We start from the raw sequence: 57671 nt of genomic DNA, 5'->3' as shown, positions 1-57671 counted from the left end.
GGCAGAGCAGCCGCGTGCTCCTCTTGGCCGAAACGGATAATGGCGTTAACTGCCTCATAATCTTCGGAACGCGCCCGTCGTATGATAAATTCCAAATCATTCACTCCTGATGCCAGTTTGCAATAAACTTTCCGTCGTTTCATAGCTTACATCAATGGACTGTTTTTTTCCACTTTTGATATTGTATTTTTATACATTAATATGTATATTTATTTAAAAAACCTCGAAAGAATCGAAAGGAGTCTACGTATGATGAACGATTCCATCACTTTTTACAACGAAATCGATACGATTGCATCCAACACATGGCCTGCCGAAATTACCGCTTATATTGATCATTGGCAATTGCGAGCCACCCAAGGTGTCACGAAACGTGCCAACAGTGTGCTAGCCATCGGTGATTATCCGAAAACCGCCGACTGGCTGCCGCTTGTCGAACAATTTTATGCTGACAAAGGCCTTCCTGCCATTTTCCATATTAGCGATGCATCCCCTCCTGGGTTGGACGAAATGTTGGATTCACAGGGGTATGTCCATGAGCTTCCATGTCTCATGATGTTTGCTAACGCACATGAAGCGGCCGCACTCGCACAGGAGAAACTTTTGTTAAAACCACCTTTGTCAATTACAACCGAATGGTTGGGCGAAGTGGACGAGGAATGGTTGGATGCTTTTCTTGAGCTTGAACGTTACGACAAGACGCTCAAAGACTGCTACAAAGGAATATGTGACCGAATCTCCAAGACCAAAGGGTTTGTAAAAATAAAAAAAGATCATCAAATTATCGCAGTCGCCACGGCCATTGTCGAAGGCGAATTTGCCGGCTTTCTGAATGTGGTTGTAAGCGAGAAAGAGCGGGGCCAAGGTCTGAGTTACTATCTTCTGCACGCTCTCACGTCTTGGAGTCTGGAGCATGGCGCAACCCAGCAATACTTGCAAGTTGTCGCTTCCAATACGACCGCTGTTTCGTTATATGAAAAACTTGGTTATCAAACCAAGTATCGCTATCATTACCGAATGAAGTATGATTTGGCCCCCTTTGCATCATCCTAACTAAGAATTTGTTAGGGATATGAAAGGAGCTTACTTGCATGGCAACAGCTACTACGCCAAAACCTGTTTTTCCACCACAGCATCAAAATACACAACCTGGCATTGAGTCACAAATGAACCCGCGTCCCGAGTTTGACAACGCTGCTTACAAAGCAGCCGGCAAACTGAAGGATAAAGTCGCGCTCATTACCGGAGGCGACAGCGGTATAGGCCGAGCAGTTGCAGTAGCCTTTGCCAAAGAAGGCGCCGACGTCGTGCTCGTCTACCTCAATGAACACGGAGATGCGGAAGAAACGCAGCGGCATGTGGAGAAGGCGGGTCGGAAGTGTCTCCATGTCGCAGGTGATGTTGGCGATGAGAACTTTTGCAAGAAAATTATCGAGCAAGCCGTTCAACAATTCGGGAAGCTCGATATTCTCGTGAATAACGCCGCCGAACAGCATCCGCAGCCAAGCATTGAGAATGTGACGTCCGAGCAGCTCGAACGAACCTTTAGAACGAACATCTTCTCTCAGTTTTATTTAACCAAAGCTGCACTGCCCCATCTGAAATCGGGAAGCGCCATTATCAATACAGCTTCCATCACCGCTTACCATGGACATGAGCAGCTGATCGACTATTCCGCCACGAAAGGCGCGATTGTTACTTTCACACGTTCCCTCTCCTTGCAGCTGAACGCCAAGGGCATTCGCGTGAACGCCGTCGCGCCGGGTCCAATCTGGACACCGCTGATTCCGTCTACTTTCACGGAACAGGAAGTCGCGACCTTCGGCTCAACGACGCCAATGAAGCGCGCAGGTCAGCCAAGTGAGCTTGCTGCAAGCTACGTCTTCCTGGCCAGCGAGGATTCCTCCTATATGGCAGGTCAGGTGCTGCACGTGAATGGTGGAACCATTGTTAACGGCTAAAGAATAAGAAGAACCGTCAGGGAAATCCACATCCTGACGGTTCTTTTCGGTTTAACGAGCATCTCAGCGGAACTGGAGTCCGTTCCACTTAGACGCCTACCTTGAGCAGCAGCTTGTCCCATATCCATTTCGTGTAAGCAAGCGTTTCTCTAGCTTCATGATACGGCATGAACAGGACTTTGGAATCGATGGATGAAACGAGCGGCTCTTTCAATCCAACCGTTTCCGCGATATCAAGCGATCGCGAGCCATGATAAGAATGCGTCACAATGATGGAGCTCACAAAGCCCTGCTCGTCCATAATTTGCTTGGAGAACAACAAATTCTCGTACGTACTTGTCGCCCGCGGTTCGATCAGAATGCTTTTGGCGGGCAGCCCCTTTTGGACTAAATAATTGCGCATGCCCTCTGCTTCAGTCAGTTTAGAGCCATTATGATCCAAACCGCCGCTTACGATCAGTTGTTTGAACTTTCCTTGTTTATATAAGTTAACAGCTAAATCCAAACGTTCCTGAAGCCCTGGGCTTGGAATATCTTGACGCAGTGATGCGCCTAGTACAATTCCGACGTCAACCTGCTTAGGCAAAACTTGGTCTGGAGCGACTTGCACCTTCCATTGTACGTAAATTATCCAAGCTACACCGAGAAGGAACACAACGATAAATGTTCGGAATAAATAAGCTAGCCTTCTGCGAAGTTTTGACTTTGGAGCCGCTTTTGAAGATGGTTTCGCAGCTTTGCGCGGTTTTGGGGAAACCGTTCGTTGCTTATGGTTCATATTTGATTTGGCTGTCATCCAGGTGCTCCTTATCCAAAAATGCGCTTACTTGCCGAAACAATGCAGCCGCATCCTCGCTATGGCAAATGAGGTGGTTGGATCTCGGATGCCAATGGAGCTCACGTTGACCCTTCACTTTGCTATAAATGTAACGCGCACTTTGTGGATGAATCACTTGATCCTTCTCTGATTGTGCAATTAACGTAGGAATACTCACTTGACTCAGTTCGGGCTTTAATTTGTTAACTAGCCGCGCAAACTGCCAAGTGGCTCTCAGTGGTGTTGATTTGGCCTTGTCGAGCGAAATTTTCCGCTCATATTTCCATTCATCCCGCATCACTTCCAGCATCCGCCCTGGACTTACATAAATGACTGCCGTATTTAATAAAATGAGCCTGCGAATCGGGTATCTCACGGATAAATATGCTGCCAGCAAACCACCCATCGAGAAGCCTACCATGTCAAATTCGCCGTATTCTTGCGTCATTTTCTCCGCTTGCTCTTCGGCAGCCCTCACCCAATCTTCCCAGCGGGAAGTTTTCAGTTGGTTATTGGCATCCCCATTCCATGGGAGCTCCGGTACCTTACAAAGTTGACCGCGTTCACGCAAATGCCGAGCTAACGGCTCAACTTCATAAGGCCCACCTGTAAATCCGTGGAACAATAAACAGGGTTGTTTCACTCGGCATCCCTCCCGTCAAACTTTCCATAGTAATGTCAATACATTGTAATTTATTCTATTTTTCCTTAATCGTGATGGAATTGATTGTTACCTTTTCTTTCGGTTTGCTTGGCGTAGCTTCTCCGCCCTTTTCTACAGGCGTGTCAGCAATTTTGGCTATTGTTGCCATCCCCTCCTGCGTCACTTTCCCAAAAATGGTATAGTTCGGCATTTGGTTCAAGTTCGCGCAATCATCGCCTGAGCAGATGAAAAACTGGCTGCCATTCGTATTGGGACCGGAATTCGCCATTGCGACTGTACCGGGCTCGTATTTGTGCGTGGTTTTGAGCTCATCCGCAAACTTGTAGCCAGGACCGCCCATGCCCGTTCCTTGCGGATCTCCTGTTTGAATCATAAATGATTTGATAATACGGTGAAACGTCACATTATTGTAAAAGCCCTCTTTGGATAAAAACACGAAGTTGTTAACCGTTTTGGGAGCTTCCTTCGCATAAAGATCAATCGTGAACGAACCTTTCGACGTCGTCACTTCCGCTTGATAATTTTTATTTGTATCAATCGTCATATCCGGAGCTTTGCTCCATTGCTTTGCCGCTGCAGTAGCAGCTGGTGAGGCAGCAGCAGAAGCAGCCGGCGCTGTGGCACCGCTTTTTGGCGTAGCCGTACCGCCGGCAGTTTCCGTTGGTTTGTTACCGCAGGCCGAAGCAAGCATTGTAAGTGCGATCAATGTGAGTGGTAATAGTTTCGCTGGTTTAAGCAGGTTCATTGTAAATTCCTCCGTCTAGTGGTGGGTTTCAAATAACTTCATTACGGCGTTTTGGGAACAATAACTTGTTCCCCATCTGGCTTGCCATCCTTCGGTTTATCCGGAGTTCCATTCCCCGGTTTGGTTGGAGGCGTTGGTGTCGGACTTGGTCCATTGCTTGCGTTCGGGCTTGAACTCGGAGATGGACTTGTACTTGGACTCGGGCTTCCACCTGGCTTGACCGTGTTACCCGGCGTTGGCGTAGGTGTAGGCTTCGTTCCCGGTGATTGCGTCGGATTTGTCGGGTCCATCCCATTGCCTGGTGAAGGTGTAGGCGACACTCCAGGCGATGTAGACGGCTTCGTTCCATCCGGAAGCGTGTCATCCTTAGGTACTTCCACGGAAGCCACATTGGACCTAGCGCCTTCGACATTCGTATCTGCACTGAACGGAACAACATAATACTGATACGTTTCCCCGCTGAATACGGACGAGTCATTCACGATTGGCGTAGGTGATTGGATCAGAAGTTTAGCATCCGTCTCCTTGGAACCCTTACGGTACACATTATAACTCGTCTTCTCGCCAACCGGTGTCCATGTTAGTTTAACAGATTTCTTATCAATCTCATAAACAGCCGCTAGATCGGTAACTCCAGTAGGCGTCTCCGTTGGTGTCGGCACATTCGCCGGCTTAACGAAATTGGTGACAGGAACGCCATCCAGTGACTTGGACATGATCTCTTTGAAAATTGCCGCCGTGCCTCCGCTTCCGACGGTCACGTAATGCTTCGAATCTACCTTATCAAAGCCTTCCCACACGGCCGCCGTCCACTCCGGCGTATAACCAACGAACCAGACGTCACGGTCATACTGCTCGATACCTTTAATATCCAAACCGGTTGACCCTGTTTTACCTGCGACAGGACGATTGAATTTCGCTTTCGTACCTGTGCCGCCTGTTTCGACAACTCCTTGAAGAAGAAGGGTCATATAATAAGCGGTTTTCGGCTGAATCACTTGTTTCTTCTCTGCTTTATAAGCAGCGATTTCTTTCCCTTGAGCATCCGTTATGCGAAGAATCGCATGGGTTTTGTTAAGTGATCCTTGGTTCGCGAAGGCTGAATAGGCAGTTGCCATTTGCAGTGGCGAAACCCCATCCGTAAGACCTCCTAGGGCGATAGCCAAGTTTCTATCTTTCGTCGGATTCAGCTGGATGCCCAGGTTTTTAGCAAAATTGATACCTGCACCTACGCCCATTTTATCTAGAAGCCAGACTGGAGCTAAGTTATACGACTTTTTCACGGCTTCAAGCATCGTGACTTGACCATGCGTTACACGGTCATAGTTGCGTGGCGAATACGTCCCATTCCCGAATGAAGTTTGAGAATCATCTAATATGGAATACGGTGTATAATCCCCGCTCTCTAGGGCAGGTCCGTATGCAGCGATTGGTTTAAAAGAAGAACCCGGCTGCCTTTTGGAATAAATACGGCTGAATCCACGCGATTTGTAATCACGGCCGCCAATCATCGCCATCAAACCGCCTGTTTTGTTGTCTACAATAACCATGGCGCTTTGAATTTTCTGTCCATCCGTAGCATCCTTCTGGAAAAAGCTCGGATTCGCGTAAGTTGTTTCCATGATTTGTTGCGCCTTCGTATTCATCGTTGTGTAGATGCGGTAACCCTTCGTCAACAATTCATCTTCATCAATATCGTACATATCTTCCGCTTCATTCATCACGTAATCCACGTAGCTGGCATAATCCTTGGTGCTCGTTGCTGCCGCCGCAGGAGGTGTATAATCCACAGCCGCTGCTTTCGCACGTTCAGCTTCTGTTATATAACCTTGATCTGCCATCAATTTGAGCACAACACCTCTTCGCTCCTTAGACAGATCCGGATTCGCTAACGGCGAGTATTTCGAAGGTGCCTTCGGCAAAGCGGCTAATGTAGCCATTTCCCATATCTCTAAGTCATTCAAATTGGACTTGCCAAAGTAAACCTTGGCTGCCGCTTTAATGCCATAAGCATTGCTGCCAAAGAAAATGCGATTTAAATAACGCTCAAGAATTTCATCCTTGGTGTACTTTTCATCCAAAGCAAACGCAATGGACATCTCCGTTCCTTTACGGAACGCTGTTTTCTCTGAGCTTAGGAACACGTTTTTGGCTAATTGCTGGGTAATGGTGCTTCCGCCTTCAACGGCGCTCATATGAATAACGTCCTTGACCAGCGCTCGGCCAATCGCCCAGAAGTCTACACCGGAGTGCTGCTCAAACCGGCGATCTTCCGTCGCAATAAACGCCTGCTTCAATCGTTCCGGAACGTCTTTGATGTTCACGCTCTCCCGGTTCTCGCCTTTATAAATCTTGGCGATTTCCTTAGGCTGTGCATCCTTGCCTTCTTCCTGCGCATAAATAAGGGTTGATTCCGTCGTCGTCTCGATTTTATCGATATTTGTTTCCAGAATCTTAAAGCCGTTCATAATAACGACAATATAAATAGCCATTGCACAAATGATTGCCAATATCGTTGCTATAATGGTACCTAAGATTAATTTGCGAAAATTAAACTTCTTTTTTTTAGGACCTTTCTTCTTGCCTTGTGGTTTCGTTTTGGTATTCGTTGTTGACTGTTTATTCGTAGGTCTCTCCAAATCCACCGACTCCCTCGTTGTACAATTCTTTATCTATTAACCAAGAAAAGAACAACCTTAAACAAGGTTGCTCCCACAAGTGTCTATTCGGTTAGACGGTTCAGTCCATTAAAAAGTTGCAAAACCAAACGAGTAAAGGAATATTATTCCGTTGTTTCCGTTGCAGCCATTAAAGAAACAGCGCGTTGCGGCGTGAACGTAGAAATGGCATGCTTGTACACCATTTGCTGACGGCCTTCGCTGTCAATGATAATCGTGAAATTGTCAAATGCGCGGATAAGCCCTCTGATTTGGAACCCATTCGTAAGATAGACGGTTACGGGAATGCTTTCTTTGCGAAGTTGATTTAAAAAGTTGTCCTGAATGTTAATGGATCGGTTCATCAGTAGGTCCCCCTTAATGGAATGAAACTATCGCCTGACGGCGCTATTTTCTAGTGGTCATATTTGTTAATTATATTCAATTTTATGTACAAACTTTCCTGCTAGTATATCACTAATCTTTTCGAAATGGTCAGAAAAATTTGCCGGCTCCGTTACATCCACCCAGTTGATATCTTTCATATGCCGGAACCAGGACAGCTGCCTCTTGGCAAAACGGCGTGTATCTCGCTTCAGCAGCGTCACAGCCGCATCAAGAGTGAGCTCGCCCTCCAAATAGCTGACGATTTCTTTGTAGCCGAGTGCTTGCATAGAAATAGCCTGTTTCGGACAACCTGCGGACAAAATCGACTGCACCTCGTCCACGAGTCCCTCTTGCATCATCTCGTCGATGCGCTCTTCAATGCGCTTATAGAGAAGCGCACGATCCATCGTCAGTCCAATGATACATAGTTCGTACGGGGACTCTTTTTTCTGGGCGGCCAAATGGGAAGTCATCGTCTCACCGGAGACATGATAGATTTCCATAGCCCGAATCACCCGTCTACGGTCATTTGCGTGCAGGCGGTCTGCGCTTTCCGGATCAATTTCACGCAGCTTCAAGTGCAGGGCTTCGTCGCCATGCTGAATCGCGTAGGCCTCCTGCTCAAGACGGAACGCTTCATCCATACTGACATCTGTAAATTGATAGTTATAACAGACGGACTCAATATATAAGCCTGTACCGCCAACGATAAATGGAAGCTTTCCACGCGAGTGGATATCAAGGATTAACGCTTTCACACGTTCTTGAAATTCCGCTGCAGAAAAAGGGTAGGAAGGATCATGAATATCAATCAAATGATGCGGAACTAGGCGCTGTTCAGCTTCGCTCGCTTTGGCTGTTCCTATATCCATCCCCCGATAGACCTGCATGGAATCTCCGGAAATAATTTCGCACCCGAACTTCTGGGCGATTTCTAAACTAAGCTTGGTCTTGCCAACTGCCGTGGGACCAAGAAGCACGAGTAATTTCGGCTTGGCTGATGGGGCTAACACAGTCGAATCACTCCATACGTTGTTTTGGTCGTCGATCGTAATACATGCTCAAAACCAAGACGCGCAAATTCCTTGCTGTCTCTGTTTTCTTTGAGCACAATGCTTTTGCGTGCAACGCGCCTGGCCTCATCGATTGAATCCAGCGTGACGGCCTCATCGTTCGCATTCCTTCTAAGATGAGAAATCGCTTGGGATTCTTCGATGGGATTGCGAAACATCGGATCAAAGTATACAACATCCACGCTTTTTGAACCTAATTGTTGCAAATAGGCATGATGATGTTGCTTGATGACCGATATGCGCCTCATGGCCTCGTTAAGCTCCGCAACCTCTGATTCGTAGAGCGCTAAGCCCTCTTGAATCAACATGGCCGGAATGGCTTCGCTTTCTACGGCAGTAACGCTTCCTTGCGCGCCGACGGCGAAGGAGAACACGATCGAATCTGACGCTAAACCTGCTGTACAATCCACAATAACATCGCCGCTTGCCGCACCTGAGGCTTCAACTAATAGGTCCGTTTCACCTCTAAGCATACGCTTCACGCGAACGAGTGCCATACTGGGATGGAAAAATGCTGCAGGATGGTCATCTTCATAGTACCTGATCTCTTCCCTGGTCACAAGCAGAAGGGCAGAATCCTTATTATTTTTCCTAAGATGTTCCAAAGAATACTTCCTTCGGGGGACGAATCGGCCGCCATAAGCCTCAGCCAATCGTCCGGCCTTGCTTACTATCTCAATCGAAGGATCAAAAGATGTCGTTACAATCACGGGGTTACATCACTCGCTTAAACATTTTTTCCAGTTCATAGGTCGTAAAACTAACAACAATAGGTCGTCCGTGCGGACATGTATACGGATTTCGGCAGCCCGCAAGACGGTCAATAAGGGTCTCCATCTCTAAGACACTAAGCCCTTGATTCGCTTTAATGGAGGCTTTGCAGGAACACATAATCGCTGCTTTCTCCCTCAGTTTGGCGATATCAACCGCCTTCTTCTCGCTAAGCACCCATTCGCACATTTCTTCGACGATGCTTTTTTCTTCCCCTGACGGGAACCAATGAGGATGAGCGCGAACCAGGAACGTATTGCCGCCAAAAGCTTCCATAAACACGCCGGCTTGTTCAAAAAGCGACAATCGATCCGCGAGAATCCCAGCCTCTGAAGGCGTAAACTCCAGTGTTATCGGAACAAGCAGTTCTTGGCTTGCCTCAGCAGGATTGCCAAAACGCTCATAATAATATTCATAATTAATCCGCTCATGTGCAGCATGCTGATCAATTAAGTATAGGCCATCGCCATTTTGTGCAATCAAATAGGTGCCATGCATTTGGCCGATTGGCTCTAAGCTTGGAAAAGCTGGCAGCTTCGGCTGATCGCTCTCTTCATGCGAAGGCAGCAAATCCATGAAGGCTTCATTCGTGCGGCGCTGCTGCTGTATCGAAACTTGTCTTGGATTTGCGGCTGCCGGCGAATATGAGCTGGCCGCCTGCGATGATGAGGTCCTATTGGAATAGGACGGACTCGGAGTGGCTGTATGTCTCTGAACCTCCGCAGGAGGAGACCATGATTTAGGTTCTGCCGTTCTCGCCGGCGGATCAAATACAGGCTTCTGCGGCTCAGGTTTGTAAGACGTCACGCTTTCTTTGATTTGAATCCGCGGAGCATCCGTTTCCATCGGAGTTTCCATTGCTTTTGCAACGCTAGGATTCGGTGCTGCTAACGGTTCAATCGTTCGCATGAGATCGAGCTGCTCCTGAATATAGGCGCCCTTCGGGGCTGACGGCTTGCTTCCCGTAGGAATCAAGACCTGACGGCCGAATAATCGTTTGACCTCGGCCTCGATTAGAGCGGTCAACTCCGCTTCTTTGCTGAAGCGGACCTCAAGCTTGGATGGATGCACATTCACATCCACCAGAGCAGGGTCCATCCCGATTTGCAGCACAGCAACCGGGAAGCGGTTGATCGGCAGCAGGGTATGATACCCCTGCAGCAGCGCTTGATTCAGCGCGAAATTGCGGACGTATCGGCCATTCACAATGGTCGATATGCCGCCGCGATTCGCGCGCGTCATTTCGGGCTTCGCAACGAAGCCCGTGATGGTGTAATCCAAGCTATCCACTTGGAGTGGAAGCATTTGCTTGCCGATGGCTGTGCCGTATATGCCGGCGATCACTTGAAGCAAATCGCCGTTGCCCAGCGTTTGCAGCAGCATATTGCCATTGTGCTTCAACGAGAAGGCAATGCCGGGGTGAGCTAGCGCTAACCGGTACATATAGTCCGAAATATGGCCTAGCTCGGTTTGGATCGTTTTCATATATTTGAGTCGCGCAGGCGTGTTATAAAATAAATCTCTTACCGTCACTTCGGTCCCGCGCGAAGCGGCTGTTTCTTCAACCGTCCGAATGGTCCCGCCTTCGATGGAGATTTTCCGCCCTAAACCATCACTGGTAGAGCTCGTCACACACTCCAGTCGGGAGACCGACGCGATACTTGGCAATGCCTCGCCGCGGAAACCCAATGTGCGAATCGAAAACAAATCTTTGCTTGTCGCAATTTTACTCGTCGCGTGCCGCTGGAAGGCTAATTCACAGTCTTCGAGCGCCATACCGGTCCCGTTATCCGACACGCGAATCAACTGCAGCCCACCTTCTTCGATGGTGACATCAATCCGTGTGCTCTCTGCATCGACCGAGTTCTCAACAAGCTCTTTGACGACGGAGGAAGGGCGTTCCACCACTTCCCCTGCGGCAATCTGGTTCGCGATATGTTCGCTTAAAAGCTGGATTTTACCCATAATACCCTAGTTCCCCTTTACAGCTCGGATGGAAACATGATCTCCTTGCTCTTTCACTTGCAGTTGCGGGAAATATTGCGCGAAGAGGTCAACATTCACATAGCTTGTACCATTTTCGATGATAAGCTTGTCATCCTCAACCGGAATGGCATGAGTCCCTTTGCTGTCGGAAATATCGACGGTATGGTTCGCTTCATTCCATGTAATAGTCGCACCAACTAAGGCTGCCAATCCGCGAGAAGTCGCAAACAATTTACCATTTTCATGGAAGTTTCCGAAACCGCTGCTAACTTCAACCCCATTGAATGTCACCAAATGATTGGAGATGTCAACTTGAACATCAGGGATGCCTGCTGTGTGCAAGGCTGTAATAAATTGAGCGGCTGGTCCATCTACCTTCACATCTGGCGTAATGCCGACTTTGTTCACTTTCCGTTTGTTCGGTGTCAGATACTCTTCAATCGTCACTTTCAATGCGCTGTTGTTATCTAGCTGATACAGCTGCTGTACGCTTCCTTTGCCATAAGTTTGCATACCGATTACTTTCGCAACATTATAATCCTGCAAAGCGCCTGACAACACTTCCGATGCGCTGGCACTATTCTCATTGGCTAAAATATAAACTGGAATCGATAGCTCGCTCCCGCCTTGAATCAATACGGGATCATCGACGCCATTGCGGTCTCTCGTATGAATGAGCACGCCGTCTTTCACGAAATGCTTCGCAATGTTCTGCGCGGTGTCCACAAGGCCTCCGGGGTTATTGCGCACATCCAGAATCAACGATTTCAAACCTTTGGCCTGAAGCGCGGCAAGCTGTGTATCAAAATCCTCATCCGCATCGCTGGAGAAATCTGTAATTTGGATGTATCCTACCCCATTCGTAAAGCTGTGGCTGTACACTTCTGGGACGTTAACCCCTTTGCGCGTAAGCTCAACGGTCAATTCCTTCTCTCCGCGAGCCACTGTAATCTTTACTTTCGAGCCTTCCACACCGATGATTTTGTTGCGCACTTCATCGATGGATGTTGTCGAGGCAGGCACACCGTCTACCGCACGGATGTAGTCATCCCGCTGCAAACCGGCGATTTCGGCAGCTGAACCTGCAAAAATTTCGGTTAAGTATACGCCTTTTTCGTCAATTCCAATGCGTGCACCCATACCAACATAATTATTTTCCAAAGAACTGGAGAACTGGCCAAACTCTTCTTTACTAAAGAAAACGGTGTAAGGATCTTTCAATCCATCGATCATTTGTTTAATACTTTGACCGGCCAAGGCTTCCTCCGTTACCCCGCTCACATGCATTTTCCCGATAATTTCTCTGACTTGCATGGTTTGCAAATCTTCTTGGGCTAATGCGGCGCTAGCAGGCAATACGGCCATTAAAGCAGAGACGAGAGCTAAAGTTACCTTCATTTTTTTCAATCTAGGTTGATTTTTCATGTGCGTCTCTCCTTGGGTTTTATAAAATGAATAGATGAGTGCCATCCGTTTTATTGCAGCTTTTGTTTCCATTCATAGACCAAATTCAGCGCCTGCAGAGGCGTCATATTGATTAAATCAATCCCTTTCAGCTGATCAATCACCAGCTGAGACTTGGTATCCGGCTTCTTCTTGCCGGACACAGCCGCCGTGCTGTCCTCCTCGAAGAGGGACAGCTGCTGAATCGGGGCGGACGCAGGAACAACGTCCGCCACCGCGGCGGCGACTTGGGCAGAGCCCGCCGCCCGCTCTTCAAAGCCATTCAGCAGCTCGTAGGAGCGCTGAATGATCGTATCCGGCAGCCCGGCGATTTCGGCACAATAAATGCCGTAACTCGTGCTAGCTGCCCCAGGAATAAGCTTGCGCAGGAAGGTTACCTGCCTGCCGCTTTCCTTGACCGCCATGCAATGATTGCGCAGATGGCGGAGGCTTTCTTCCAGATGCGCAAGCTCATGGAAGTGGGTCGATACAAGCGTCTTGCAGCCGATACGGTCATGCAAGAACTCGATAACGGCCTGCGCAATCGCCATGCCTTCTCCTGTTGAAGTGCCGCGTCCGAGTTCATCTATGATGACGAGGCTCTTGCTTGTCGCTTTCTCCGTCATCACTTGGATGTCCATCATCTCGACCATGAACGTGCTCTGCCCGCCGATCAAGTCATCGGCCGCTCCGATTCTCGTGAAGATCCGGTCCGTGACCGGAATCCGCGCGGATCTTGCAGGCACGAAACACCCGATCTGCGCCATCAGGCAGATGACGGCGACTTGCCGCATGTATGTACTCTTACCGGCCATGTTCGGACCGGTAATGAGCAGAATGCGGCCCTGCTCATCCTCAAGGCGCGTATCGTTCGCGATGAACGAGCCGTCTTGGATGACCGCCTCTACGACAGGGTGGCGGCCTTCTTCAATCTGGAGATCGAAGCCTTCGCCGATCTCCGGCTTGCGGAAATGCTGCGCCGCGCTGACAGCAGCCAGCGATTGGTATACGTCGGCGGTCGCGATCACCTCCGCCAGCTTCTGCAATCTGGAGATATGCTGAGAAATCCGGTCGCGAAGCTCCGTGAACAGTTCATACTCCAGATCAATCATTTTATCCTGCGCTTCCAGAATGAGCGCTTCTTTCTCTTTCAACTCCGGCGTGACGTAGCGTTCCGCATTCGCCAGTGTTTGTTTGCGTTCATAGCGGCCTTCTTGAAGCGCCGACATGTTCGCTTTGGTCACCTCAATGAAGTAACCGAACACTTTGTTGTAGCCGATCTTAAGCGATTTAATGCCCGTCGCTTCGCGTTCCTGGCGCTCCAGCTCCGCAATCCACTGCTTCCCGTTGGTGCTTGCCTCACGCAGTTGATCCAGGTAAGGCTGATAGCCTTCACGAATCATTCCGCCATCCCGGATGGATACCGGAGGCTCATCGACAATCGCGTTGGAAATCCACGACATCACATCGTCGCAGACATCCATATTTTCAACAAGCTTACGCAGCGTTGCAGAACCCGATTGTGCGCAAACTTCCTGCAGTAACGGCACCTGCTGCAAGGAATGCTTCAGAGCGACCATATCGCGGGCATTCGCATTACCGTAAGAGATGCGCGCTACTAGACGTTCCAAATCGTAGACTTCCTTCAACGCTTGCTTCACGTCATCACGTACGATGAGCTGATTGTAAAGCAAGTCGACAGCTTCCAGACGCTCTTCAATGCGCGAAACGCTCATGAGCGGCTTCTCGATCCAGCGGCGCAGCATCCGTGCGCCCATTGCCGTTACGGTTTTGTCGAGCAGCCAAAGCAAGGAGCCCTTTTTCGCGCGTTCGCGGACTGTCTCTACGAGTTCAAGATTTCTACGTGTAAAAGGATCCATCGTCATAAATTGGTCAGGTTCATAGACCCTTATATGTTTCACGTGCGTAAGGGCACGTTTCTGCGTTTCTTTCAAATAAGCCAGCAGTAAAGCCACGCCGTTACGATTAAGTGCCGATAAACCGGAAAGCGCGGAATCTTCTGCAAAATGCTCGTCCAGCAGCTTCTCGTCCGACTGCGTCCATTCGGTTAATACCGTGCTCCGTCCCCAAGTGACGCCGGACTCGCGAATTGTCGTTAATAAAGCCGCATCCGTAATAATCTCGGACGGGTTGTACACATTAAGCTCATCTACAACGAGCTCCCAGGAAGGAGCTAATTTCGTCGTATACAACTCGCCGGTTGAAATATCGCATGCCGTAAAGGCATACCCTGCTTCGCGGCTTACCAGAGAAACAATGTAATTGTTGCTGGATTCCCCTAACAGCTTGCTGTCCATGACCGTACCCGGTGTCACAATCCTGACAATTTCGCGGCGGACAACGCCTTTGGCCTCAGCAGGATCTTCGACCTGTTCGCAAATCGCTACTTTGTAGCCCTTCTCGATCAAACGAGACATATAATTCTCAGCCGAGTGATGAGGCACGCCACACATCGGAATTTTCTCGTCTGCGCCGCCTTCTCTTCCGGTTAAGGTGATTTCCAGCTCACGGGAAGCGTTGATGGCATCTTCAAAAAACATTTCATAAAAATCCCCCAGACGAAAAAACAAAAAAGCATCCGGGACCTGCGCCTTCACGGCCAAGTATTGCTGAATCATCGGCGTATATTGGGCCACCTTGCGTTCCTCCAACCAATCACGTTATTCATTAATCAAACACTATGAAACTACAATTTTCCTTTTCATAGACAGGCAAAATATTAAAAAGCAGTAACCGCTAAAGGCCCGCTCGCCCGAAAACAGCCTGCCGGTTGGACAGGGCACATTCGGATCTACGAGCCTCTAGCGTTAGCCAATCTTCCATCTTTATATAGATAATCTATTATAACATGATTCCTTCTTCAATTGCTTCTTTACGGTTGTACGGAGCAATTTTCCAAGCTTTGCGAAAGTCTTCTCTCTCATCCCAAGGTTTCATGGATAAAACTCGCTTGCGGAAGCGGTCGAGAACGGCTGCGTGCACCTCATAACCCTTCAACTGCTCTAGATCCTGCCAAAGCTTGGCAACCACACTGTAAAGCCGCTGCTTATCTCCGCTATAATAGGCCGCTTGAATGTCCAGATCCTGCAGCGGCTGCCTTGCAAGCAGCCAGTAATTATCCGCTATAAGCGCAGCAAGCGCGAAAACCCCGCGCGTGATCAAAGGCGAATGCATCCAGCTCGGCAGCGTGCGGTACTCGAAGCCTCCGTGCGACTTTTTGCGGAAGTCGCCGAGAAAGCCGTATCTGGGGCGGCGCTGACCCGTCGTGTCGCCTTCGATCAAGATCAAAGGCAGCGCGAGGTAGTTATCGAGCGCGCGCAGAAGATGGGCATTCAGCCAGCAGCGGCTGAAGTGGATATGTCCGCCGAGGGGGTAGCCCCCCACCGGCATGCCGCCTGAGAGCCACGCCAGGCTCTCGTCAGGGATGGACCGCGCGGCGAGCTGCATCGTAGACAGCAGGTTCCTCGCCAGCTCGCGCGGGTCTGCGCTGGGCTGCGGCCGCAGCTCCGCCAGCGGCAGGATCAGGCGTTGCCCGCTGAGCACGATGGCATCGCAGCCGACATCGCCTTTCCGTGTCAGGAAGCGGTCGGCGAAGACGACTTCGCCTTGCGGGCTCAGGAGCAGGAACTCGGGATCGGTCCCTAGCATAACCCGCTCCTTGCGCAGCATTTCCTTCGATAGTGCGAGCTCATACCGGTCAATGGCCTGTGCGAACAACTGCGCGAGCCTGTCATTGAGTTTAGGTACCGGATCTACATCCAAAACAACGGTATGCCCGGAGGCCAGAACTCCGATTGTAACCAATCCATAATCCAGTCCTAGCGCATATATGGCTTTTACCGCCTCACGGCTTGCTCGGCGCACATGAAAGCTGGCTCGATCCGGCAGGACTTCTATGTAGGCGGAGCTTGCGTTTGCTTGCCGCTGGTTAAACAGCGTTTTCTCAGACAGCAGCAGTGTTTCTTTTTTCTCGTAAACAATAAGCGTTTGTAAGTGAAAGACAGCCACTTTATATTTGTGGGTGAACGTCAGCGGGGCATCCTTCATCAAACCGCGTTTCTTCAGTGAAGCTATGGTCTTCAACCCATGCATGGCCAGCTGCTCGTCACGCTTAGCGCTTGCCTTCGCTCTTAGAATCGCTCGAATTGGCTGCAGCGCCTGTTTCTGTGGCCATTCATCATGAGCGGCTCCCCAATGAATGATGGTCCGTCCCTGCCAATCATCCGGAAGTTTCGTACCGCTCGGAATTTGAATAAGATCAGCCAGCTCCAGTGCTTCTTTCTCCTGTGCGTGCAGTAAAAATGATTCCATCGAGATTGCCCCTTCTTGTGTAGCCCAAATATGTCAATAAAACAAAAAAGAGGGCAAATGCCCTCTGCCGAACCTGCTACGCCAGCATACACTGGCGTATAGGGTTCATTAATCCAGATCATCTTCAAGAAGTTCGGCATCGAGATCCTCGAAATCTCCATCGCCGCTATCATCGAAGTCCACATGTTTGTCATCGAAATCTCCCGGACCATACGGGCTCACAATGACAAACACTTTCGTTTCGGCAGTGAGCTCGACTTGGAACTCGCGCTCAACCCGAATCACTACGCTGTCGCCGCTTGTAGCAATACTGGCTTCCACACAGTTTGGCTCTTGCGTTGCGACAGCGGATACTTCAGCTGTCGTTGGCTTATGTTTTTTGTCCAGATAGCTTAGTCCGACGACTTCTACATAAGAAACGGTTTCTTTTGCTACGTCTGTTTTCGTGTTGCGATCGTAAGAATACCAGATGTTGATATCATAAGTACCAACTACCTCTACGCCCTCTCCAGATTGGATCGCCTCGAATTGGTTATTAATAATCCAAGCGCCCAATATACTGGTCGGAGAAAAGGGCGGAGTCACGGTATGACTTACATGTGAAAATTTGCGACCTTTACCGCAGACAGCTTTAGTAATGATCTCTCTGCTTTGCAAATCTTTATCTAATGACATCCTTTCAACCTCCTCCATACAATCATTCATTACAAGTGTATGCAGGACAGTAGTCTAGAGTGACAATTATTTTATATTATTTTTGCTGTTTAAAAATAGGAATATCTGTTAGAGTCAACCCGCCCCCGCGCGGTGTTTTTTTTGCTTTTTGGCAATCGATAAATAGATCTTCAGCTCTCTGTTTAGCAGTAAAATCGCGGATCGGACCTCGAATTCCTCGCGGCTTTCCGGCAGGCTCATCTGCTTATAACGGGCATCCAGCTCTTGCAATTCTTTCTCCGCTTCGCCTGTATAATAGTCTTCCTTCACAGATTGGCTAATATCTTCAAGAATCTTTGCGAGCAGTTCTCCTTGCGGTAAAGCCTGATACACCTGCGCGACCAGAACGAGCATCCGATTCACCGATTCCAGCTGCTCACCCCTCATATAGAAATAAACCCGCCAGTAGGGTTCTCCTCCGAATAGAAGCGTATTATCTAACGAGCGTTTGGCAAGGGCGGCACCCAGATCAATTTGTTCGCTGACCTCAAGAAGTTCTTTCCCATCCCAAACGATGGAATTATCCCGCAGATGCTTGGCCATATTCATAAAAATGATTGAAAATAAGTCCTCTACTCTTCTTTTCTGGTCCGCCATTGCTTTATCCGCCTTTGGCATGTAAGCAATATTGATAAGTGTAGCAACGCCTAATCCGATAAGAAGTAAAATGATTTCGTTCCATATGGCTGCCCAGCTATCATCCTCATACGCATAAAGATGAAGCAAAACAACAGCTCCGGTCACGGCTCCCTCTGAAATCCGCATGCGATGCAGTACCGGGAATACGAACAAAATGAATAAAACAACGACCCAAATATGAAAACCCAAGAACCTGAATAACAGGCTGCCCATCAACAGTGCGAGCATAGAGGAAGCTATGCGGTGCAATGAGCTTTCTATTCCTTTTTTCTTCGTTACTTCTATTCCGAGAATAGCTAACAGCCCTGCGGCGGCCGGCGTTTTGATCCCGAATAGATGAGCAAGATACATCGCTACCCCCACCGCAATGGCCGTTTTGAGCACGCGAAAGCCCATAGCTTTTCACCTCTTTACTGGTTGTACTATGGGCTCCATTATTTCATTTTGATTGCAAGGTGGCAAGTATTACCGATGTTTTGTCAATCTTTTTTCTAAATTGGATACGATCTGGTACATGAAAGTCGCTACAATCGCAATAACGAACAACGTTGAGATAACCAATGTAAAATTAAAAACTTGAAAGCCGTATATGATTAAATACCCGAGACCCATTTGAGAGACTAGAAATTCCCCTACAATGACACCGATCCACGCTAAGCCTACATTTACTTTCAAAGTCGAGACAATCGCAGGAAACGATGCGGGTAGAATAACTTTTTGGAATACGGTTCTCTTCGTACCCCCGAATAAGGACACTACTTTCACGTAATTCTGATCAACCTCTTTGAAGCTGCCATAAACAACAAGAGTAGTTATAATGACAGTAATCGAAAGGGTCGTCGCAATGATTGAGAGCAATCCTGGACCCAACCCAACGATAAAAAGAGGCCCTAATGCAACCTTCGGCATACTATTTAAAACGACAATATAAGGGTCAAGCACCCTGGAAAGAAACGGTGACCACCAAATGACGACAGCCAATGCAGTGCCAAATAATGTGCCCAGCACAAAACCTATGATTGTCTCGACAACCGTGACACCCACATGAGGAAGCAGGCTTCCGTCCAGCAGTTTATCCCAGAGCAGCTTAAATACCTTCGTTGGATAACTGAACAGGAGAACATCAATCCATTTTAAGCGGGCCGCGACTTCCCATAGAGCAAAAAACACAAGTAAAATGATGAGTTGAACAAGCCTTACCTGCTTCGTTTCCCTCTTTTTTGCTTGAGCGAACCGCTCATGAACCTGTTTGGTAAGTGAATCTTCAGTTGCTATATGTTTAGCCGATTGGCGTTGATTTTCCATCATGCTTCATGCCCTCCAAACTCCTGCCAAATCAATCGAAAGAGTGCATGGAACCCTGGCAATTCTCTTGCTTCAAAAGGCACTGTTGTGCGAATTTCATCTGGAATACGGAATTCTTGCCGTATCCGCCCTGGGTTAGGATCCAGGACAATAATGCGGTCACTCATCGCAATGGCCTCAGAAATGTCATGCGTTACAAGGAGCGCTGTTTTCTTCTTGGCTTGCAGCGTTTCCACCACCAAATCTTCCAGCTGAAGCTTCGTCTGGTAGTCGAGTGCAGAAAACGGTTCATCCAACAGCAGCAGCTCGGGCTCGGTAGCAAGTGTGCGGACCAAAGCGACTCGTTGGCGCATACCCCCGGAAAGCTGAGAAGGATAATAATCCTTGAAGCTGTACAGCCCCATCTCTTCCAGCAAGTGAAGCACGTTTTGCTTCTTTTCTTTGGTCAAAACCCCTGCAACCTCTAATCCCATGCAGGCATTATCTTCAATCGTCCGCCAAGGGAACAGATAATCCTGCTGCAGCATGTAACCAACCCTTGTCGATGGACCGTTCACTGCGTTCCCAGCAACCGTCACGGTGCCTACGGTCGGCCGAATCAGACCGGCAATGATCGACAAGAGAGTCGTCTTCCCACAGCCGCTTGGTCCGATGAGACTTACAAATTCGCCGTGCGCTACCGCAAAATCGATCCCTTGCACAGCAAGTGTCGCCCTCTCTTCGGTCACGTAAACTTGAGTTACATTTTGAACCGTCACAGCTGAATCCATGTTCGTACCCCCCTCTCGCCCTTCATTGCCTTCCCACGTTCTTCTTAAGGTTTTACAGTCGATTTGGCTTTCTCAGCAAATGTGTTGTTCACCAGCGTTTTCCAAGCCACTTTCTCCTTCAACTCACCTGCAGAAGTCATGACATCGAGCAAATTGTTCCATTCCTGCTCATCGACGATTCCGTCTGTGGCAAACGAACCTTGATCTTTGTAACGTTTAACAACACTTTTTACGATTTCAACATCGATATCTTTAAAATAAGGCAAAACGGCATTCGTGATTTCATCTACACTTTTCGCTGCAACCCATAGCTGTGCACGTTGGATAGCATTTGTGAACTTTTGAACCGTACCCGGATTTTGCTTGATGAAGCTTTGTTTCGTCATGAATACCGTGTATGGCAGGTGACCGCTCTCGACGCCAAAGGAAGCCAGCACGAATCCTTTTCCTTCTTTCTCAACAATCGATGCCTGTGGTTCAAACAACTGCACATATTCCCCGGTTCCCGACGAATACGCCGAAGCGATGTTCGCAAAATCGATGTTTTGAATCAACTGCAGATCTTTCTGAGGGTCGATGTTGTGCTTCTTGAGCGTGAACTCCCCTGCCATCTGTGGCATTCCGCCTTTTCTTTGGCCGAGGAATACAGATCCTTTGAGTGAATTCCAATCAAATTGATCCACTTTCTTGCGAGCCACGAGGAAAGTTCCGTCCGTTTGCGTTAATTGTGCAAAATTAATAACAGGATCATCTGAACCTTGCTGCGACACATAAATGGACGTTTCCGAGCCAACCAGCGCCACATCGATGGCATTCGAGAGCAAAGCCGTCATGGTTTTGTCGCCGCCAGGTGTTGTTGTAAGCTCTACATCAAGGCCTTCATCCTTGAAAAAGCCCTGTGACAGCGCCACATACTGTGGTGCATAAAATAAAGATCGCGTTACCTCACCAATGCGAACCTTGGTTGTTTCCGTGCTTTTCGTTCCGCAAGCCGAAACGATGCTGCTGAGCAGCAAGACCACGGATAAAGCCACTCCCCATTTTTTCCGAATCTTCATACGACGTCCCTCCGCTAAAGTAGTAATCTATCCTATGCAGGAGCCCAGAAGACGGTTAATGGCAACTTTTGGCTAAATTGTTTGTTGCAGCACAAAAAACAGCATCCCAAGACAGTTGTCACTGCCGAAGGATGCTGCTTTTATGATTTTATATGCCGTATACCGACTTATACTTTTCTTCCAAATACTGAACCAAATACTCAGGGTTCAACTCTTCACCCGTTACTTGGCGAATAATTTCATTTGGCGTCAGCAGTTTTCCATGCTTATATACTTTCTCTGTGAGCCATTCCTTAATCGGCGCCAGATTGCCTTCGGCGATCAGGCTTTCGAAAGCCGGCAGCTCTTTACGTAAGGTTTGGGTAAATTGTGCGGCATACATGTTGCCGAGCGCGTAGGATGGGAAATACCCGAACGCTCCCCCTGACCAGTGCACGTCTTGCAGTACGCCCTCGCCATCATTTGCCGGCGTTACACCCAAATACTCTTCATATTTGGCATTCCAGGCCGCAGGCAAATCCGCTACTGCGATGGTTCCGTTAAACAGCCCTTTTTCCAGCTCATAACGAATCATGATATGTAAGTTGTACGTCAGTTCATCCGCTTCAATACGGATCAGGGATGGTTCAATGTGGTTAATCGCCTTATAAAACGTATCGACATCCACTTGATCGATCTGTGGAGAAAACGTCGTTTGCAATTCACCATAATATCTATTCCAGAACGCTTTGCTGCGGCCAATCACATTTTCCCAGAAACGGGACTGTGATTCGTGAATGCCCATGGAGGTTCCGGTGCACAGGTTAGTGCCTACCAAATCGTCGGAAATGTTCTGCTCATACAGCGCATGTCCGCCTTCATGAATCGTTCCGAATAATGCGGAAGTGATATCGTTAGGCAAATAGCGCGTTGTAATCCGCACATCTCCTGGATTCAGCGCCGTCGCGAACGGATGCACCGTTTCGTCCAATCGGCCAGCTTCGAAATCGTACTGCATTTGCTTCAAAATCGATAGGGAAAATTGTTTCTGTTTGCTAATCTCGAATTGTTGATCCAGGAAAGAGCGATCCGGTTGATTCGGAGACGCTTGGATACGCTGCAGCAAAGGAACTGCTTTCTCGCGCAAAGCCCCGAAGACCTCATCCAGCTTCTCAACCGTCATGCCAGGTTCGTACATATCGAGGAGCGTGTTATATTTATGGCCTTCATATCCCCATAGTTCAATAAACTCTTGGGTTGTCGCCACAATTTTCTCCAAATACGGCTGGAACGAATCCCAATCGGAATTGTGCTTGGCATCTTCCCAAGCGGATTCAGCTTGCGATGTCAGCACGACATAGGCTTGATATTTCTCGGCAGGTATCTTTTTGGAGCGGTCATATTCTTTTTTACACTCTTCAACCATTTTTCTCGAAATGGCATCGAGCTGTTCAAGCTCAGCAGGCTGCGTGAAAAAAGCAACATATTCGCCCATTTCATCGGAAGTGGACATCCGGAATACTTCGGTGGAGAGCTCTCCAACTACTTCAGAGCGTGTTCCAATCCCCTTTTTCGGGGCACCAGTCCGCATATCCCAATAAATTAGGGCAATGGCCTCCTCGTACTGCTTCATTTTACGAACATAGGCTTTGAACGATTCCAGCTTGGCTGTGGCAGTTTGCACACTCATGCTTCAAATCTCCTCCCATCAATTTCTATTTTCATCATACTTCGTCCCTTCCCCAGAATCAAATTTATTGAACTTGTGGTAAAATAATGACTAGCCATTATTTTTAATGCGAGTTAAATTCATTGTCAAACAACATAGTGAGGAGATAACATCCATGAAAATTACATTTACCGATTCAGCGATTGAGCGATTAACCCCATATATGGGCCAAGGTGACGCCCAGTTGAAGCTTGTTTTCGATACAGAAGGATGCGGTTGTTCCGTTAACGGAGTGCCGACGCTCTGGCTGGTTTCAGAAGAAAGTCAACAGGATTTAACTGCCGAAACCAATGCTTTTAAGCTGATCTATAACAGCAAGGATGAAATTTTTTATGAAGCTAATATGAAAATTGACTTTTCTGAAGGAAATAAATCCTATATACTGAAGAGTAATAATCAGATTTACAATGCGGGTATGGGCTTGGTTGACAAAAGATAAAGCTGCATGGAACGTATAAGCAGCACAATAACTTGCCTGGAGGAGAAACCATGTCTTTGATTAGTGAAATTTTGAATTACAATGAACAATTTGTAGCAAAAGAGGAATACAAAGAATTTCTGACTACGAAGTTTCCAGACAAAAAAATGGTTGTTCTAACATGTATGGATGCGCGTTTAGTCGAACTATTGCCTAAGGCGATGAATTTGCACAACGGTGACGCCAAAATCATCAAAAATGCCGGAGCCATTGTCTCCCACCCATTTGGCAGTATTATGCGCAGTATCATTGTAGCTGTTTATGAGCTCGATGCAGATGAAGTATTCGTAATCGGCCATTACGACTGCGGGATGACGGGGCTGAATTCGGACAAGGTGATCGCAAGCGCCAAAAAACGCGGCATTTCCGACGATGTCATCACAACGCTCGGCCATTCCGGTATCGATTTGTCAAGCTGGTTGACAGGCTTTGACCATGCTCGTGAAGGAATCGAGAAAAGCGTAAATATTATTCGCAATCATCCGCTGCTTCCCAAAAACTTGCCGGTTCACGGGCTGATTATTGACCCGCAAACGGGAAGATTGGATTTAATCGAAGATGGCTATAAGGATGCTGAATAAGCATGATAAAAAAACCTCACGGGAATCGTGAGGTTTTTTGCTTTTCTATACCGACTCTTTAATAATCAGCTTCTCTCTTGCATCGGTCCGCTGCCTTACAGCTGGTACTTGCTCCGGGTATCCGATGTGCAGCAAGCCTACAATTTTCTCCCCTGGCTTAACACCTACCGCCTCGCGGAAGTTCGGACTGTGGATAAACGGGTTCGTCTTCCATACAACGCCAACCCCCGCTTCCCATGCAGCCAGTTGAAAATTCTGTATCAAGCAGCAAACGCAGGCGAAATCTTCTTCCCATTGCTTCTGTCTCGGATCTTCGTTCATGACAACAACGAGATGGGCCGGGATCTGCATGAAATAGTCCAGTTTCTGCGCAGCGAGCCTTTCTTTCTCCTCCGCCGTGTAAGTGCGGATCATAGCTTCAGCAAGCGGCTTACGCGCTTCGCCTTTATATAAAATAAACCTCCAAGGCTCCCTTAGGCCGTGTGTTGGCGCCCATACCGCTACGTTAAGCAGCTCAGTTATAAGGCCCGTGTCGATGGGATCGCTTTTAAATGCGCGGACAGAACGTCTGTTTTTAATCAATTCGCTGATTGCGCCTAATTTCTCATTTTGCATAGTATTCATCATGCTTGTGCCTCCAATTTGGTTAATCTATTGCTTCAATGTACAAATTCCCTCAACATACAACGATAAGTTCCATTCGACTAGGCCAAATTACGCAACCGATCATGATAATCATTCTCATTTTCGCAAAAGGATAACTAACTGTCAATCTTTTTTATGCCATTCTCTTCCATTTGATTGACTATGAGCTAACGTTGCTTCGATGGGTTGACTCATGTTGGATGAAATCCAATGAGAGCGCCCTTTTGTTAAGCAAACTTCGCTTTACATTGGACGAAATCCAATACGCTCTTTTAAAAGCTATCAACATGCGACTGGATTTACGCCTCCCCTTGGGTTTCGTCCAATGAGATGAGCTAAACGATCGCCAAATTCAACCTTTTATTGGAATTCATCCAATGGCGATGCGTACCCAGCCTCCTAGCTCCCTCGCTGGGGGAAGGAACTATTGTAGGAGTTAACTCCTCCAACGAAGTTTAGCTTGTTAAGAGCTCGGTTGGAGCGAATTTTTGAGGTGGAGCACACTCAGCACAACGAATAATCCCGCGTTACTGAGGCATTTGGTGGAGGAGATAACCTCATAGCTAGTATTAAGTTGGTCAACGATATACCCTTGAAGAACTACAGGCCGCTATTCTAGCAGAATTCAGCCCGTTTCCGCATTCGAGCGGAACTACAGGGCTTTATTTGACCGCCTACCTCCCGTTTTCTTTATGAAAACGAACAAATAGCGCTCCACAGTTCCCCTCCGCGCGAAAAAGTGCCTATAGCCCTAAAATAGCGCCCTGTAGTTACCCTGGCCAGGAGAGATCTCTCAAGCGATCACAGGAAATTTCATCGGGCGAAGCGCTCAACATAAAAAATAAGGGTAAGCCAAAGCTTACCCCCAATAAAAAATGCCCATCCCCAAGGGATGAGCACCGTCTTTACATAATCAACGTTTTCACCAAACGTTTCGCGTCACCGCTCGGTGTAGTAACAACCTCGTACAGATTAATTTTAACATTCGTGTTCAGTTGTTCGGATTTAATTGAACCAAAATCAATAAACTGAATGCCGGACATAATTTTGTCCTGGCCTACGAAGCTCATGGTCTTGGTGCTAAGCAGGCGGTCTTCGGAATCGACAACCTCGAAGACCAGAGATGAGAAGTTCGCATCCGTAATGACCTGCTCTTGACGTTTCACATCCAGATCCAGGCGCAGACGGTATGCGTAAGATTGGTCTTTACTATACGTTGCGCTGACCCTGTAATCGTTAATTGCAATACTAAACGGATACAAGGATACGGCACCCGTTGTTGGTACTGGTTGAACGGCTGTTTTGTAGGAGCCGATTGCTAAACGATTGGCATCATATAAGTTAAGCGCCAACTTATCTGCCGTTTCTGTGTCAGGCACCAAGTAGGAGTAATTCAACACATAGCTGGTGTTCGGTGCGATTGTCTTCGCAACAGTAGACTGTCGATCACCCGAATAAGTAAAACCTTCATCGTTGGTCAAATCGGTTTGGAAATCCGGTAAATTCAACGATGTCGTCCCTTTATTCGTCAGTTTATATTTGGCAACGACGGTTTTGAAGCCAAAGTCCGTATTCTCGCTCATTCCAAGCTCTACAAGCGATACATCAATATTCGAGTCAATGAGCGTATTGGACGACAGTTTGAATGGCGTACCGAGCGTGTAATCTTCCGCCGAAGTATAAGAAGAGTTCTCTCCGCCTTGTCCAGCTCCAGCCAGTGTCGTGATGGTAACCGGAAGCGACGCTGTTTTGCTATTGCCAGAATTGCCTGTATTCGTGGAATTCCCTGTATCGGAGGATCCTGAACCAGCTCCCGTATCTGTACTTGTTCCCGTGTTCGTTTGCGTGCTGTTATTCGACGTACCTTGTTTCTCTGAAACGACCAGCTGCAAAGCATCTGTGCTCAGACCGGCTGGCAAAATACCGGAGAAGCGGAAAGTCGTCGATTCATTTGGCGATAAGTAGGACGTCCGAGCGGCATTATCCGAAGACGTAACCGCCACACTGCCGCGCAGTGCTTGAAACGAAGCAGACAAGTTAGGAATCGTTATGATCCCGTCACTTTTGTTCGTCAGCGTGACATTGGCTTGAAGATGCAGCCCATCCGATTGTTTGCTAGCCGCGGCCCACGTTGTAGTGATATGTAGCCCCTCTAAATCTGCATCCGGGTATTGGGTGTCGTCGCCGATCTTGCCAACCACGAATGATTTGGCTACATTTAATGACCCGAGCACCGTCGTTTTCACTTTGCCTTTTGGCGAGAAAAGCAGGGATAGCCCGCTCGCATCCAGGGATGCTGGAACCGCTGTTTGAATGGTTGTTTTAACAGGCTGCTGCGGCAGCAAGGTTTGGCCTGATCCCGAAATAAACTGGGAGACATAAGTCAATCCCTTGCTATCTTGTAAATTAAGCTCAAGCGCATCTGGCAGCTTAAGGGTCGTATTGCTTAAATTTTCCAACGTTAAGTCTGTATAAACCAACCAGGCACCGTCTTTGAAAACTTTGTAGCTATTGCCCAGCTGGGCTGTCACTATCGCATCATCTGCGAAGGTAGTATCTACCTCTTGAAGGTTGATGGCGGCTTGCTGCACCACGGATTGTCCCGCTTCATTCATGGCGGCTTCAACGGATAAAGCCCCGATATCGTGCATCGTATTGTAGTTCCATTCGAAGATATCGACTTTCAGTTGACCCGGTGTCAAATTCGCCGGTATTCCGGAGCTGAATTTGAAAGTGCCGGTTTCCCCTGGTTGCACTCGGCCATTGACTTTCTCACTCAGTTTAGCCGTATAGGAAACCCCATTCGTATCCATAACTTTGACACCATAATTGTTAAAATCCACAGGCGAAGCGCTGTTATTATTCAGCCCAAGAGAGAAACGAAGGGAGCCGTCATCCGCTCCTGAGGACAAGGAAACCTTGTCTAATGTAAAGTAGACGGAATCGCTCAGGAAGACGCCTTCCTTGCCGGCGAAAGCCGATGTGGCCAGAGGTAGTGTCAGGAAGCTTGCTGCCGTTAGCAAAAGTGCCGATCGGCTTAACAAGCGTTTCATTTTCAGATGTTGCTTCACAGATAGTCCTCCTCTATGTTCATCAATCAGATCGTAAGGCGTCAATCGGACGCAGTTTGGATGCTTTGTTGGCCGGATATAAACCGAAGATAACACCGACCAATACGGAAAATAAAAAGGCGTATAAACTAATATCCAAGGAGAGGCTAGTCGTTTGTTTCGGGCTGAAATAGGGCAGTGCGTAGGATAAACCGATCCCTAATCCAAGCCCGATAAGTCCGCCAAGCCCACTGATGACGACGGCTTCGACAAGAAATTGGAGCAAAATATTGCGCCTTTTGGCACCGATGGATTTACGAATCCCGATTTCTCGCGTCCGCTCACTGACTGTCACCAACATAATGTTCATAATTCCGATACCGCCTACGAGCAAGGAAATAAGGGCAACAGCTACTAATTGATTCGTAAGTGTGTTCGTAGCTTCAGTCCGTGCCTTAAGCAGCTCATCCTGATTCGTTAGCACGAAGCCCGTATCGCTTTTGAATTTATAAGTCAAATATTGCTTCATCGTTTCTTGAGCGGTGTAAATATCTTCTTTGGTTGGCGCTTCAACGTAGGTCGTACGAATTTGCCCCAGCTTGAACACACGTCTGGCCGATTCCAGTGGCACAATGATAGAGCTGTCTACCGAGGCTCCTCCAATATTAGAACCTTTTGCTTCAAGGGTCCCGATAACACTGAACACAGCGCCATCAATATTGATTTCCTCTCCCACCGGGTCCAAAGTGCCAAAAAATGTTTTCGCTACTTCGCTCCCGAGAATCGCCACATTGGAACGAAACTCAAGATCCGTCGGCGACAGGTTACGCCCCTTATCGACTTTCGCTTTAATAATGTCCAAGTATCGATCATTGGTTCCAAGTACGTTGTACTTCTCTTGCGTTCGATCATATTTGACATTGGAGCCGTTCTTCGTCATTGTAGGCGCAATGGATTTGAATTCTTCAAAATTTTCGAAATTCATCAATTCATTATAATCCAACTGCGTCGCGCGACCGTTTCCTGTCGCTGTGACAACGAGAAGATTTGTCCCCATATTTTCATACTGCTTCGCGATTTGTTCCGAAGTCCCTTGCCCGATGGACACTAGCGTGACGACAGAGCTAACTCCGATAATAACCCCCAGCATCGTCAGAAAGGTCCGCAGCGGACTGGAGACAATCGTCTGCAGCGACATCCTGAGCAGTTCACTTGCCTTCATACGCTCACCTCTTGCTTGACATCGCTTTTGTCAGCGTTATTCCGGTAATCATCAATGATGACGCCGTCACGAAGGGCAACGACGCGCTTGGCATTATCGGCAATATGATGATCATGGGTAATCAGAACGATGGTATTTCCCTGCGCATTCAGCTGCAAAATTAACTCCAGAACCTCTTCCCCCGTTCGGGAATCCAATGCTCCTGTCGGCTCATCCGCCAAGATAAGAGATGGCGAAATCGCAAGGGCTCGGGCGATCGCCACACGTTGTTGTTGACCACCGGATAACTCGCTAGGCTTATGATGGCCCCGCTCGCCCATTCCGAGCATTTTGAGCATTTCGTGCGCCCGCTCCCGCCGTTCTTTTCTTGGAATTCCAGCATAAATCATCGGAAGTTCCACATTTTCCATCGCAGATAAACGGGGCAATAGGTTAAATTGTTGAAAAATAAAACCGATCTTTTGATTTCGAAGCGCAGCGAGTTCATTATCACTCATTCGTTCGGTTACGACACCGTCCAGGATATAGCTCCCCGACGTCGGAACGTCCAGCAGCCCAATGGTATTCATCAGTGTTGATTTACCGGATCCGCTGGGCCCGATGATGGCTACGAAGTCGCCTTCTTCAACAGTAAGCGAAATACTGCGCAGGATAGGTAGATCTTCTGAACCGCGTTTATAGGTTTTGACAATATCTTTTAGCTCAATGATATTCATACCGCACGAACTCCTTTCCCGGCAGTGTTATCTGTTACCGCCACCGCCGCCTCCACCACCGCCGTTGGTCCGGGTAGCTCCGCCTGCGCCGCCACCACCGCCGCCTGGGAATCCACCACCTGCACCACCGCCGCCAAATCCGCCGGCTCCACCTGCTCCGCCGTTTTGTTGGAACTGCTGTCTTAAACGGTTAATTTCGTCCTGGCTGAGGTTTTGTTGTCTTCTTACTGCAGTAGGAAGAACAACTTTATCTCCTTCACTCAGACCTTCTGTGATCTCAATTTGCGTTTTCGAGCGAATCCCGATTTTCACCTCATGATCAGGTTCTACGGTTCCATCCGCTTTTTTCAATGTGACAATGCGCTTGCCTTTTTGCAGCTGCAACGCTTCAGGAGGTATGTAAATCACATCTTTCTTGTCTTGAATCAGAATTTCACCTGTAGCCGTCATCCCGTATTTCAATACATTATCTTTGTTATCAGCAGCGAGTACGACATCATAAGCCGTTACACCGTTCGTAGTTGTACCCACAGAAGAAATTTGCGTTACTTCCGCCGGGAAAATGCGGCCAGGGTAAGCATCGACCTTGATTTCAGCCTTCATCCCAAGTTTAACGTTAGGCAAGTCTAACTCATCTACCTGTACCGGAAGCTGCATTTTGGCAATGCTCGCAACGGCTCCTAACTGCATACCGCTGGTTACCTTGGTTCCAACTTGTAAGAGACTAAGAATATCATTGCGTTTGTTAACAAAGTCCGTTGAGAATACACCATCAAATGGCGCTAAAATTTTAAGTCCATCCACCTTGTCTTGCGCTGAGTCCACTTTCAGCTTCGCGCGCTCAAGAGCAGACTGTTTCGTGAGAATATCATCGCCGATCGTATCATTCGCGAACGTTGCAAGTAAATCGCCTTGACGTACCATATTGCCTGTTTTTAAAGGCATCGTGGCCACATTGCCGGTTGTGCCTGCCAAGACGGTTGTGATTTTCACATATTGAAGCGCAGCTTTCGCTTGCGAATCAACCGCACGCCCGCCGATGGTCACGCTGCCCAGCACGCTCGTACCTGCATCCATGGAGTTGTCATTGGGAATGGCAACATCAATATCGACTACTTTACCGCCTTTTCCATCTGATTTCGGGTCTTTAGAAATGCTTTGAATTTTGCCTGTTTTCGTTATCATATAGCCATCTATCGTAAGATCAACAGGATCGCCATTGTGCAGCTGTGCAGCATCCTCTACAAAAAATGGCAGCGTCACCGTCAAGTTGTTTACATCGGAAATGGTTGCAATTTTAGTCGATTTGTTAATCGTAGATCCTTCCTCCAGGTTGGTTGCATATGTAAGTTTCCCGCTAACAGGAGCCTTAACAGCCATTAATCCTTGTTGGGCCATCAGAGAATCCAAGTCCTTCTGCGTTTGCTCGTATGTCAACTGTGCATCCTGCAAATCACTTTCCAAGCTTGTACTCGTCAATTCTAAAAGAACATCCCCAGCCTTAACTGCCAGGTTCCGTTTTAAATTAATGGATTTAATATCCGAATCAACCGGGACAGAGATCGTTTGTGTATCTTTGGGTTCGAATTGGGCTGTACCGGAAACGGAAGAGCGGATATTGCCTTTTTTAACCTCGTAAATAACCTCCTTCACGTCTGCTGCTTTGCTTTTCTTACCTTTCGTCAAATAAACATAAGTGCCGCTTCCGCAGACGATTACCGCGATCAAAATTATAAACCACTTACTGCGATACCATTTCATGAAGTAACTTCCTCCTTAGAGTTTGGACATGAGTAATTCCATTAACTGCTGCTCTACGCTGATCCCCATGCTTCGAGGATCGAACTGGTTTTCTCCATGCTCACGGTCAATGAAGTCTGACTCTGCCTGTCGATCGGTCTTTCTTTTTTGCATGAAAGCTTTCACCCGCTTCTCTCGTTCCTCGGAAGAGAGCTCATCCCCCTGGTTGCCCGCACGCTCAGCAAATCGCGCCTTTTCTTGCTTGGATTGTTCCTCTAGAAAAGCAATTTGATCTGCGGTCAAGCCGCCAAGAACAAGCTTGCGTTCGGATTCGTTCATGCTTCCTTCATCTATGCTTTTACGGACCAATGGAAGAATCGTCTCTGCTTGCTTAGCAGTAATGGACAAATTGGTATGCCGGTCCATAAGAAGCAGTTCCTGAGAGAACATGACCAGCTGCATTTCCTTCACATTCTGGACGTCTTCTGTGGGGTTTACTTCGGGGAGAGCTTGCTCGGTTATTGGGGGTGATGCGATCACGGCCTGCGTTGAGGAAAGATCCGGCAAATGAGTCTGACAACCACCCAATAGGAAGGAAAAAAGCGTCAAACCCATAGCTGCTTTCCAAGTGTACTTCATCAAACATACACCTCCAAGACAAAAAAATCCTGTCCAATAGGATCAGGATACATTTCAAACATGAAATAAGTTTGTTTAAGTTGTAAAAAAATTGTGAAACTCTACGAAATTCGCGGAAATGTTACACAAAATTCGGTTCCTTCGCCTACTCGGCTGCGTACTTGGATCGTGCCATGCATACCTGTGACTAAATGCTTCACAATCGTAAGTCCAAGCCCCGTCCCCGTTGGTACGTCTGATCTTGATGTTCTGGCTTCATCCGCCTTATAGAAACGATCCCAAATGCGCGCCAACTCGGCATCCGTCATCCCGGTTCCCGTATCACGAATGAACAGATGGACTTCATGCTCCGCTTCTTCCAAAGCAACGGTTAACGTGCCGCCCTTTGGCGTGAACTTTAAGGAGTTATAAATTAAATTATGGACGATCTGAGCAAATCGATCAGGATCTAGTGGAACCTGAGCAGGCTCCTTATCCGGGCTAGGCAAAATAAGATGCAGTGATATTTCATTGACAGCGATCGGGGCTTTCAATAATTCCAATGATTCTTCAAGTGCTTCTGCCATGACGACCGGTCTAAGTCGAAACACATCGACACCATTTTGAATCTGAGCAAGGTCTAATAAATCCGTCACGAGACGCTGCAGCCGTTGAACCTCTTGATCACAGATGCGCAGGTAATGCGAGTATTTCTCTTCAGGAATGATCTTATCATTCATCGCCACGATGAAACCACGCAGTGTCGTAAGCGGCGAACGCAGCTCATGGGATACGTTCGTCAGAAACTCCTGCCGAGTCCCTTCCCATTCTTCCAATTGCTCCACCATGAAGTTGAAGCTTGCAGCAAGCTGCCCGACCTCATCATGTGAAGTGACCGGAACACGTGTCGTAAAATCACCATGCGCCAGTTCGAGTGCCGCACGGTTCATCTGCTGAAGGGGCCCGGCGAGTTTTCGCGAAATAATGTAGAGGATGAACCCTACAGCCAAAAGAGAAAACAAGAGCGGAACCAGAATATTTACCCTTACAGCGGAAATAGCTTCACCGATGTCCTCCGCCGGGAAATGCAAAATGAAAACCATTGGCTGATCATTTAACTGATAAGGGGCGTGATATGTAAATACATTAATCGTTCTTCCCTGCGGCGACGTTAAAGTGACCATCCCGTAACCGCTGTGGCCGTGCAAACCGTCGATAAACTGCGTATCCATCTGCTTGGGAATCGTTCGACCTTCACTGTCTGAGGAGCCGTTCAGAATATTCCCTTTATCATCAACGAGCCATACCTGCCCATTAATGCTTCTCGCTAAAATACGTACGGTGTATTTTAATTCTCTCGTGGAAATGGTGCCGTCTTGAACAGAGTTCATAAGCCGGGTCACTTCGACAACCCGTTTCTCCAGCAGTTCAACTTTGTCCTTGTAAAACAAATCCGTAAAATAATAGTTCCAGAACAAAAACAATCCCGCAAAGAAAAGCACACATGTCGCCAGGAACGACAAGAAGATTTTCAGATAAAGGCTGTTATATTTGCCCTTAAGCCAAAGCTTAAACATGCTGGACCACCTCAAACGAATAGCCAATTCCCCATAGCGTTTGAATGTTCCACGTATCATGTTGCCCCAGCTTTTTACGCAAATTCTTTACATGAGCATCAACCGTACGCGTGCCACCGGTAAAATCAAAATTCCACACATAACCGAGCAGATCCTCACGAGTGAAAACACGGCTTGGGTGGCTGGTCAGGAAATGCAGAAGTTCAATCTCCTTAGGCGTGAGATCAATTCGTTTCCCACCTACGGTCACCCGATACTGATCCAAATCAATCACAATATTTCCGATCTCTAGTAATTTACGAGACGAATTTTGCGAAGCTGACACATCTGTCGGCACTTGAACCGTACGTCGCAGTACAGCCTTAATGCGGGCAATAAGCTCATTAGGATCAAATGGCTTGACCAAGTAATCGTCGACCCCTAAGTTAAATCCTCGTAATTTATCAATGGATTCGCCTTTCGCCGTTAGAAAAATAATCGGTGTCTGATGATAAGGAGCATCCATTTTACGAATCATCTCACATAGCTCATAGCCTGAAATATCCGGAAGCATAATGTCGAGTAAAACTAAGCTCGGTCTCTCTTCTACAATTGTACGAAGAACCTCCTGCCCACGCGGCAGCAGAATCGGTTCATAGTTGGAATGCTCCAGATACAATCTGACCACTTCGGCAATATTTGGCTCATCATCTACGACAAGTACTTTACCTTCCGAATTCACTTGGCGCCACCCTTTTCCTTACGAATTTGCTGTTGTCTTGCTCTTTCTTCAATGACCTCTGTCCGGTCTCTTCGTGTATGTTTTTGAATGAGTTCGATATCAGCCAATCGGCTTGGTGCATGCCAAATCAACCCTCTTCGCTCGCATTCGGCCTGGCATAACGCCATTAACTCCAAATCTGCGATCGGCAAATTAATATCTTGATACAAATAACCATCCCGCTCGATTTGAGCCCAAGTCTGTCCAATTAGCTGGCCAAGCTTCTCAGGATCAAGCCCCAAAGAAGCCACATGCTCAGTCTGCGCATTACGCTCAGCGCTTTGCAGCATTTTAACGGCACCTGCGCGATTCCCGCGTCTGATATGATACATGCCAACCGCGATTTGAATCAACGCGACATACGTTCTGCTGCGTTCGTCCCCTGGATGCTCTTTCCAAAATTCTTCCATGACCTCATGGCATTCAAAATAATCCCGCTCCGCATGAAAATGCAGTAAATATTCAATATAAGCTTCCGGATACTGCTTCATAAATCGTTCCTCCACCTTGTTCTGATCACGATAATGACTATGTATACCTCATGTTACTCGAAAGTTGTTCCATCGTCCAACATCACCTTGTATTTCGCTTACATTTCTAGCTATTTCCATCGCAACCAATCTATCATTCCGTACGTCTTATTAAGTAGCTTAAGAGAAAGAGGCGTGATCTATGAAGGTTGGAAAATGGCTGCTGACGAGTACCCTTTTGTTATCAATAACGATACCGCAGGCTGTACAAGCAGCAGGAACCGCAGGCGGCACTACCGATAAAACAACGAAATACCGCGTTTATCAGTATAATCAAGTACTCATGGAATTTGCTACATACAAACAAGCGGAAACTTTTGCCAAAGGTTTTTCCAATAGTTATGTGGAAGAGATTGGCACACGCAAGTGGTTGTGGAACAACTTTCCTCGCTATCAGGTTTATCAAATGGACGCTACGCTCCCAGAATGGCAATTCTCTACCTTAGATGCAGCTATTGTTGAAGCGAAAAAATGGTCTAATGCCAGCGTTCGTGATCTAACATCCACAGGCTGGGTGTGGGACAATTATCCTCATTATCAATTATATCAAAATGAAGTTACTCTAGACTCTTGGAGATTTCAAACGTTGAATGAGGCCATCGCTGAAGCGAAAAAATGGGGCAGCGCCCATATCATCGATTTAAACAGCCGGGCTTGGGTCTGGGACAACATTTCTAATGAGGATAAAACCTTGCTTCGTGCTGGAGATCCTGTCTATAAGGTCTATCAAGGTACTTTTTCAGCCGATAATTGGGAATTCGCTTCCTTGGAGGACGCGGTAAAAGAAGCCTTGAACTGGGGCAACTCGACCGTCGTTAATAAAAACACGAATAAAATCGTATACAGCAATCTTAAATCCTATAAAGTATACCAAAATGATACCTTTCTTCTGGACTTCACTTCATTAGATGCAGCCATTGACTATGCAAAATTATGGGGACATGCCACCATATTCAAGGATGGCCACAAAATTTGGAACAATTTTGCCGCTTATCAAGTGTTTCAGAACGCCTCTCTCATCGGTGAGTATACAAACCTTCCTGATGCGCTGAACTATGGCGTACAGTACAACAACAGCTCCATTCAAACGCTTGAACACCGAATACTATGGGATAATTTCAAGAAATTACAAGTATGGGGATGGAACGGCCAGTCGGGTGGCGATGCGATAAAAGCTCAAGTCACCAACACAGTTGGACTGGATGTCGATTCACCAAGCTATTTCGAGCTAGCGGACGCTGCAGGCAATCTCAAAGACAGCTCGAATCCCGATACTGTCAAATGGTTGCAAAACAGCGGCTATACCGTATACCCTCTCGTCAGCAATCAATTCAATGCCAGCTTAACGACGCAATTCCTTGCCGATAGCAAGGCTCAGGATAAATTCATTAAAGCTTTGGTTGATCGTTCCGTGCAGCTTGGCGTTCCAGGCATCAACGTTGACTTCGAAAGCCTTGCAGGGTCGGACCGCAATGCATTCACCGCTTTTATTACCAAATTAACAACTTACGCGCACTCCAACGGCTTGGCAATTTCCATCGATCTACCGCGCGGCAGTGTCAAATGGAATCATCTTTCTGCTTTTGATCATGAGAAGCTCGGCAGCATTGTGGATTACGTCGTTATCATGGCCTATGACCAATTTTATAAGGGGAGTACCTCCGCCGGTTCCGTTGCAGGTCTCCCTTGGACAGACGGTGGGATTCAAGAATTTTTATCCTATGGCATCCCGCGAGACAAAATCATTCTAGGCATCCCTTACTATGTGCGGGAATGGAAACTGGATGCAGCCGGCGCCTTACAAAGTAATCGGACTGTGCTGATGAAGGATATTCCAGCTTTGCTCGCTTCCAAACCGGTCAAACAGACATGGGATGCGACATACGGTCAGTATCGCGTGGAGTACCAGGAAGACGGCTTTACTTATGTCTTCTGGTTAGAAGATGCCGCAACTGTCAAGGCTCGATTGGATGTCGCGAAAAAGTACGACATCGCCGGTGTCGCAGCTTGGCGGCTTGGTTATGATTCTTCGGATTTGTGGACGTTGATTTTGCAGAACAAGTAATTTATTTGAAGCAGAAAAGCACTGTCAGGATGCTCCTGGCAGTGCTTTTACGTTAATGTGGGAATATAGTTCCACGTTATATCCACGGTCTAACACCATTTTTGGGTAAGACAGCAGCAATTTCGCAAAAATATTAACTGTGCTAACTTTGAGGGAACTGGAGTCCGCTATTTGGCGGAAAACTGAGTTTTTCCTAGTTTAGCGGAACTACAGGGCTTTATTTTGTCCTCCGCAGCACGTTTTCGGCAGAAATTAGCAAAATAGAGGAACGTAGTTCCCTCAACTTGGGAAAATGATCTTTTTCAGGAAAATAGAGGACTATTGTTCCTTTATGCCTCGCTCAAGAGGGTTCACAGTAGATTCCATTCGTTAAATATCGTTGCCGTTCCGCAATCCGCGCAGTACTTAGCATCCGGTTTATTCACCTTCGAACAACCCTTGTGGAGCAACGTTTTTTCCCGCGTACAGCGGTTTTTAAGCGGTGCCCCGCATTTAATACAATATTTTTCCTCTTTGTCCGCCACATATTTGCACCTGACACATTGCTGAAATTCTTTTTCAGCCATACCTTCACCTTCTTGAAGTAGGGTCTCTACTTCAAGTATATGAAGCCATTCAGACGAATGGTGAATGCGAAGCTTCATACTTTTTTCCATATTCGTGCCTGGCTATGTATAAAAAGACGCCTTTTTACCCCACCCTATGAGGTAAAGGAGGTGAATAACCAATGGCAAAAGATGTGCTTTGCGAAGTTAATTCCTGCAAATACTGGGCTAATGGCAATAAATGCAACGCGTCCTCGATTTATGTCGTGAGCCACCACGGCAGCAATCAGGCGCGCAATTCCGAAGAAACAGACTGCAAAACATTCGAACCTAAAGCTTAGTTTAAGAGCTATTTAACTTAAAGAGTGTGGAGGCCCTTTCGGGCTTCTTTTTTTCTTTCTATTGTTATTGTAACCAATAATGATAATTATTATCATCCAATACGGGAAAGATTTTCGATGTCTTCGAGATCCTGTGTCGGCGCTTGGCAGGCAAAGTTCTGACATACATAGGCTGTCGCGCGTCCTCCCAAAGGCAGCTTGTCCTGCACAAGCGGAATCAGCTTGCGCACTTCTTCTCCCGCTGCGCCTGGCGGGTGAAGAATGAGCAGCGCGTTCGGCAGGAACTGCCGCTGTACGGCGCGCAGCATGTGCTGCGTCTCCGGCTTCGCCGGGTCGCCGGCGATGACGATTTCGCTGGCTTCGCTATAAGCGAAATCGAGCGCCGCCAGCATGAGCGCATGGCCCGGCGGGTAAGACGCGACAGCTCCGGCAAAAGCCTGGAGCTGTTCATCCGCGGCCTGCGACAGCTTCGCGTCGTAGGTCAGCTTCGCCAGCCGCTGCATATTCAGCGCGGCTGCGGCGTTGCCCGACGGCATTGCGCCGTCGTAGATCTCTTTGGGGCGGGTGAGCAGCTGCTCGGCATCGCTGCCGTAGAAGAAGAGCCCGCCCCTCTCTTCGTCTCCGAAGAGACGAAGCATCTCTGCGTTCAGCTGGACCGCTTCACGGAGATAGCGCAGCTCGAACGTGGTCTCGTACAGCTCGATCAGTCCCCAAACGAGGAACGCGTAGTCGTCCACGTAGCCTGGAAAAGCGGCCTCGCCGTCGCGATAGCGGGCGAGCAAGCGCCCATCTTCGCGGCGCAGCTCGCGAAGCAGGAAGTCCGCGGCTTTCGCGGCCGCCTCCGCGTAAGCCGGCTTGTCCAAGGCGCGGGCCGCCTTGGACAGCGCAGCGATCATCAGACCGTTCCACGCGGTCAGAATCTTGTCGTCTTTGCCCGGATGGATGCGCTTCTCACGGTGCTCGAAGAGCTTGACGCGGGCTTCCTCCATCCGCTGCTTCAGCTGATCCAAAGGGATCCGCTTCCGCTTGGCAAAAGAAGCAGGCGTCGTCTGGATCAGATTCGGAATGTTGTGCCCCTCGAAATTACCCGACTCCGTAATATCAAACAACTCGGAGAAGAGGTCTCCCTCCTCTATGCCTAACACAAGTTCTACCTCATCGGCTGTCCATACGTAGAACTTACCCTCTTCGCCTTCGGAATCTGCATCCTCCGCCGAATAGAAAGCGCCACCAACATCGGTCATATCCCTTAATACATAGGTAATGATCTGCTCCGCTACTTCAGCGTACTTGGCTTTGTCAGTAACTTGATAGGCTTCTACATAGGTCATAAGCAAAAGCGCATTATCATACAGCATCTTCTCAAAGTGCGGAACCAGCCACTCTGAATCAACTGAATACCTGGAAAAACCAAATCCTATATGATCGTACATGCCCCCGCGATGCATGGCATCCAGCGTCTTTTCGACCATTGCAAGGGCGCGTTCGTTCCCCGTTTTCTTATAGTACCTGAGCAGAAACGACAAATTGTGCGAGGTTGGAAATTTCGGCGCATTTCCAAATCCCCCGAACTCAGGATCGAACGAGCTCTCATATAAACGGAACGCTTCGTGAAGCGTCTCTTCCGTCAATTCTCCGCCAGAATGATGCTCCAGTAGCCGAGCTGTTGTCTCTTGAATGATCTGTTCCCCGACTTCGCGAACGCGTTCGGCGTCTTCCCGCCACTTCGCCGAAAGTTGCGCGAGTATTTCCACCATCCCGGCACGATTGTATTTCCGGCTGCGTGGGAAGTACGTTCCGGCGAAGAAAGGCTTCTTCTCCGGCGTCAAAAAAACCGTGAGCGGCCAGCCGCCTTGACCCGTCATCGCTTGGCACACTGCCATGTAGATGTGATCGATGTCCGGGCGTTCTTCACGGTCTACTTTAATTGAGATGAAATCTTTATTCAGCATGTCGGCTATGGTCTGGTCTTCGAAGGATTCGTGTGCCATGACGTGACACCAGTGGCAAGTTGAATACCCAATAGATAGGAAGATTGGTTTATTCTCTTGCTTCGCCTTTTCAAAGGCTTCTTCAGACCAAGGGAACCACTCGACCGGGTTGTATGCGTGTTGGAGCAAATAGGGGGATTTTTCGTTTATAAGAGCGTTTGATTTTCGTTCAGACATTATAGTACTTCCTTTCTATATTTAAATAAGACCTCTCTTAAAGTTAGAAGTTCATCTATACCAGTTGTTTTATTCTTCTTAAGCGTTTAACAAGTATGTCAATAAATAAACCCACCAAAAACCAGGTGATAAAAAGTATAACATATGTTAAAAAATTAACTTCTAACAGTATACTGCTCGAAGCTCCCCATTTATTATTTTCAAAATCAAACATCCAATGTCTCATTGGCTCAACATCTGCAAGAACATTTATTGGTGGAATTAATCTAATAAAAATATTTGCAAAACCACTACCCATATAATCACTTAAACAAATAATGATCCCTACTATAGAAATCCAGAAGGAAAATCTTCTTCCTACTAATGACAACTACATCACCATCCGTTTTTATATGTAATATGTCGAATGTCATATGAAATCTATTGTTTATCCAACAATCACATCAGTGTCTGAAGGAATAAACATTGCCCCTAGCAAGGGATAGTTGACCAACTCCTCCGTCTTTCAACTTTCATTTCTAAAGTTATCCCAATCTCTGCTATTTCTATTGGACGAATATTTCTTTAAGTCTTTTCAGGCAACTTACAACAAAATAATTATACAATAATAAATCCAGATGATGGATGAAGTATTTATTATATTGATTATTGCAAGCTTATTTCTTAAAACATAGCACCAATGGCAAGTTGACATAACCTCAACCTTTTTTTCAATAAAGCACCGACTTACTTCTCTTACAAACAAAAAAACAACAACCCTAAGGTCATTGTCTCCCCAAATCAAACATAAGAATCCGCTTTACGAACTAAAGCTATCGCTCCACGAACAATCAAGAAAGTTACTATTAATGTCACTAGGCTTACAAAAGCGTTCCAGTGTTTGTACGTAATCAATTCCGTATTTCTTTCGGCCCAAAATTCAAGCAATGTCACCGGAATGCTGTACAAAAGTGCTTGCACAAAGATGCTTTTTAAATTCGAGTGCTGTGTAGTTATATTATAAAAGACGCAGAGTGTAGGAAAAACGAGAAAATCAAATACAATGTTTGTATCGAAAACTTCGGGGAAAAAGCGAATCGGATAGTCCAATAAATCAGCTGCAATGATAAAGCAATCGGTAATTGCTGTAACAACTGACTTCAATAAAAAAATAATCAGCCAGTCTTTTATAGGCTTCCTAAGCATCCAAATGAACATTGAACCAAAGCATAGGATTGTGGCAGCCCACAGTATCACATATTCCATAGCATCCTCCCCAAATAAAGGAAAACAATTTCACTAATGAGATAGGTTCTCCATAAAGCAAGGAATTATACTTTGAAGTTTGGGCAACTCACTAGCTGATAGGTAGAAAAAAAGCATGCTCCTCCCCATTTAAAAAGGAAGAGCATACTTTGCATTAACATCACTTATGCATACTTGATTACATTCGCCACGATGATAAAAACGGCTCCGATAATCAGCCACATGCACATCAACGGCCAGAAAAACTTAACCCATTTCTGATAAGCAATCCCTGATACAGCCAGGCTGCCCATCAAAGCGGAAGAGGTAGGAAGAATCATGTTCGTGATGCCGTCGCCCAGTTGGAAGGCCAATACGGATGTTTGTCTTGTAACGCCAAGCAAATCGGACAATGGTGTCATGATCGGCATGGTAGTAACCGCCATTCCTGTCCCCGAGGTGATGAATACGTTCATTATATTTTGAAAAGCGTACATCCCTAGCACTTGTATCGAACTTGGCAAGTCACCTACTAGAATGGACAAGCCGTTCACGATGCTGTCGATGACATTTCCTTGTTCGAGCACGACCATGATACCTCTTGCAATACCAATGATGAACGCGCCATAAGTAATGCTGCTTGCACCTTTGACGAATTCACTGGCAATACGGCTTGGACCATAACCTGCGCTGAAGCCGGACACAATTCCCATGGTCAAGAATAACGCACCGAGCTCCTCCATCCACCAGCCTTTTTTCGAAACACCCCAAATGACGAGACCGAAACCGATGATCACCGCAGCAATTGTAAGGTAGTGCTTAAGTTGAAGGGTCGGCAGTTTGGAGAAATCGACTTTCTCGCTAGTAACAGATTGCTCTAAATCATAAACAAGCCCTTGTTTCGGATCTTTTCTTACTTTTCCTGCATAACGAATTAAATAAAGACTTGTCACGGTGATCAGGCAAATCAATAAAATAACGCGCAGCCAAGCCCCTGAGAACATCGGCACTTGCGCAATAGCTTGAGCCAGACCTACGTTAAACGGGTTCAATATCCCCGCCGTAAAGCCGCAGGATGCCCCCAAGGATATCATCGCCGTACCCGTCAAAGCATCAAAACCGAGCGCACGGGCAATCGCGATCCCGATAGGGACGAAAACCATGACTTCGGTGGACATCCCCATAGTAAAACCGCCAACCGAGAACAGGGTAATGAAGATGGGTATCACCCACCTGCCCTTATTGGCAAATGTTTTTGCCACCCTGGAGGTTACCGCCTCAATCGTACCTGTCGACGAAATGATTTGGAAAGCTCCGCCAATAATGAAAATAAAGAAGACTACATCGGCTGAAGAAACCAGCCCGTGGACGATCGCTTTCGGAATTTCAACTAAATTAACCGGACTCGCATCTACTTGATGATACGACCCTGTCACGAGTAAGGATTTTCCAGTCACTTTATCTTTGACACGTTCGAATTTTCCTGCAGGGATTGTATACGTTAATGCCGCTGCAACGAAAACAAGGATAAATAAGATAACAAAGGTATGAGGCATTTTAAACCATTTGCGAGGACTATCTTTTGCTATACTATTCAATGCCCGTTCCCCCCTCTCTATTCTGCTTCCACGCTGTAAACTCATTGCGAACGCGCTGCATCGCCGCCTTGTCCGTACATAAATCATACGTGGTAAGGGCTAACGCTTTGGCCGCTCGATTCAATTCAATCATGCCCTCTTCCGAACCCGCCAACTGAGCAAATTCCGGCGTATGTGTCGTGGCATCTCCTAGTCGGATATACGGGTGGATCGTCGGCGTCATCTGGCTGACATTCCCGATATCGGAGGAGCCGACACCTCCCTTTTGCGGCGGCGCGGAAACTTCTATGCCCATCTGTTCCAAGTTGTTTTGAAATAATTGAGCCAAAGCCTTATTGTTGTTCCGCTCCGCATAAATTAATCCTTCCGTAATATCTACGGTAGCTCCAACACCTTCTGCCGAGCTGCGAACGGCCCGATATACTTTTTTTCTGACAATTTCCAGTTCTTCCACCGTTGACGCTCGTAAAATAAATACGGCTTCACACAGTTCCGGTACGACATTCGGCGCATCTCCGCCTTTGGTAATAATGCCGTGAATCCTCACATCCTCTTTCACAAACTGACGGATGGCGTTAATAGCAACGAAGGCATTAATTAAGGCATCCAGCGCAGAGATTCCTTTCTCTGGAGAGGAAGAAGCGTGTGCCTGCTTCCCGTGGAAGGTAAACGTTGCGTCGACACAAGCAAGTGCACCGCGCAGAACCATCGTTTTATTTTGGGGATGGACCATCATCACGGCGTCGATATCATCGAAGATGCCTTCATTGCACATGATGATTTTACCGCCGCCTTCTTCTTCGGCAGGTGTCCCTAAGACAACGATTTTGCCTGGCAGATCAGGATGTGCTTCCTTCAACGCCAGCGCGGCGCCTACGGATGCAGTCCCAATCAAGTTATGGCCGCAAGCATGGCCAATCGCAGGAAGCGCATCATACTCGGCCAGCAGCGCAATCGTCGGCCCTCCCGGTTGACCTTCCCAAGTAGCGCGAAACGAGGTCTCTAAACCCGCAATTCCTTGCTCTACCTCAAATCCCGCTTCAAGTAAGGGTTCAACCAACCACTTCTTCGCTTTATGCTCATGGAAGCTGAGTTCCGGATTCGCATGAATTTGCTTAGAAATACGTCTCAGTTGCTCGTCAAGCGAATCTACAGCTTGCTCAATCTGTTGTTTGCTCTTACTGGCATCTAAATTCTCTTGAATCATTGTGTAACCCCCCCTGTCAAAACCTCGTGATGATTGACTATTTGCATGAATAAAGCCACTGATGAAATGAATAATTATGTAACATAATGAATATTATTTTATCGACTTCAAATCTATAAGTACAATTGATTGTTTTTTGGCCAACCCCTAAAATTTTTTTATAGCGGCGGCAGCTGTGGCGGAACTGTTGTAGCTCGATGACCAATTCGGACTCAAGATTCTCATAGGGGAACCAGAGTTCACTATTGGAGAAAAATTTAGCATTTTTCCTGTGGAACGGAACTACAGTCTCTTATTTGTTCCGCATGTTGCACTTTCATGTGACGTCGACAAAATAGAGGAATGTAGTTCCCCTCACATCCGAAAAACAGAGCTATTCAGAGGAATAGCGACCCGTAGTTCCCCAAAGCCACGCAAAAAAAATACACTGCCAAATGGCACTGTACATTTTCTTAAACATATTGGGCTTTCATAAATTCCACAAATCTATCCACAAACGCAAGCTCTAATGTTGATTCCCGATAAATCATCCATGTGTTTCGTTTGATTGGCTCCCCGTTCTTTCGGATCAGCTCTGTAGTTTTCAATCCATCTTGCGGCGAAACAAAAACACCAGGAACAATCGAGTAGCCCAGCCCCTGCTTCACCATCTCTTTGCAAGTTTCATAAGAGTCTACCCACATTGTAATTGTAGGCGGCTTGTTATACCGCTCATGCCACCAGGCTTGAATCGTTTCGCTGAAGGGGGACTGCATGGAGCTCATGGTTTTAATTCTTGGTTCTTTATAGTAGATATGAGGCAAGTCCGGAAGGCTATCCAAATCAATATCATCTTTGGAAATCATATAAATATGCTCGTCGTGTAGAAGGCATCGGGCATCAAACCACGGGTAGTCTCCTCTAATAACACCTACATGGATCTCTTCCTCATGGAGCAATTCAAGAATCTCCGGGCTTAAAGCGGATGTAACATTAAACTGAACGTCTGGGCAAAACTCTTTGAACCTTTTAAGGATCGGCGGAAGTTTGTATAGACCGTAGTAACTGGCAACGCCCAGTCTTAGTGTCCCTTTCACCTCATTTCGCAAGCTCATGATGTGATCCTTCATCTTATTCAATTCGGTAAGTGTTTTCTTCGCATAGGCAACCAAATATTTTCCTTCCGGGGTAAGCCTAGTCCCTTTAGAGGATTTAACAATGATGGACACCCCGAAGTCTTTTTCTAACTGTTGGATCCTGTAAGATAGCGCGGGCTGCGTAATATAAAGGCGTTCCGCCGCTTTTGTCAGACTTTGCTCCTCTGCAAGATACTGCAGCATGATGCAATCCTTCTCGTTCAAAGACCACCCTCCTCTGGATTGTTATGTCTAAAGCTTAGCATACTCTATCGCATAATCACAAAAGGCTGATCCGAAAGTCAATTCCATTCACACATATTGCACTTTGTATAAATGCATAATATGGATAGAGTCTTTAACGATACTCCCATATATTAGACTAAGCTGATAAATCTTGAATGAATCATGGAGATGACCGATCATGCGCTTTGCTTTTCTGATCACTGCCCTTTTCCTCGCTTCACTTAATTTACGTCCTGTCATAACGTCGGTCTCTCCTTTGCTCGGAACGATTCAGGAGGCGCTTGGCATGAGCGGTTCCAGCGCCAGTCTATTAACCTCCCTGCCTGTTCTCTGCATGGGCTTTTTCGCTCCTGCTGCTGTGAAACTAGGCAATCGGTGGGGCATTGAAAGAGCGATTGCCTATTGTCTATTGCTCATCGGTCTTGCTACTGCGGCAAGGTACTTTGTTACCTCTGAATGGTTGATGTTAGTTACCGCCTTCCTCGCCGGAATCGGTATTGCCATCATTGTGCCATTATTGTCAGGGTTTATCAAAGGAAATTTTGCTAATCCTTCAGCAATCGTCGGGGTCTATTCCATGGCAATGGTTCTTGGTGCCGCCCTTGGGTCTGCTTTTTCCGTACCTTTGCAAAATGCCTTTAGCCACTCCTGGCAAGCGTCCGTCGCGTCTTGGTCCGTCCTGGCTTTCCTTGCGCTTTGCTTTTGGTGGAGACCGGTCCGGAAAAACCCGAAATCACCTGAAGCTGCCGTGCCCAGCACCTTGCCCAAGTCAGGCAACAGCAGTTTGAAACTCCCATTATCTAATAAACGTTCTTGGATGCTAACTTGCTTTTTTGGGTTGATGGCCTTCATTTTTTATTCTCTTACCGCTTGGCTGGCCCCCATGGTACAGGCAATGGGCTACGGGAAACAAACGGCAGGAATGATTTTGACCTTATTTACTGCCGTACAAATGCCTGTCAGCCTGGTTATTCCTATTCTCGTCAGCCGTTTTCAACGCAGAATGCTCTGGTTGATTGGCTGCTCGACGATGGAGTTAATCGGACTCATTCTGCTTCAACTCCCCGTAACGCCTTGGTTAACCTGCGTCTTCCTGGGAATCGGAGCTGGAGGGCTGTTCCCAATGGCTTTAATGCTGCCTATCGATGAAACATCAAATACGGAGGAAGCCAGCGCGTTATCGGCAATGACGCAATCCGGCGGCTACATTTTTGCTGCCTTGGGCCCTTTTTTTGTAGGTTATATCCATGACTATGCAGGCAGTTTTCCTCCTGCTCTTATCGGCATGTCGATCCTCGTAGCCATCATGATTCTCATCCAGTTTAAAATCGGCAATAAAAAGCCGAAACTTGTTCAGTCGGATTAGTCAAAAAAAGAACCGCTCATACTTGGATCTTCTCCCTGTGAGCGGCTTTTCTTTTTCCTATCAAGTAAAGACCATATTTTTCCCATAAAAAATCTCGTCCATCTCCCATTTGACGCTTTTCTCAATTTCCAGCTGCTCTTCCTTGCTCAAGGAATCTTTGGTGTAGCCGAACAAATAATTGTTCAAATCAAATTCTCGCAGCTTACATTTCGTATGAAATATATTTTCCTGATACACGTTTACGTCGATCATTTGGTACATGTCTTTGATTTCACTTGGAATATAGTTCTGAATCGAGCTGATTTCATGGTCAATGAACAACTTGTGCCCCGTGATATCGCGTGTGAAACCTCTTACCCGGTAATCCATTGTCATAATGTCCGTATCGAAAGAGCGGATCAGGTAGTTCAGCGCTTTCAGCGGCGATATTTCTCCGCAAGTGGATACGTCAATGTCAGCCCTGAATGTGCTGATCCCTTCGTCCGGGTGATACTCCGGATACGTGTGTACAGTGATATGACTGGTGTTCAAATGTGCTACAACAGCTTCCGGAAGCGGGCCCGGCGATTCCTCGAACGATTCATTCGGTTCTTTCTCAATCGGCCCCTCCGATACCAACATGGTGACACTTGATCCCTGCGGATCATAATCCTGCTTGGATATGTTCAGCACATGAGCGCCGATAATGTCGGCAACGGACTTCAAGATCGCGGTCAATCGGTCTGCATTGTACTGCTGGTCTATATAAGCAATATAGGCTTCGCGCTCTTCCTTGGTTTTTGTAAAGCAAATATCATACATGTTAAAGCTTAGCGATTTGGTCAAATTATTAAAACCATGCAAGGTAATACGCTGCTCGGATGTTAATTTCACCTAGGCTCCCCCTTTTCATGATAAAGCTAAGCTTAGGATGTGATCACCGGGCAGCTTCTATTCCATTTTTAGACATGTAAAAAAGAGATGATGTCACAATGGACACCACCTCTGGCTTACCTTCTAGCCTAGAATCATTTTAGCTACAATCGCTAAGTCACCAATATCAATGACTCCGTCATTGTTGAGATCCGCTTTCTTATACAATAGCCAGTTCGGATCATCGGCATTTTTGCCATAGTAGGCCGCCATCATAGCCAAATCACCGATACTGAAGTGGTTATCTCCGTTCAAGTCACCTGGCGCTTGCGTATTGATAGATGCCAAGAATGCTTGGAGCGCCGCATTCAACTCGGAGGAAGCTTGATCCACTTGGCTTTGGCTTGCTGCCGCGTTATCGGCCACAGCTTTGGCATTAACGATTGCGGCTTGTAAAACAGCTTTCGAACCAACCGGATATTGTCCGACACTTGTGCCTTCTGCCGCGGCGTCAAACGCTGCCTGAGCTTGCGCAATAAGTTCATGGAGCCCGGCTTTGTTTACGCTGTTGATTAGAATAGGATGTGCAACGCCAGCTACATTGGTTTCGACCCCATCACCGTCTGAAATAATGACGCTGGACAGCGATATTGCTGTAGATACAGGTAAAGCTGAAGGTCTGGCTTTCCATTGCAGGTTAATCAAACCGGTCGCCAGAGAATCTTTGTCCGCAGCTATCCTTGCAGCAAGGACACGAACTTGACCTGTTGTTTCCTTCGTACTTACGAAGAAGACATCCTGTTGACGCGATTTTGCAGAGATAAACTCCACAGCCGCCGCGTCATAGGTGAAGATCAAGTCATGCGCATAGACGTTTTGACTCACGCTGTGCAAATCATAAGTAAGGTCGAAAGTGGCACCGGAGTTGACTTGATCAACACCGAATAAATAAGCGATGTTTCCGGCAGGACTTTCTTTTATTTTAAAATCAATCGTATACGTCTTCTGTGTGGAACGGTCTTCTGCCCTAACTACAATTGTCGCTTGGCCCGGTAGTTTGTCAGCCTGAGTAACCACCAGCGTTGCATTCGAATCTGCCGTTGTTGCTGCAACTGTCGGTACTTGGACCTCGCCTTCCGGCAGTTCCACGGTGTAGGCTGCTGTGTTTGGATCAAAACCGCTCATCGGCTCCCCATTTAGTGTGATATTGCTTAAGGTTGCATCGTCATTTAAGGGCTTTTCGACCTCACCAAGCGCAGCAACCGTGATGGTAAAGGTTTTCGTGATGCTTGTAGTACCTCTGCTAATCCTGGCCGTCAGCACAGCCGTTACATTCGGATCACCGTAACAAGGCCGCACGATGTTGCCATGGAAATCAATCACTCCCGGATCTGAACTTGACCAGGTAATCACCACTTCAGGCGAACCGTTTATGCTGATCGGCAAGAACAAATTGTTCACGACGGATCTCGTATTCCCCAAATCAAGTGCAGCAGCAGCCGATATCACACTTTCCTCGTCGGCACTCATTGCCTTAACCGTTAAGGGGAATGTTTTCATTTCGATATTGGTACCTTTAGTCAACGTAGCTGTCAGATTAACACTCGCATCCGGCTGACCGACACCTGGACGATGAACTTGCCCTGTTCCACTAATAGCATCTGGGTTAGAGCTTACCCAGTCAATCTTGGAACCAAATCGGCCATTACTCGGTAAATACACGTTGCCGGTCACCGTATTGCTGCTGCCAAGCTCAAGCACGGCTTTATCTGCGGCCAGATCTCCCATATCTCCTTGGGCAACCACCGTCAAGATAAAAGGTTTATCTGCCGATACCCCACCGCTCATAATCGTTGCTGTTAAAGTCACCACCGCATTCGGTTGACCCGCGTCTGGTCGTGACACATGCCCGGCATCGTTAATCACAACTGAATTCGATGAATGCCATGCAATCGTCGATCGATATTTACCTTTTGTCACCAGCGTCAAATGGTCAGCAACCGCGCTCGTATTTACCAATTGCAGCGCAGCTTTATCCAAATCTACCGCTTCAGCGTCGTCCATGGGAAGTACTTTGATTTGAAAAACCTTCGTCGCAATCGAATCACCCTTGATGATCGTAGCTGTCAGTTTCAACTCTGCGCTTGGCTCCCCTTGAATGGGTCTGGATACAATATGCCCGGAATCGTTCATGACAAGCGGATTCGAGCTTTCCCATGTGATTCTTGTTTGCTGTTCGCCTACCACAGGCAGATTCAAGTCATGGGATACTCCGGATGTATCACCTAAGCTAAGTGCAGCTTTCGCAGCATTAACTGCGAGGGTGTCCTTTTCGCCAACCGTCGAATTGTGTTCAATGGTGATATCATCGACGGAGCCGCGGAAAAAGCCTGATACAGTACCGCTTGAATCAAATGCGAACAAAATTTTATCGATGACTTTCCCATTCGCTACTTCTCCGAGGTTCGCCGTTATCAAATTCCATTGATCTTCGACAACGAAACCCCCTTTCCCCTGCGAATTCGGATGAAGGACGACACCATTCTGATCTTTGGCGCCCAAGTCATGCAGATAAGTACCATCTGTAAACAAAATATCAAGCGCCACATACTTGCTTGTTGTTCTTGTCAAAGTCGACAGAACATCGGACTCTTTCTCAGGAAACAGCCAGTAAGATAATGTTGTCGAAGCTTTAACCGGAATTTCCGTATCAAAGATTTGATTGTAAGCGTAGGATTGATCAGCATTTAAAGCATTTCCGGAAAATTGAAGAGCAGCCGCGCCATTGTGCGCCCCAGTGCCTTTTTTGGACTCCATTCCGCCGATCCCGCAGCAAAATTCCCCGATATTTTTCGTCAGCGACAAGATCCTGTACGTGTTAGCCGGACCCGTCGTATCCGTTGGAGCAGGATCCTCCGCTTCAAAACCTGAATCGAAATCAACTCCCGCTTCATATTGGTAATCGGCCTCCCGCATCGCCAATACCGTTACAGCAAACTGTTTGATCTGCGATAAAGAGCCTTTCTTCACCGTAGCTGTCAAGGTGAGCTGTGCATTCGGCTGGCCAAGATCCGGACGTTTCACAATTTTGCCCGTATTGCTGAGCACCGCAGGATTCGAACTTTCCCACGTGATGGATGTGCCTTTCCTGAACGTTGCTGGAAGGCTGACTCCTTTTGTTAAAGCTGTCGTATCTCCTACATCAAGCGCTGCAACTGCTGACGCTACAGAAGTATTGTCATCAAGCTCCGTTGCAAACAATTTCCAATCCGCTAATTGCGTATTCGTCGATTCACCGCTATTATTCAAAATAAACAACCGGTAATAGGCGTACTCCTTCACTTTGTCAGCTGCAATCGTATATTCTTTCGTTTGAAAACGCGCGCTGAATGATTGATTGCTTTGCTCATCCAGCACGATCCAGCTCAACCCATCATTCGAACCTTCGATTCGCCAGTTTTTCGGGTCCCTTGTCGCTGCATCGTTGGCAGACACCATGGCATATTTTTTAACGGCTTGGGTATCCCCATAATTGAATTGGACCTGCACCCAAACATTCGTTGTTTGAGCTCCCAGCCACTTCGTGTTGGCATTATTATCAAACAATTTCACAGCGGTCTCATTAGGCTGGTTTTCTTTACTGAACTTAACGGTCATATTGCTTGCAAGAGCGACATTGACCAAATCCCCAGGAGCCGCTTGAACGGTCAGGTTCGGAAGCAGGCAGAACATCAGCAGGCTGCAAATCAGAACATGCCAACGATTTAAGAGCTGTCTCATCATCTTCCAGTAACCTCCTTGTACCTGGCGCTCGAGTTAGGCAACTGGACAAGTCTCCAAGGCTTCGCCTCGCTGCTGAATCCAGCCGGTGCTTCGGTAACTGCAGCCTCTTTTGTATTCAACACGGCAACTAATGGCTGTGCAGCATCCGAATTGTTCATGTCCAGCGCCTTTTGAGCGCTATCCTGCATTGGCGTGTAGTTGCTGTTGCTGCAGGCAATGGCGACTTGAGAAGCAAACTGCCCCTTGGAAGGCGGCGCCAAAGGATCCGGAGGAGTTGTTGCCCAGCTTGTATTAGGCGTTGTGCCCAGCGTAAAATCAAGAATCGCCCCGTCCTTCAAGTACTCGTATGGCAGCCAGGTACTGTCATAACTGTGGCCATTCAGCTTTAAGTCCTGAATATACTTTGCTTCTTCCGAAGCATGATTGCCGATTAACCTGATTTGTTTGCAATCGTTTAATTGAATAATCGTTTCCTCGAAAAGTGGCGCGTGCACCGAGAAGCCACCGATACCCGGAATCGACGGGTACAGCCCAAGTGCTGCCAGAACGAACCACGCAGAGCCCGCTCCCAAATCATTGTTGCCGATCAGACCGGCAGGTCCATCGTGGAACAGCTCCGTCATGCCTTTGCGCACGATTTCCTGGGTTTTCCAAGGCTGTCCGGCAAAGTTGTAAGCCCACGGAATGCCGTAACTCGGTTGATTGCCCAGGAATGAATACGGCTCAGTCGAGCCTGCATTCAATTTTTGGAAGAAGAAATCGAGCCTTGTTCTTGCTGCCTCCAAACCGCCCATTTTCTCGAATAATCCCTTGTAGTCAAAAGGAAGCACCCATGTGTACTGAGCGGAGTTTGCTTCCTGGAAACCATGCTCGCTAGCTGGATCAAAGGTGCTTTCGAAATTCCCGTTCGCCAGTCGCGGTTGAATATAGCCATCTTTGAACGAAAGCCTCCAGCTCTGCGAGCGGGTCAAATACGTATTATATTTCCCCTCGTCTCCAAGCGCTTTGGCAAATTGAGCAATCGCAAAGTCCGCATTGTTATATTCCGGGATATAACCGGTTACCCAGCCGCCTCTTTCAATCGGAATGTAGCCCAGCTGCAGATAATCGGCCAAATTAAAGCGCCCATTCAAGCTGGATGGTGTCGATGCATGAAAGTCCATGACTTTCAAAGCTTCTTGCAAATCAAAGTTTCTGGCTCCAAAAGCGTACATGTTGGAGATCGTAATCGAAGCGGGATCGCCATTCATCACGTTCGTTTCGGAATTGGCAATACTCCATTTCGGTAAAAACCCGCTTCTGCTTTTGGCGTCATCAACGAAGGATTGCGCGATATCTGAGCCTATTTCCGGGAATAGAAGCCCTATGAGCTGCATCTGCGTGCGATATACGTCCCATCCGGAAAAAGTCGAATAATGGGTATATTTGCCCCCGGTATTATAGATTTTTTGATCGAAGCCTCTATAATCGCCATTCACATCGCTGAACACATTCGGGTGAATCAAGGAATGATACAAGAAGGAGTAAAGCATCCGCTTATGCTTCTCGGTCCCTCCATTGACTTTAATTTTACTAAGCGCCGTTTTCCATTTGGCCTGCGCCGTTTGTTTGACGGAGTCGAAGTTCCAGCCAGGGTTCTCCGTTTTCAAATTCAGCTTCGCATGCTCCATATCGGTATAGGAGATTGCAACCTTGACATAAACCTCTTTCTGACTAGATGTATCAAACCTTACATAACCGCCAACCTTCCGATTGTTCGGAATTTCCGATTGTGCAGACTGGCTGTCTTTCGTAATTTGAGAGCCTTTATACGTACCGACCTCTGTGAACGGCTGACTGAACTCTGCTGCGAAATAAACGGTGTAGTTGTTCGTATTTTCAGCTAATGTACCGCTCCCTTTGGTCCCGCAGAATCCGCCGGCATTCACATACCCGGTCACCATGTTGTTATCTTTGTCAATTTGGATGTTTGCATCCCTAACGCCCGTGGCGTTAATGCCCGTATTAATCAGCATCATCGCCTGTGTGGAAGCAGGATAGGTGAATCTGCCGATACTCGTTCTCTCCGTTGCTGTAAATTCCGTTTTAATGTTGTATTTATCCAACAAAACACTATAATAGCCCGGGATTGCAATTTCATTTTCGCGTTGAAAAGGTGAAGCATAGTCTTCGAAATGTGTTGCCGGGGATTTTCCCATCTTGCCTACGACAGGTAAAAAGGGAATGTTCTGCGCAATATCGCAGCCGGGACCGTCAATATGCGTCAAACTGAATCCCGCAATGGATTTACGATCATAATCGTATCCCGAGCCCAAAGGTGATTTGCCGGACCCAAGGTCGTTGTAACCGGTATCCGGACTCCATTGGATCATGCCGAAAGGCACAACAGCACCCGGAAACGTATTCCCCCTATTGCCGCCGAAACCGACAATATCAAGTTTATTGTTCTGTGAGCCTAACAACGGATTGGCGTAGGCCGATGGATCGAATTCAGAGTTTCTAATTTGAATGTCATCGATAAATCCTCGGTATGTCCCCGCGTTTCCGCCGCTTTGTTCGTATGAAATGAGGATCCGCTTAATCGTTTTCCCCGCTGCAGCCGAACCAACAGTCGAAGTAATAAAATTCCATGTGTCTACAGCCAATTGATTGCCTTTGCCTTGTTCTTCGGGACTCATGACAACCCCGTGCTGGTCAACAGCTTGATAACTGTGCAAATAGGTTTCATCTTCAAAAGCAAGATCTACAGCGACATACGTGCTGTTTTTCCCAAGATTAAAGTCAATCCCGCCTTGCGTTGTACGGCTTTGCGGATAAATCCAATAAGATAGAGTGGTATTGGGTTTAACAGGAATATTCACTTCGAACACTTTATTGTAAGCATAAGCTGCACTTGTATCAGAAGTTTTCCCCGCATAAAGCAATGCTTTTTTACCGGATTGGCGCATATCGCTGGAAATTTTGGATTCCGCTTGGCTCACATGAAGGCTCGCTTCGGTTTCATCTTCCCAGTTTGGCTGTACAGCGTCTGCGCTTTCGAACCCTGCATTGAAGCTTGGTGCCGCAGCTTCTGCCGAATGCTCGAATGCCGGCGAGATGAACAATATACTCCACAACAGCACAAAAATAAGTAAAAGACTGCACGATTTCCTGAAGGTCTTTCTATTCATCGCGTTCACCTCCACTTTTTTTCCATGAGAAAAATCGGGAGGAAGACGTTACCGCCTGCCATCCTCCCGATAGCTTGTTATTGATTCAAAATTTTACTTGCAATCATCGCAAGGTCAGCGACATCGATCTGGCCATCGCCACTCAGATCCGCTTTTTTGTACAGGTTCCAATTAGCATCCTGATCAGTTTTACCATAATAAGCAGCCACAATAGCCAAGTCACCGATGGTAAACTTATCGTCACCATTCATATCCTCAGGTACGCGTGTATTCACCGAAGCAAGGAAGCCTTGCAGAGCCGAGTTCAATTCGGTCACAGCTTGATCTACTTGAGATTGCGTAGCCGCTGCGTCACTAGCGATCTGGCTGGCTGCATTAACGGCCGCTTGCAGAAGTGCTTTAGCGCCTGCAGGATATTCGCCGGTTTTGGTGCCTTCTACGGCTGCATCATGCGTGGATTGTGCTTCTGCAATCAAGGCATTCAGTGTCGCTTTATCCACTGTACTGTTGATAACATTTTTGAACGTTTGCAGAGCTGCATTCAGCTGCGTTCTTGCCAGGTCTACTTCATCCTGTACAGCTTGCAGGTTCGCTGCCACTGTTTTAGCCGTATCGATAGCCGCTTGCAGAATTGCTTTGGAACCTACCGGATATTGACCGTATTTGGTTCCTTCCACAGCTGCGTCGTGTACTGCTTGCGCCTCGGTAATCAGGCTGTTCAGCGCTGTTTTGTCCACCGCTTTAATGCTGATCGTTTTGGAAACGCCTGACATTTCCGTCTCTTTCCCTTCTCCATCAGCAATCACAAGTTGGGAGACCGCGATTGTGCCGGCTGCACCAAGCTCCGATGTCTTCGCTTTGAATTGAAGCGACAGCAGGGCACCGTTTGGCTGGGAAGCACTCGGCCCAACATGAACCGCAAGGTATCGGCTTTGACCAGGAGCTTTTTTCTCGTCCACGATCACGAAATCTTTGTCCTTCGCCGATTTGGCGGAAAGCAATTCAAAAATATCCGAATTATACGTAATCGTAAAATCTTGACCATACACGCTTTGTGTCACTCCGCCTAATCCATACGTCAAATTAAACGTTTGACCGGCCGAAACGACGGAACTGCCGCTTAAGAACGCCGTTGCTTCGCTCTTGCCGTGCTCAATGGAAATATCATCGAAATATCCGCGTGAATATCCGGTTTTCCCTGTAGCATTAAAGGAAATGAGAATTTTATCTACCCTTTTCCCAGCAGCCACAGCTCCGATATTCGATGTCACAAAATTCCATTGATCAGAAACAAGTTTACCGCCATTTCCTTGTGCCAGCGGATTAAGACCGACACCGTTTTGATCGACGGCACTCAGATTGTGCAGATACGTACCATCGGTGAACAGCAAGTCAACCGCGTAATTCTGGCTTGTTGTTCTAACATTACCAGGCAGTACGGTACCTGCGCTTCCTTCCGGATTTATCCAGTAAGAAAGCACCGTAGATGGTTTAATGTCGAAATCTGCGTCAAACATTTGATTATAAGCATAGTTCTCTACAGCACTTGTCGCATTACCGGAATACAGGATCGCACTTGTGCTGTTATTTCGTCCTGGTGTACCAACCTTTGTTTCAACACCGCCGATGCCGCAGCAGAATTCGCCGATGTTCTTTGATTCGATGGTACGGTTTTCCCACGTCGGCATGACATCGCCAGCTTCAAGCCCCGTTTTGAAATCAACGCCGGCTTCATAGCTTAGATCCGTTTCATTGAGCGCAAGCACCGTGATCGTAATGACCTTCGTAGCGCTTACGCTGCCTTTATTCACCGTTGCGATTAACGTTAAGCTCACATCCTGCTGCCCAAAATCAGGACGTTTTATAATTTTACCTTCGTTGGAAACAACCGCTGGATTAGAGCTTACCCATGTAATCGTTGTACCAAATTCAAAGTTGCCTGTAGGTAAGGTCAGCTTCTTTGTCACAGCGCTGGTATTGCCTAAATCCAGGCTTTTAACGGTTTCCGCTACCGCTGTTTCATCGTTTACAGGAGGAGTCGGGTAGCCCAGGAGCTCAATTTCGGCAAATGAAGTAGTTGCGGTTCCCGAATTTTCTGAAACCTCTAATCGATAAAATTCATATTTACCCGGAGTCTGAATGGTAAACGGTCGGGTATACGAACGCCATGCGAAAGTTTCATTCGTTCTTTGATCCAATACTGTCCAATTCTGACCGTCATTGGAGCCCTTCAGCATCCAGCTTTTCGCATCGCCGTCTGTATTGCCCGAAGTCAATGTATACATAGCCGCCTGCTTTTTCGAGCCGAGGAATTGATACTGAACCCATGGCTTCGCGCTGTTTAACGTAACTCGGGTATTCGAGCTGTTATCGAACAAGTTGCCGATTGTGGAGCTGTTCGTACTGTCGGTTACTTTGGCAAACCCTTGAGCAACCAATTTATCTGTCATGTCTTTTAATGGAGCAGGAACGGCAGAACCTTGAGTGATGGATGACGGCACATCATTGTCGCCACTTCCCCATGTAGAAGGCGTAGGCCCCATATCAAAGTCCAGCGTAGCTCCGGCTGCAAGCACCGCATGCGGCAGCGATGTTTGCGTATAAGCTTCGCCATTCACTTTCAAGCTTTGCACGTATTTGTTCTCTTTGCTGTTATTCGGTGCATTAACGACGAGTTTTTTGCCATTTTCAAGTTGGATCGTCGCTTTTTTGAACAATGGTGCGCCTACCGCATATTCAGGGCTGCCCATTTTGAGCGGATAGAAGCCTAATGCTCCGAAAATATACCAAGCGGACATTTCACCGTTGTCCTCGTCACCTGCATAACCTTGGCCAATTTGGCTTCCAAGGTACAAACGGTCTAAAGCTTCACGAACTTTCTCCTGTGTCTTCCAAGGCTGCCCTGCATAATCATACATGTAGATAATATGGTGTGACGGTTGATTACTGTGTCCGTATTGTCCCATTCTTACGTCTCTGGCTTCTGTCATCTCATGGATGACACCGCCGTATGAACCCGCATTGGAGCTGGAAGCAGGTTCCGG

The 57671-nt window shown here is 47.4% G+C and carries 45 protein-coding genes (2 of these 45 running past the window's edge); 7 read left to right on the top strand and 38 right to left on the bottom strand.

What is annotated here, in order from left to right:
* A protein-coding gene (locus tag PCH02S_RS07680) for a GNAT family N-acetyltransferase (RefSeq protein WP_164819471.1) crosses the window boundary here: on the bottom strand, positions 1 to 95 show its 5' end (the start). It extends 385 nt beyond the left edge of the window; only the first 95 of its 480 coding nucleotides appear in the window; the start codon lies at positions 93 to 95; its stop codon lies off the left edge, out of view.
* A 154-nt stretch (positions 96 to 249) separates the two neighbouring features.
* On the opposite strand from PCH02S_RS07680, the gene PCH02S_RS07675 reads away from it, so the two are divergent.
* Positions 250 to 1053, top strand: coding sequence for a GNAT family N-acetyltransferase (locus PCH02S_RS07675; protein WP_164819470.1), 804 nt, complete (start codon positions 250 to 252; stop codon positions 1051 to 1053).
* Between the two features lie 38 nt (positions 1054 to 1091).
* Positions 1092 to 1961 (top strand): SDR family oxidoreductase, encoded by an 870-nt coding sequence (locus PCH02S_RS07670; protein WP_127451641.1) that lies wholly within the window; start codon positions 1092 to 1094, stop codon positions 1959 to 1961.
* 88 nt (positions 1962 to 2049) lie between these two features.
* Here PCH02S_RS07670 and PCH02S_RS07665 read toward each other — a convergent pair whose 3' ends face one another.
* The 17 genes from PCH02S_RS07665 to PCH02S_RS07585 all read right to left on the bottom strand — a co-directional run bounded on the left by PCH02S_RS07665 (position 2050) and on the right by PCH02S_RS07585 (position 22991).
* The gene (locus tag PCH02S_RS07665; RefSeq protein ID WP_246068983.1) at positions 2050 to 2757 is read right to left on the bottom strand and encodes a YdcF family protein; all 708 of its coding nucleotides are present in this window, start codon (positions 2755 to 2757) and stop codon (positions 2050 to 2052) included.
* Positions 2729 to 3421 carry an alpha/beta hydrolase gene (locus PCH02S_RS07660; RefSeq protein WP_127451639.1) on the bottom strand — a complete coding sequence of 231 codons (693 nt, stop codon included), beginning with the start codon at positions 3419 to 3421 and terminating at the stop codon, positions 2729 to 2731. Before PCH02S_RS07660 ends, PCH02S_RS07665 begins: the two co-directional genes overlap by 29 nt.
* A gap of 55 nt (positions 3422 to 3476) precedes the next feature.
* Complete coding sequence (locus tag PCH02S_RS07655) at positions 3477 to 4187, bottom strand: peptidylprolyl isomerase (protein WP_127451637.1); 711 nt, start codon at positions 4185 to 4187, stop codon at positions 3477 to 3479.
* Between the two features lie 41 nt (positions 4188 to 4228).
* Positions 4229 to 6826, bottom strand: a complete 2598-nt coding sequence (locus PCH02S_RS07650) for a PBP1A family penicillin-binding protein (RefSeq protein ID WP_127451635.1) — start codon at positions 6824 to 6826, stop codon at positions 4229 to 4231.
* Positions 6827 to 6969: 143 nt separating this feature from the next.
* Complete coding sequence (gene hfq / locus PCH02S_RS07645) at positions 6970 to 7209, bottom strand: RNA chaperone Hfq (protein ID WP_127451633.1); 240 nt, start codon at positions 7207 to 7209, stop codon at positions 6970 to 6972.
* A gap of 66 nt (positions 7210 to 7275) precedes the next feature.
* Positions 7276 to 8244, bottom strand: coding sequence for a tRNA (adenosine(37)-N6)-dimethylallyltransferase MiaA (gene miaA / locus PCH02S_RS07640; RefSeq protein WP_127451631.1), 969 nt, complete (start codon positions 8242 to 8244; stop codon positions 7276 to 7278).
* Positions 8238 to 8909, bottom strand: coding sequence for a class I SAM-dependent methyltransferase (locus PCH02S_RS07635; protein WP_276562751.1), 672 nt, complete (start codon positions 8907 to 8909; stop codon positions 8238 to 8240). The genes miaA and PCH02S_RS07635 overlap by 7 nt, the downstream gene beginning before the upstream one ends.
* 109 nt (positions 8910 to 9018) lie before the next feature.
* Positions 9019 to 11040, bottom strand: a complete 2022-nt coding sequence (mutL, locus tag PCH02S_RS07630; RefSeq protein ID WP_127451627.1) for a DNA mismatch repair endonuclease MutL — start codon at positions 11038 to 11040, stop codon at positions 9019 to 9021.
* A gap of 6 nt (positions 11041 to 11046) precedes the next feature.
* Complete coding sequence (locus PCH02S_RS07625; RefSeq protein ID WP_246068982.1) at positions 11047 to 12486, bottom strand: S41 family peptidase; 1440 nt, start codon at positions 12484 to 12486, stop codon at positions 11047 to 11049.
* Between the two features lie 50 nt (positions 12487 to 12536).
* Positions 12537 to 15161 (bottom strand): DNA mismatch repair protein MutS, encoded by a 2625-nt coding sequence (mutS, locus tag PCH02S_RS07620; RefSeq protein WP_127451625.1) that lies wholly within the window; start codon positions 15159 to 15161, stop codon positions 12537 to 12539.
* A gap of 205 nt (positions 15162 to 15366) precedes the next feature.
* Positions 15367 to 16836 carry a putative amidoligase domain-containing protein gene (locus PCH02S_RS07615; RefSeq protein WP_127451624.1) on the bottom strand — a complete coding sequence of 490 codons (1470 nt, stop codon included), beginning with the start codon at positions 16834 to 16836 and terminating at the stop codon, positions 15367 to 15369.
* A 108-nt stretch (positions 16837 to 16944) separates the two neighbouring features.
* The gene (gene cotE / locus PCH02S_RS07610; RefSeq protein WP_127451622.1) at positions 16945 to 17511 is read right to left on the bottom strand and encodes an outer spore coat protein CotE; all 567 of its coding nucleotides are present in this window, start codon (positions 17509 to 17511) and stop codon (positions 16945 to 16947) included.
* Between the two features lie 114 nt (positions 17512 to 17625).
* A complete protein-coding gene (locus PCH02S_RS07605) occupies positions 17626 to 18585 on the bottom strand; it encodes an aromatic acid exporter family protein (RefSeq protein WP_127451621.1) in 960 nt (319 codons plus the stop codon).
* A 69-nt stretch (positions 18586 to 18654) separates the two neighbouring features.
* A complete protein-coding gene (locus tag PCH02S_RS07600; protein ID WP_174806746.1) occupies positions 18655 to 19494 on the bottom strand; it encodes an ABC transporter permease in 840 nt (279 codons plus the stop codon).
* The gene (locus PCH02S_RS07595) at positions 19494 to 20264 is read right to left on the bottom strand and encodes an ABC transporter ATP-binding protein (protein WP_127451617.1); all 771 of its coding nucleotides are present in this window, start codon (positions 20262 to 20264) and stop codon (positions 19494 to 19496) included. The genes PCH02S_RS07600 and PCH02S_RS07595 overlap by 1 nt, the downstream gene beginning before the upstream one ends.
* A 44-nt stretch (positions 20265 to 20308) precedes the next feature.
* The gene (locus tag PCH02S_RS07590) at positions 20309 to 21322 is read right to left on the bottom strand and encodes an ABC transporter substrate-binding protein (protein WP_157324668.1); all 1014 of its coding nucleotides are present in this window, start codon (positions 21320 to 21322) and stop codon (positions 20309 to 20311) included.
* A 148-nt stretch (positions 21323 to 21470) separates the two neighbouring features.
* The gene (locus PCH02S_RS07585) at positions 21471 to 22991 is read right to left on the bottom strand and encodes a carboxypeptidase M32 (RefSeq protein ID WP_127451616.1); all 1521 of its coding nucleotides are present in this window, start codon (positions 22989 to 22991) and stop codon (positions 21471 to 21473) included.
* A 154-nt stretch (positions 22992 to 23145) separates the two neighbouring features.
* Between PCH02S_RS07585 and PCH02S_RS07580 the strand changes: the two genes are divergently transcribed.
* Positions 23146 to 23469: an iron-sulfur cluster biosynthesis family protein gene (locus PCH02S_RS07580; RefSeq protein ID WP_164819469.1), complete on the top strand. Its 324-nt coding sequence runs from the start codon at positions 23146 to 23148 to the stop codon at positions 23467 to 23469.
* Positions 23470 to 23519: 50 nt separating this feature from the next.
* A complete protein-coding gene (locus tag PCH02S_RS07575; protein WP_127451612.1) occupies positions 23520 to 24089 on the top strand; it encodes a beta-class carbonic anhydrase in 570 nt (189 codons plus the stop codon).
* 45 nt (positions 24090 to 24134) lie between these two features.
* On the opposite strand, the gene PCH02S_RS07570 is transcribed toward PCH02S_RS07575, so the two are convergent.
* The 9 genes from PCH02S_RS07570 to PCH02S_RS07530 form a co-directional block, all read right to left on the bottom strand.
* Positions 24135 to 24716 carry a nitroreductase family protein gene (locus PCH02S_RS07570; RefSeq protein WP_307719927.1) on the bottom strand — a complete coding sequence of 194 codons (582 nt, stop codon included), beginning with the start codon at positions 24714 to 24716 and terminating at the stop codon, positions 24135 to 24137.
* Positions 24717 to 25639: 923 nt separating this feature from the next.
* Positions 25640 to 27805: a hypothetical protein gene (locus tag PCH02S_RS07565; protein WP_127451610.1), complete on the bottom strand. Its 2166-nt coding sequence runs from the start codon at positions 27803 to 27805 to the stop codon at positions 25640 to 25642.
* Between the two features lie 22 nt (positions 27806 to 27827).
* Positions 27828 to 29006 carry an ABC transporter permease gene (locus PCH02S_RS07560; protein WP_127451609.1) on the bottom strand — a complete coding sequence of 393 codons (1179 nt, stop codon included), beginning with the start codon at positions 29004 to 29006 and terminating at the stop codon, positions 27828 to 27830.
* A complete protein-coding gene (locus PCH02S_RS07555) occupies positions 29003 to 29722 on the bottom strand; it encodes an ABC transporter ATP-binding protein (protein WP_127451607.1) in 720 nt (239 codons plus the stop codon). The genes PCH02S_RS07560 and PCH02S_RS07555 overlap by 4 nt, the downstream gene beginning before the upstream one ends.
* Before the next feature lie 27 nt (positions 29723 to 29749).
* Entirely contained in the window at positions 29750 to 31483 is a 1734-nt protein-coding gene (locus PCH02S_RS07550; protein ID WP_127451605.1) for an efflux RND transporter periplasmic adaptor subunit, read from the bottom strand.
* A gap of 15 nt (positions 31484 to 31498) precedes the next feature.
* Positions 31499 to 32101 (bottom strand): hypothetical protein, encoded by a 603-nt coding sequence (locus PCH02S_RS07545; protein ID WP_127451604.1) that lies wholly within the window; start codon positions 32099 to 32101, stop codon positions 31499 to 31501.
* A gap of 101 nt (positions 32102 to 32202) precedes the next feature.
* Positions 32203 to 33657 carry a sensor histidine kinase gene (locus PCH02S_RS07540; RefSeq protein ID WP_127451602.1) on the bottom strand — a complete coding sequence of 485 codons (1455 nt, stop codon included), beginning with the start codon at positions 33655 to 33657 and terminating at the stop codon, positions 32203 to 32205.
* A complete protein-coding gene (locus PCH02S_RS07535; RefSeq protein WP_127451600.1) occupies positions 33650 to 34378 on the bottom strand; it encodes a response regulator transcription factor in 729 nt (242 codons plus the stop codon). Before PCH02S_RS07535 ends, PCH02S_RS07540 begins: the two co-directional genes overlap by 8 nt.
* Positions 34375 to 34908, bottom strand: a complete 534-nt coding sequence (locus tag PCH02S_RS07530) for a DUF309 domain-containing protein (protein ID WP_127451598.1) — start codon at positions 34906 to 34908, stop codon at positions 34375 to 34377. Before PCH02S_RS07530 ends, PCH02S_RS07535 begins: the two co-directional genes overlap by 4 nt.
* Before the next feature lie 181 nt (positions 34909 to 35089).
* Between PCH02S_RS07530 and PCH02S_RS07525 the strand changes: the two genes are divergently transcribed.
* On the top strand, positions 35090 to 37012 hold the full coding sequence (locus tag PCH02S_RS07525; RefSeq protein WP_127451596.1) for a glycosyl hydrolase family 18 protein: 1923 nt from the start codon (positions 35090 to 35092) through the stop codon (positions 37010 to 37012).
* Positions 37013 to 37362: 350 nt separating this feature from the next.
* Here PCH02S_RS07525 and PCH02S_RS07520 read toward each other — a convergent pair whose 3' ends face one another.
* On the bottom strand, positions 37363 to 37578 hold the full coding sequence (locus PCH02S_RS07520; RefSeq protein ID WP_127451594.1) for a double zinc ribbon domain-containing protein: 216 nt from the start codon (positions 37576 to 37578) through the stop codon (positions 37363 to 37365).
* Positions 37579 to 37739: 161 nt separating this feature from the next.
* Here PCH02S_RS07520 and PCH02S_RS07515 point away from each other — a divergent pair, with 161 nt between their 5' ends.
* Positions 37740 to 37898 carry a DUF1540 domain-containing protein gene (locus PCH02S_RS07515; RefSeq protein ID WP_127451592.1) on the top strand — a complete coding sequence of 53 codons (159 nt, stop codon included), beginning with the start codon at positions 37740 to 37742 and terminating at the stop codon, positions 37896 to 37898.
* A gap of 92 nt (positions 37899 to 37990) precedes the next feature.
* Here the strand turns inward: PCH02S_RS07515 and PCH02S_RS07510 are convergent, their stop codons facing one another.
* From PCH02S_RS07510 to PCH02S_RS07485, 6 genes are all read right to left on the bottom strand, one after another.
* Entirely contained in the window at positions 37991 to 40069 is a 2079-nt protein-coding gene (locus PCH02S_RS07510; RefSeq protein ID WP_407670040.1) for a thioredoxin domain-containing protein, read from the bottom strand.
* Positions 40070 to 40121: 52 nt separating this feature from the next.
* Positions 40122 to 40436: a hypothetical protein gene (locus PCH02S_RS07505; protein WP_127451588.1), complete on the bottom strand. Its 315-nt coding sequence runs from the start codon at positions 40434 to 40436 to the stop codon at positions 40122 to 40124.
* A gap of 410 nt (positions 40437 to 40846) precedes the next feature.
* Complete coding sequence (locus PCH02S_RS07500; RefSeq protein ID WP_127451586.1) at positions 40847 to 41311, bottom strand: CBO0543 family protein; 465 nt, start codon at positions 41309 to 41311, stop codon at positions 40847 to 40849.
* A gap of 164 nt (positions 41312 to 41475) precedes the next feature.
* The gene (locus tag PCH02S_RS07495; RefSeq protein WP_246068981.1) at positions 41476 to 42888 is read right to left on the bottom strand and encodes a YfcC family protein; all 1413 of its coding nucleotides are present in this window, start codon (positions 42886 to 42888) and stop codon (positions 41476 to 41478) included.
* Positions 42881 to 44095, bottom strand: coding sequence for a M20 family metallopeptidase (locus PCH02S_RS07490; protein ID WP_127451582.1), 1215 nt, complete (start codon positions 44093 to 44095; stop codon positions 42881 to 42883). The genes PCH02S_RS07495 and PCH02S_RS07490 overlap by 8 nt, the downstream gene beginning before the upstream one ends.
* A 452-nt stretch (positions 44096 to 44547) precedes the next feature.
* Entirely contained in the window at positions 44548 to 45435 is an 888-nt protein-coding gene (locus PCH02S_RS07485; RefSeq protein WP_127451580.1) for a LysR family transcriptional regulator, read from the bottom strand.
* A gap of 199 nt (positions 45436 to 45634) precedes the next feature.
* Here PCH02S_RS07485 and PCH02S_RS07480 point away from each other — a divergent pair, with 199 nt between their 5' ends.
* Positions 45635 to 46822, top strand: a complete 1188-nt coding sequence (locus tag PCH02S_RS07480; RefSeq protein ID WP_164819468.1) for an MFS transporter — start codon at positions 45635 to 45637, stop codon at positions 46820 to 46822.
* 60 nt (positions 46823 to 46882) lie between these two features.
* On the opposite strand, the gene speD is transcribed toward PCH02S_RS07480, so the two are convergent.
* From speD to PCH02S_RS07460, 4 genes are all read right to left on the bottom strand, one after another.
* Positions 46883 to 47695 carry an adenosylmethionine decarboxylase gene (gene speD, locus PCH02S_RS07475; protein ID WP_127451576.1) on the bottom strand — a complete coding sequence of 271 codons (813 nt, stop codon included), beginning with the start codon at positions 47693 to 47695 and terminating at the stop codon, positions 46883 to 46885.
* 123 nt (positions 47696 to 47818) lie between these two features.
* Positions 47819 to 51457, bottom strand: a complete 3639-nt coding sequence (locus PCH02S_RS07470) for an immunoglobulin-like domain-containing protein (protein WP_127451574.1) — start codon at positions 51455 to 51457, stop codon at positions 47819 to 47821.
* Positions 51454 to 54627, bottom strand: a complete 3174-nt coding sequence (locus tag PCH02S_RS07465; RefSeq protein WP_127451572.1) for a GH92 family glycosyl hydrolase — start codon at positions 54625 to 54627, stop codon at positions 51454 to 51456. Before PCH02S_RS07465 ends, PCH02S_RS07470 begins: the two co-directional genes overlap by 4 nt.
* A gap of 77 nt (positions 54628 to 54704) precedes the next feature.
* A protein-coding gene (locus tag PCH02S_RS07460; RefSeq protein ID WP_127451570.1) for a GH92 family glycosyl hydrolase crosses the window boundary here: on the bottom strand, positions 54705 to 57671 show its 3' portion. Its footprint extends 2940 nt past the window's final position; the window shows 2967 of its 5907 coding nt (coding positions 2941–5907); the start codon falls outside the window, past its right edge; it ends in the stop codon at positions 54705 to 54707.

It is taken from the genome of Paenibacillus chondroitinus NBRC 15376 (assembly GCF_004000765.1).
Classification (GTDB): Bacteria; Bacillota; Bacilli; order Paenibacillales; family NBRC-103111; genus Paenibacillus_E; species Paenibacillus_E chondroitinus.
The sequence above is the reverse complement of the archived record's forward strand: the minus strand, read 5'-3'. Positions and strand labels throughout refer to the sequence as shown.

Bases quoted from the DNA above. Each gene is read 5' to 3' on its own strand.
- PCH02S_RS07675 (WP_164819470.1), top strand. From the start codon at position 250: ATGATGAACGATTCCATCACTTTTTACAACGAAATCGATACGATTGCA.
- PCH02S_RS07670 (WP_127451641.1), top strand. From the start codon at position 1,092: ATGGCAACAGCTACTACGCCAAAACCTGTTTTTCCACCACAGCATCAA.
- PCH02S_RS07665 (WP_246068983.1), bottom strand. From the start codon at position 2,757: ATGACAGCCAAATCAAATATGAACCATAAGCAACGAACGGTTTCCCCA.
- PCH02S_RS07655 (WP_127451637.1), bottom strand. From the start codon at position 4,187: ATGAACCTGCTTAAACCAGCGAAACTATTACCACTCACATTGATCGCA.
- hfq (WP_127451633.1), bottom strand. From the start codon at position 7,209: ATGAACCGATCCATTAACATTCAGGACAACTTTTTAAATCAACTTCGC.
- mutL (WP_127451627.1), bottom strand. From the start codon at position 11,040: ATGGGTAAAATCCAGCTTTTAAGCGAACATATCGCGAACCAGATTGCC.
- PCH02S_RS07625 (WP_246068982.1), bottom strand. From the start codon at position 12,486: ATGAAAAATCAACCTAGATTGAAAAAAATGAAGGTAACTTTAGCTCTC.
- PCH02S_RS07615 (WP_127451624.1), bottom strand. From the start codon at position 16,836: ATGGAATCATTTTTACTGCACGCACAGGAGAAAGAAGCACTGGAGCTG.
- cotE (WP_127451622.1), bottom strand. From the start codon at position 17,511: ATGTCATTAGATAAAGATTTGCAAAGCAGAGAGATCATTACTAAAGCT.
- PCH02S_RS07605 (WP_127451621.1), bottom strand. From the start codon at position 18,585: ATGGGCTTTCGCGTGCTCAAAACGGCCATTGCGGTGGGGGTAGCGATG.
- PCH02S_RS07600 (WP_174806746.1), bottom strand. From the start codon at position 19,494: ATGGAAAATCAACGCCAATCGGCTAAACATATAGCAACTGAAGATTCA.
- PCH02S_RS07595 (WP_127451617.1), bottom strand. From the start codon at position 20,264: ATGGATTCAGCTGTGACGGTTCAAAATGTAACTCAAGTTTACGTGACC.
- PCH02S_RS07590 (WP_157324668.1), bottom strand. From the start codon at position 21,322: ATGAAGATTCGGAAAAAATGGGGAGTGGCTTTATCCGTGGTCTTGCTG.
- PCH02S_RS07585 (WP_127451616.1), bottom strand. From the start codon at position 22,991: ATGAGTGTGCAAACTGCCACAGCCAAGCTGGAATCGTTCAAAGCCTAT.
- PCH02S_RS07580 (WP_164819469.1), top strand. From the start codon at position 23,146: ATGAAAATTACATTTACCGATTCAGCGATTGAGCGATTAACCCCATAT.
- PCH02S_RS07575 (WP_127451612.1), top strand. From the start codon at position 23,520: ATGTCTTTGATTAGTGAAATTTTGAATTACAATGAACAATTTGTAGCA.
- PCH02S_RS07570 (WP_307719927.1), bottom strand. From the start codon at position 24,716: ATGATGAATACTATGCAAAATGAGAAATTAGGCGCAATCAGCGAATTG.
- PCH02S_RS07560 (WP_127451609.1), bottom strand. From the start codon at position 29,006: ATGAAGGCAAGTGAACTGCTCAGGATGTCGCTGCAGACGATTGTCTCC.
- PCH02S_RS07555 (WP_127451607.1), bottom strand. From the start codon at position 29,722: ATGAATATCATTGAGCTAAAAGATATTGTCAAAACCTATAAACGCGGT.
- PCH02S_RS07550 (WP_127451605.1), bottom strand. From the start codon at position 31,483: ATGAAATGGTATCGCAGTAAGTGGTTTATAATTTTGATCGCGGTAATC.
- PCH02S_RS07545 (WP_127451604.1), bottom strand. From the start codon at position 32,101: ATGAAGTACACTTGGAAAGCAGCTATGGGTTTGACGCTTTTTTCCTTC.
- PCH02S_RS07540 (WP_127451602.1), bottom strand. From the start codon at position 33,657: ATGTTTAAGCTTTGGCTTAAGGGCAAATATAACAGCCTTTATCTGAAA.
- PCH02S_RS07530 (WP_127451598.1), bottom strand. From the start codon at position 34,908: ATGAAGCAGTATCCGGAAGCTTATATTGAATATTTACTGCATTTTCAT.
- PCH02S_RS07525 (WP_127451596.1), top strand. From the start codon at position 35,090: ATGAAGGTTGGAAAATGGCTGCTGACGAGTACCCTTTTGTTATCAATA.
- PCH02S_RS07520 (WP_127451594.1), bottom strand. From the start codon at position 37,578: ATGGCTGAAAAAGAATTTCAGCAATGTGTCAGGTGCAAATATGTGGCG.
- PCH02S_RS07515 (WP_127451592.1), top strand. From the start codon at position 37,740: ATGGCAAAAGATGTGCTTTGCGAAGTTAATTCCTGCAAATACTGGGCT.
- PCH02S_RS07500 (WP_127451586.1), bottom strand. From the start codon at position 41,311: ATGGAATATGTGATACTGTGGGCTGCCACAATCCTATGCTTTGGTTCA.
- PCH02S_RS07490 (WP_127451582.1), bottom strand. From the start codon at position 44,095: ATGATTCAAGAGAATTTAGATGCCAGTAAGAGCAAACAACAGATTGAG.
- PCH02S_RS07480 (WP_164819468.1), top strand. From the start codon at position 45,635: ATGCGCTTTGCTTTTCTGATCACTGCCCTTTTCCTCGCTTCACTTAAT.
- PCH02S_RS07470 (WP_127451574.1), bottom strand. From the start codon at position 51,457: ATGATGAGACAGCTCTTAAATCGTTGGCATGTTCTGATTTGCAGCCTG.
- PCH02S_RS07465 (WP_127451572.1), bottom strand. From the start codon at position 54,627: ATGAATAGAAAGACCTTCAGGAAATCGTGCAGTCTTTTACTTATTTTT.